This window comes from Saccharothrix sp. NRRL B-16314, from assembly GCF_000716595.1.
GTDB lineage: Bacteria > Actinomycetota > Actinomycetes > Mycobacteriales > Pseudonocardiaceae > Actinosynnema.
Map to the genome: position 1 here is coordinate 1 of NZ_JNXC01000011.1, position 57,671 is coordinate 57,671.

Below are 57,671 nucleotides of genomic sequence, written 5' to 3' on the forward strand. Positions count from 1 at the left end.
GGAGTTCCTGACGATGTTCAACGGTCAGACCGGTGCGGCGATGTCGACGGTGAACTACGACCCGCCGCGCGGGACGGTGTCGTCGTGGGGTGACAGCTACGGCAACCGGGTCGACCGGTTCCTGGCCGGCACGGCGTACCTGGACGGCGCGCGGCCGTCGTTGATCATGGCGCGGGGCTACTACACGCGGGCCGTCATCGCCGCGTGGGACTTCCGCAGCGGTCAGCTGGTGAAGCGGTGGACGTTCGACTCCAACGCCTCCGGCAACGGCGGCTACGCGGGTCAGGGCAACCACTCGCTGACCATCGGCGACGTGGACCAGGACGGCCGCGACGAGATCGTCTACGGCGCGGCCACCATCGACGACAACGGCCGCGGCCTGTGGACCACCGGCCTCGGGCACGGCGACGCCGCCCACCTGGGCGACCTCGTGGGATGGCGACGCGTCCCGCGAGTTGCTCGACCAGACGAAGATCGACAAGTACGGCACGTCCGGTGACACCCGCCTGCTCACCGGCAGCGGAGTGGCCTCGAACAACGGCACCAAGGCCACCCCCGCCCTGTCCGCCGACCTGTTCGGCGACTGGCGTGAAGAGGTCGTCTGGCGCACCAGCGACAACCGCGCGCTGCGGATCTACTCCACCCCGCACCAGACGGACCGCCGCATCACCACGCTGATGCACGACACGATGTACCGCGTCGCCATCGCGTGGCAGAACACCGCCTACAACCAGCCGCCGCACCCGAGCTTCGCCATCGGGTGACCGACGGGGAGTCCGGGTGGGCGAACGGCGGGGGACGCACCGGTGTCCCCCGCCGTTCGCCCGCCGGTGACCGATCCACTGCGTAATCGACCCACTACCCGATCGGCACAACCTCCACAACCGACCCTGCGGTGTGACTAGGTGAACGCGTAGCGCAACCGGCGTCCGACCGGCGTCCGACCGGCGGATCGCGGTGCTGCGACGGCCGGGCGCTGCGGGATCCCGTAGCGATGACGAACCCGCCGCACCGCCCGATCGTTACCCCGGTTGGGCCTTGACGCCGACCGATTCGATCGGAACGTCCGCCGCGGACCGGCGCTCGGCGTCGGCGTCGAGGACCCCGATCCACCCGCGGCGCGAAGCGGACTCCGGTCGTCACCGGCCCCTCGGGCCGACGCATTCGGGGGCACGTTCCGGGAGACCCCGGAAGGCCCCCATCCGGCCCACCGGCTGAACGGGCCCGAACGACGTCCGCGCGCTTCCCAGGCGTCAAAACGACTCGCCGGGCGCTCGTCGGCCGCCGGCGGGCCAAGCGGAACGGGCCGGAACCGGAACACCGTTTCGCCCTCCCGCCCGGCGCGCTCCCTTGATCATCCGCAACCGCCGACCGACCACCCGGTACGCCGCGACGTCCGCGATGAACGCCGGGACGTCCCCGGCCGGGCACGCGATGACCGCCGCCGCCCCACCCGCTGCCGCCGTGGCGCTCCTCGGATGAGTTTCTCGACCGAACCGGCGTTCGCGCCGGCCATACTGGCCCCGAAACGAGCGGACCGAGGGGAACGACTGCCGATGATCCACGCCACCCTGCCCGGCGCGGTGGTCCGTGCCGTGCTGTTCCCCGACCCGGCGGACGCGGCACTGTCCCCCGACGAGGCGGCCGTGGTCGTGGCGGTGTTACCCAGACGCCGCAAGGAGTTCACATCGGCGTGGTTGCGCGCGCGACGGGCACCGCACGCGCTCGGGTTCCCGGCCGCGTCGACGGTGGTCGGCGGCACGACCCACCGCTCGGGGCGCAGGGACGCGATCGAACTGCCCTACGAGCACCGGGAACTCGACGGCTCCCGAGCGCGTCTACCCGGTGTCGCGCGGGACCAGGTGCCTCGTCGGCTCTGGAGAATCCGTCTGCGAGGCATGACTTTCACCGACCGGGAGGTGGCAGGGATCCGACCAGACGATCGTCCACATGACACCGGGCGCACGCCGGTCCACCGCTTCACCGCTGGTGGAGGGTCCGCCCGCGCCGGACCGGCCTCGACGGTCGGCGGAACGTCCGGCAGGGCCACCGCTTAACGCTCGTCAGGTTGTACTTGACAGCCGTTAAGTAAGCTCGCTAGCTTTCGGATCGATGCCTAGGAAACTTCCGGATCAGTCGAAGGGCCGCCTGTCGTTCAGCGAACGGCGAGCCGTCATCCTGGCCGCGGCCAGCGAGGTGCTCGCCGCGAACGGGTACGAGCAGGCGTCGATGCGGGAGATCGCCAAGGCTTCCGAGGTGACCACTCCCGTGCTCTACGACCACTTCCGCTCCAAGATCGACCTCTACCTGGCGGTGGTCCAGCACCACGCCCAGGAGCTCGTCGTCAGCTGGTCGGACCTACCGCCGACCGCCGACTTCTCCGAGCTCTTCAAGCAGAGGACCAAGGCGTTCTTCTCGTGGATCCGCCAGAACGAGGACGGCTGGCGAATCCTCTTCCTGGACAGCCCGCGTGATCCGGTCGCGATCCGAGCGCACCAACAGGTTCGCGACCTGGCCGTCGAGGCGGTGGCGAGACTGCTCGAAACGCTTCCGTCGGCCAAGATGCCCGGTACCGTCGATGCTGCCGGCGCCTACCTGGCAATCGCGGCGCACGTCACCGGTGCGGGCAACGCGCTCGCCACCTGGTGGTGGGACAACCGGGAGATCCCGACCGAGACGATCGTCGAACTGAACTACGAGCTGGTCTGGAACGGGTTGGGCTCGTTCCTGGGTGAACGCATGGCGTAATTTCCGCAGCGGGCGGAGACAGTGCGGCCGGAACACGACGGCCCACACTGGGGTTTCACAGCGCTTGGGGAGGCGTCGTGAAGGAGCACGTCCAAGGCAAGGAACGACAACAGCGGGTTGCGGTGATTTTTCCCGAGCCAGGGCACCGATACCTCAAAAAAGGTGTCGACCGGTCCCGGAAGAGTTTTTTCTTCACCGCGACGATGGATAATTTTGGCGCGGCTGCGGGTGGCTCCGGCGCTCGGTCGTGCGGCGATCAGTCGTGCGTGTGGCCGTGTGGCGAGTGGCGGACGACAGGTGGTGCGGCGCTGACAACCGGCCACAACGGAGGCGGTCACCGAGACTGCTTCGGGTCTGGTGCACGCGCTGGCAGCCAACGCGCATGGGCTGGACCAGCCGGAACCGTTCCAGCCGGCACCGGTCCAGTGAGCGTCCGTCGGACAGGTACCGGTTCGGCAGGTACCGGTTCGGCAGGCACCGCCCGAAGAGCCTCGTCGCCGCCGTCCGCCGGCTTCACCCGCCTGGCGACCGACGCGCTACCGGCGTTCCACCGCCCGGCCGGTCCGGTTCCGGCGTGCTCTCGACAGCTTTCCCGGTTCGGCCGACCACCTGCCTTTCACCGCGGGTTCTCGGGTTAGTCGCACGGCCGTGATCCACGTGCGCTGATCGGAACAATCGACGCCGCACTCTCGTCAGCACACTCTCGTCACCACACCCACAGGTGTTCGACTGAGCAGCAGGGACACCCAGGGGCTCCATCAAACCAACCTGCCGTTGACAATCTCAGTTGGGGGACCGCCGCCAATGTCAGCCATAGCCAAGAACCAGTACGAACAATGGCTCAAGGTCGTGTACGACCGCATAGCGGTGAATTTCAGCCGTGCCGAGCCGCGCAAGCGGGCGTGGACCTACCTGGCCGATTTACCGCGGGCCCACGCCTCGGGGTTGCGGAGCAGGGACGGTCTCGGCAACTACTCCGGTGAGCAGCGCGCGGACGGCGTCCAGCGGTTGCTGACCAGCGCCCAGTGGAACGAGGCGCAGGTGCGCGACGAGCTGCGCAGCATCGCCGTCCACTATGGAGGGAGCACCGGCGGGATCCTCTACCTGGCCGAGGTCGCGTTCCCCAAGAAGGGTCGCAACGCGGTCGCGGTGGAGCGGCAGTACAGCCCCGAGACGATGCGGGCGGAGAAGTGCCAGATCGGGCTGCTGCTGTTCCACATCACGGCGCAGGGGCGGGTGTTCCTGGTCGACCGGGAGCTGTACGTGCCGAAGAGCTGGGCCGACGACGCGCAGCGGTGCGCGCAGGCCGGTATCCCCGACGACTACCGCTACCGCACCAAGTCCGCCATCGGCGGCATCATGATCCGCCGGGCGTTCGACGCGGGCATCCAGCCGGACTTCGTCATCTCGTCGGTGTTCTGCAACGACAAGCTGAAGCTCCAGAAGTGGTTGCGCTACAGGCAGGTCCCGCACCTGATCTCGATCACGGCGGGCGAGGCGAGACAGTCGCAGCACCACGCCGACGACATCGCCGCGCAGCCGGCGGACGTGCACCGGGCGGTGGACCACCACCGACTCGGCGACTTCGACCGACGACGCCCGGCCTCGCACAACGGCCAGGAGACCTGCGCCTACAAGCGCGGAATCCTGCACAAGGTCAAGCTGGACTCCGACGTGCCCGCCGGGTTCGAGAGCTCCTACCTGATCGCCTCCCCCGCCGCCCAGAACGCCGGGCCGCGCTCGTACTTCGCGTGTTACCTGAAGCAGCGGACGCCGTTGGCGGAGATCACCCCGATCGTCGCCCTGATGCAGTCCTCTGGCTCGTACTGTAAGCGGGCGAAGGAGGAGATCGGCCTTGGCCACTACGAGGTGCGCAGCTGGCGCGGCTGGTACCGGCACATCACCCTCGCCATGGCCGCGCACACCGCGCTGGAACTGGCCCGCGAGCCCAACTCCGCGCTCCAGATCGCATGACCTGGCGGGCACACCGGAGGGCTGGGGGTCCTCCGGTGTGCCCGTCTTCCCACCGGTTGCGGCAGCCTGACAGCCCTACCGGTGCTTTGTCCCGCCAGCGAACGTCACGCCACCTGCCATCACCGCCAGCCCGGATGCGGCGGCCCCGGTGCCGACCAAGGCCATCCCGGGCGGCGCGTGGTCGCGGAAGGTCTTCGGCCGCCGCCAGCCCGGCGGCTCACCGGCGAGCCCCGGTGACCGGATCGGCGTCACACCCGTGTGGACCTTCGGCGACCGCCTCCGCGTTCCGCACCGGGTCCGCGGTCCACCCTCCGGTCACGGTGGGGCGAGCAGCACGGTGACCTCGTCACCCTCGTCCAGGTCCCGAGCCTTCCGCACCGAGGCCTTCAGCGCGAGGAACTTGGTGCCATCCCCCTTGGGCAACAACGACGTCCGCCACTCGGTGTCACCGATCCGCGCCACCACCGGCACGAACCCCCGCCGCTCCTCGAACCCCTCCGCGACGTCCTCCGGCACGTCGACGTAGTACCAGCCACCCGGCCCGTCGAAGCGCCGCACCTCACCCGTCACCGTCTGCACGCCCACAGCCTGCCACCGCCCACCGACATCCGAACGCCGACGACCCCGGATCCGGTGGAGTCCGAAGTGGACGACCACCTGTCGGACCCGGGGCAGGCGTCGACTCCCCGTGGTGGACCGGGTTCAGTCCGTGATCCGCCGCCGGTAGAGGGCGGTGGCGATGGCGAACGACGCGACCAGCAGGCCGACCGACCACGCCAGCGCGATCCCGCCCTTGTCACCGATCGGCGTCCCGGTGAGCAGGCCGCGCACGGTCTCGATCACCGGCGTGATCGGCTGGTGCTCGCTGATGCCCTGGAGGAACGACGGCATGGTGTCCGTCGGCACGAACGCGCTGCTCAGGTAAGGCAGGAACAGCATGAAGAAGCTCATCGAGCTGGCCGCCTCCACCGACTTCGCCATCGCGCCGAGCCCCGCCGCGAGCCACGACAGCGCCAGCACGTAGAGCAGCAGCAGCCCGGCCGCGGCGAGCCACTCCACCAGTGACGCGGACGGCCGGAAGCCCATGGCGAAGGCCGCGCCGACGACGATCGTGGTGGACATGGTGTTGCGCGCGATGCTGGCCGTCACGTGGCCGGTCAGCACGGCGAAGCTGCGGATCGGCATGGACCGCAGCCGGTCGATCATGCCGCTGTTCATGTCGTCGGCGACGGCCATCGCGGTGGACGCCGCACCGAAACCGGTGCACAGCAGGATGATGCCGGGCACGACGTAGTTGATGTACGCGGTGCCGGTGTCGATGGCGCCGCCGAAGACGTAGACGAACAGGGCCATCATCATCAGCGGCAGGACGATGGACATGATCAGCGTCTCGGCGTTGCGCCGGCCGAGCCGGATGCTGCGGCCGATCATCGTCATCGAGTCCGCTATCGCGTGGCTCATGCGGGCACTCCTTCACGGGAGGTCAGGGCGAGGAAGACGTCGTCGAGGGTCGGGCGGTGCGAGGAGACCTGGGCGGGGACCGCGTTCGCGGTGCGCAGGTCGTCGAGCACGGAGTGCAGGTGCGTCGCGGTGCCGTCGGACGGGACGCTGAGCACGAGCCGTTCCCGGTCCGTGAAGCCGCCGAGCCTGGTGGCCGCCACGCCGAGCGCGGCGGCGGACGTGAAGCGGAGGTCCAGGCGGTCGCCGCCGACCTTGGCCTTGAGCGCGTCCGCCGTGCCGTGGGCGACGACCTTCCCCTTGTCCAGCACCATGATCCGGTCCGCGAGCCGGTCCGCCTCCTCCAGGTACTGGGTGGTGAGGAAGATCGTGGTGCCGGTGCGGACCAGGTCGCGGATGGCGTCCCACATGGTGTTGCGGCTGGCCGGGTCGAGGCCGGTCGTCGGCTCGTCCAGGAAGATGACCTCGGGGGCGGCGACGAGGCTCATCGCCAGGTCCAGCCGGCGCCGCATGCCGCCGGAGTACGTCTTGACCCGGCGGTCGGCGGCGTCGACCAGGTCGAACCGCTCCAGCAGCTCGCCGGCGCGGTCCCTCGCCTTCGCCCGGCCGAGGTGCATCAGGCGGCCCACCATGACCAGGTTCTCGCGGCCGGTCTGCTCGCCGTCGACGGCGGCGTACTGGCCGGTCAGGCTGATCACGCCGCGAACCTTGGCGGCCTCGCGCACGACGTCGAACCCGGCCACCCGGAGGTTCCCCGCGTCCGGCTTGGTCAGCGTGGACAGGATTCGGATGGTGGTGGTCTTGCCGGCGCCGTTGGGACCCAGCAACGCGAAGACCGACCCCTCGGCGACCTCCAGGTCTATCCCGTCCAGCACCGCGGTCGACCCGTACGCCTTGCGCAGGCCACTCGCCTCGACGATCATCGCCGCCCCCTTTATGTGTATGCGATACGCTAAAGAGCGTAGCTCATACGCAGTTAATTTTGGAAGCCCTAGACTGACCGCCTGCGGTGACGAGAGGGTGAGGATGACCGAGGAGGACCGCGTATCAGCGGAGATCGCCCTGCTGTGGGGACTGCGTGACACGACGCGGCGGGGTCGCAAGCCGGCGCTCTCGGTGCCCGACATCATCCGGGCCGCGGTCGAGGTAGCCGACGCCGAAGGGCTGGGCGCGGTGTCCATGGCCAGGGTGGCGAAGCAGCTGGGCAACTCGACGATGGCGCTCTACCGGCACGTGAGCAGCAAGGAGGACCTGCTCAAGCTGATGTCGGACGCGGCGCTGGAAGACCCGCCGGAGATGCCCGCGGACATCGGCTGGCGGGACGGGTTGGCGCTGTGGGCGAGCAGCGTGCTGGTCGCGCTCCGGAAACACCCTTGGTACGCCCGGATTCCGCTGGCCGGGCCGCCGATAGGGCCGCAGAACCTGGCCTGGTTCGACTGCGCGCTGGGTGCCCTGGCCGACACTCCGTTGGAGGAGGCGGAGAAGGTCGGCGTGGTGATGGGGCTGCTGACGTTCGTGCACGGCGAGATGCGGTTGACGGTCGAGTTGGCGGAGAGCTTCCGGAACAACCCGGAGGCGTTCGGGCGGGCGTACTCGCGGGCGTTGCGGCTGCTGGTGGACCCGCGGAAGATGCCCGCGCTCGGGCGGGTGGTGGAAGCCGGCGTGTTCGACTTCGACACGCTCTACGACGAGCGCGAGGTGGAAGCCGACTTCGGTTTCGGCCTGAACCTGTACCTGGACGGCGTGGCCGCCTACCTGGCTCGTCGAACCTGATCCTGCTTTGCGGGTCCCGGCTGGCGCTGCGGGGTGGGGTGGGTTTGATGGTGCTGCGGGGTCGGTCGGGACCCCGCAGCACCGGAGGATCACCGCCGGACGACGCCGACCTGCGACACCCGCTGCCGCGCGGGTGCGTCGGCCGACATGATCGCCAGGCCGGCGGTGATCAGGACCAGGTTCTTGACCACGAACTCACCGGTCATGGTGAGGAGCAGCGGGTTGCCCGCCTGGAAGGCGGCGGACGGCTGCATGACGAGCGTCAAGAACGTGCCGCACAGGTGAAGCACGACCAGGAGCGCTACCCAGCGCAACCGGCGACCCACCATCAGGGCGACACCCAACACCACTTCCACTAGGCCGAGTGCGAACACGAGGGTTCGCGGGTCGAGCCAGGGAACCGTTCGGGCGACGAGATCGGCGACCGGTGTGGCGCCGGTGACCTTGAGGGCGCCGAACCAGAGGAAGACGACGCCGAGCGACCCTCGCAGGAGGGGAATGCTCAACGCGCGCAAGGCATTCACACGCGCATCCAGACGGGACGAGAACTCGATCATCCACATCACTTCCTTCACGAGCGGGACCACGTCGACCCGCACAGGAGGTCGTTCCGCTTCATGTCCACGCTGACCGGAATCGGACTGGGAGCGCTCCCAGAACTGTAACGGTAAGGAAACACAATGTGAAGACCCGATTCCAGTCGGCCACAACTACCACCCACCTGCCCCACCACCTGTCCCGCCCACCTGCCCCATCCACCTGCCCCCACCCACCCGCCTCCGCCTACCCGCCTCCGCCCCACCACCGGCCGCAGCCGCTGCGACGGCCGCCCCAAGAGCAGCGGCGCGGCCGGCCGTGTGGCGCTCGGCGGCGAGCGCTCGCCGGAGGTTCCGATGGGCGTGAGCAGCGGCGATGGGCACGTGCCAGCAGCGGACGAACGGCTGCGATGCGTGGCGGCCCATAGCAGCGGCAGGAATGCGTGGTGGCCCTGGTGGCGGCGTCCAGCGATGTGCGGCGGTAGCGGCAGTGCACCGAGGTGGCCGGCGAGCGGCGGTGCGTGGCGGGCGGCCAGCGTGGCGGCGGGCGGTGGCGGTGGCGGTGGCGGTGGCGGCCAGCGTGGCGGCGGGCGGTGGCTGTGGCGGGCGCGGGCGCGGGCGGTGGCGGTGGGCGGTGGCGGTGGCGGTGGCGGTGGTGCGTAGCGATGGAGGGGGATCTCGCCGCGGTGCTTGGTGGGGTGGTCCTGAGGTCGGGGTGGGTGGTCGGGGGTCGGGCGGGGGTGTCGTGGGGTCGGGGCGGGAGTGGGTGGTGGTTGTGGGATGGGTCGTGGGGGTGGGTGGTGGTCGTGGGGGTGGGGTTTCGGCGGTCCGCTTCTCTCAACCGAGGTACGGGAACGGTGTTTCCGTACATTTTCGGGTGATGATCACCCGATCGTGTCCGGCGAACGCATCGGGAACTCGCCGGCCGGGACCGGCGGGCCGAAGAGGCCACCGGTCGCCGCCACGGCGCCGGCCGCCCGCCACCACTCCGCCTGCTCCTCCGTCTCCACCCCCTCCACCAGCACCCGCACCCCCGACTTCCGCGCCAACCCCACCAACCCGGCCAGGTGCTCCGCCTCGCCCCGCGCCTGCCGCCCCACCAAACGCGACGCCACGCTCACCGACCCGACCGGCAACTCCGACGCCGCCGCCAAGTCGTCCGGCCCCAACCCGAAGCCCTCCAACGACATCCCGACCCCCAGCTCGGCCAGCACCGTCAAGTTGTCCACGGCATCCGACTCCGCCAACACCGCCACCGGCATCCCCACCACGAGTCGCGACGCCGCCAACCCCGTGCCCTCCAACACCCGCCGCACCCTCCGAACCAGGTCACCGTCGCACGACTGGTGCCAGGTCAACCCCACGTGCAACGGCACCGCGAACCCCGAACCGCCCCACCACCCGACCTGGCCGCACGCCGTCGCCATCTGCCACTCGCCCAACGGCAGGATCAAGCCCGTCCGCTCCGCGAGCGCGACACATTCCTCATGATCCAGCGCCCCTTCACCCAGCGCCCCTTCACCAAGCGCCCCTTCACCCAGCGCCCCTTCACCACGAGCCCAGTGCAGCCGCGCCGCGACACCCGCCAACGCCCGCCCGGCCAGCTCCACCACCGGCTGGTACCGCACGCCGATCTCCCCGTGCTCCCACGCCCCCGGCATGGCCACGGCAAGGGCGTCCACCCGCCGCTCACTCTCGTCCTGCCCGTGGTGGAACAACTCCCACTGCCCGCGCCGGCGCGACTTCGCCCGCCGCAACGCCTGTTCCGCCGCGCGCATCACGTTCGCCGGCTCCCAGTCGGACGGCGGCCGGCGCACCACGCCCACGCTCATCGACACCGCCAACCCGCAGTCGTCGAAGTACACCGGCTCCGACAGCTCCCGGTTGATCTCGGCGACAATCGTCCCGACGTCCGGCGTGCCCTCCGCGTTCTCCACCAGGATCGCGAACTCGTCACCCTCGAACCGGGCGATCATCGCCTTCTCCCGCGCCATCACGGCCTTCAACCGCTGCGCCACGTGCACCAGCAGCCGCTCACCGGTCCGCCGCCCCAAGCTGTTGCACACCATCCCGAACGCGTCCACGTCGAGGTGGAACAACGTCACGCCGAGCACCGGGTCCGCCCGCCGCAGCGCACTCTCCAGGTACGTGCTGAAGTACTGCCGGTTCGGCAACCCGGTCGACACGTCGTGCAGCGCCTGCCGGTTCAGCTCCGACTGCAGCAGCATCAGCTCGGTGCCGTCCTCGATCACGGCCACGAAGTGCCCCGGCTGGTCGTCCGCCCCGCGCAGCAACGACACCGTCAACGAGATCCGCGCGACGTCACCGTCCTTGCGCAGCAACCGCTGCGGCTGCCGGATCCGCTCCTGCCGCCCCTCGACCAACGCCCGCAACGCCCGGCCCAGCACCTTCACCGAATCCGGGTGCACGAGGTCCAGCAGCGCGAGGTCGGTCAGCTCCTCGGTCGTGTACCCGAGGATGTCGCCGATCGCCGCGTTCGCTCGCACCAACCGCCCTTCCAGGTCCACCACCAGGATCCCGCTGGACGACGAGGTCGCGACCTCCTCGAACCGGGCCTCGCTCTCCTTCAGGTTCCACTGCGCGTCGCGGACGGCCTTCAGCATGGACAGCTGCATGGACTCCTGCTGCTCGAACACCGCCCGCTTGCCGGCCGCGAGGAACCCGCACGACAGCGACCCCAGCGCGGACACGATCCGCTGCGCGTAGCGCTCGACGGGCTGGAACTCGTCCAGCGCGAGCAGCCCCTTCCCCAGCACCTCGGCGGTGACCCGCAGGCCGTCCTCACCGACGTAGCCGAGTCCGACCAGCCGTTCGCCGAGCCGCTCGACCGCCCGCTCAGGTCCTTCACCCGCCGAGGTCTCGGTGGTCGGCTCGGCGTGCAGCACCGCGCACAGCTCGTCCAACCGGTCGCTCAATTCGCGGTCGAGTTCGTCCCTCGTCAGTGGAACGACCACTGCACCGCTGAGCAGGTACGACCACTTCCGCGCAAGGAGTTCCCGACCACGACCGGATGGTGGTGTGGCCTCTGGCCTTCGACTGGGGTACGGCATTCCCGTTGCCCTGCTCCGATATAGAGGATCGGCGGAAGCTTACCCACGCCCCACTGGCCAACACTCGACCGGACGTGTGAACCGGGGGTGTGAATCGGAAACAAACGGCGTGACTTTCCGTCACACATTCACGACTTTCGCCCGACCCCCGCGTAGACCAGCATGTTCATCCCCGGTTGGGAGGCGATGTCGGCAGGTCCGCCGGGGTGCCACTCGCCGCAGCCGACCAGGCCCGGTTCGACCAGTCCGAAGCCCTCGAACAACCGCGTGACCTCGGCGTGGGAACGCAGATTCACCTGATCAGGGCTTTTGCTCCGCTTGATCACGTCGGTCGCCTCGGTCAGGTTCTCGCCCTGGTGGTCCCCGGTGACGTGGGTGATCGCCAGGAAGCTGCCCGGCGCCAGCGCGTCCCGGTACCGGGCCAGCAGCCCCAGCGGGTCCGACTCGTCCGGCACCCAGTGCAGCATCAGCAGCATGAGCAGCCCGACGGGCTGGTCGAAGTCCAGCAGCCGACGCGCCTCGTCGCTGCCCAGGATCGCCTCAGGATCACGCATGTCGGCCTGCACGACGGCCGCGTTGTCGTTCCCGACCAGCATCAACTCGCTGTGCGCCACGGCAACGGGATCGCGGTCGACGTAGAGGACGCGGCACTCCGGGGCCTCCGCCTGCGCGACCTCGTGCACGTTGCCGACGGTCGGGATGCCGGAGCCGATGTCGAGGAACTGCCGCACCCCCTGCCCCACCAGGTACCGGACCACGCGGCCGAGGAACTTCCGGTTGACGCGGGCGGCGTTGCGCAGGCCGGGCATGGCGGCCTCGATCTGCTCGCCGACCGCGCGGTCGACGGCGAAGTTGTGGCCGCCGCCCAGCATGTAGTCGTAGGTCCGGGCCATGCTCGGCACGGATACATCCACGCCCGATGGAATCCATTGGCTTTGGGTCATCTCTGCGGGACACCTCTCCACTTCGCGAACCGATGAGAGTACCGATCGGGCGTATCCGTGATCACGGAACCACCAGTGTGGCACCACACCCACCCGAACGGGCCTGTCTATGTCAACCGAACGGGTAATATCGTGGATCGTCCCTTTCGGTACGCGACAGGAGCGGGTATGGGTGTCCCGGTGGCTCCTGGTCGCCTGCCCTTTCTCGGGCACACCTTGGAGATGATCCGCCGGCGGCACGAGTTCACCTCATCACTGCGCGATCACGGTGATGTGGTACGCGTCGATCTCGGCCCGATGGAGACGTATTTCGTGACCAGCCCCCGACTCGCGCACCAAGTGCTGGTCACCGATGGCGCCCTTTTCCGCAAAGGTGCGATGTTCGACAAGTTCCAGCCGTACCTGGGCAACGGCGTGATGCTCTCCAACGGCCCGTTCCACCTGCGGCAGCGGCGGATGATGCAGCCCGCGTTCCACCGCAACCGCATCGCGCACTACACCGGGATGATGACGCGCGCCGCCACCGCGCTGGCGTCGTCGTGGACGTCCGGCGAGGTCCGGGTGGTCGAGGACGACATGCAGGGCCTGGCGGTCACGGTCGTCGGCGGGGCGCTGTTCTCCACCGAGCTGGGTCGGCGGGCGATCGCGGAGGTGCGGCGGTCGATCTTCGTGGTGATCAAGCAGGGCATGGTGCGGGCGCTGTCGCCGTCGTTCGTGGAACGGCTGCCGCTGCCGGGGAACCGGGCGTTCGAGCGGGCCGTCGCGCGGATGCGCGCGATCGTGCTGGAGCTCATCGCGAGCCGGCGCGCGGACCCCGAGGACCACGGCGACCTGCTGTCGAAGCTGCTGCTCGCGCAGGACGACTCCGGCGACTCGATGACCGACCAGCAGACGTACGACGAGGTGCTGACCCTGCTCACGGCGGGGATCGAGACGACGGCGCTGGCGCTGGCCTGGGCGTTCCACGAGATCTCCGCGCACCCGGACGTCGAGCGGCGGGTGGTCGCCGAGATCGACGAGGTGCTGGGCGGGCGTCCGGTGACGTTCGCCGACGTGCCGAAGTTGACGTACACGGCGGCGGTGGTCAACGAGGTGCTGCGGATGTACCCGGTGTGGATCCTGATGCGCCGGACCACCGCGCCCGTCGACCTCGGCGGGGTGCGGTTGCCGGCGGGCGCCGAGGTCATCCTGAGCCCGCACGCGCTGCACCACGACCCGGTGTCGTTCCCCGAGCCGCACCGGTTCGACCCGGACCGCTGGACGTCGTCCGCCGAGGTGCCGCGCGGCGCGTTCGTCCCGTTCGGGGCGGGCTCGCGGCAGTGCATGGGCAACGTGTTCGCCCAGACCGAGGTCGTGATCACCCTGGTCACCGTGCTCGCGCGGTGGCGGCTCGTACCGGTGCCCGGCAAGCCCGTGCGCACCAAGTTCACGTCCGCCGCCTACCCCAGCGGTCTGCTGATGACGGCAGTACCCCGTTAGCGGCCTTGGGGCACAGCGGTTCATACACAGGAGGTTGTTCAGTCGTGCGTTGGTCGCGTTTCCGGTTGGGCGCTGTCGCGCTGCTCGTCGCGGGCTCCACCCTGCTGCCCGCCACACCGGCGAGCGCCGAGCCCGTCACGTGCGAGCAGCTCCAGGTGCCCGTGACGGTGTTCGGCACGCGTCATTCCATGCACGGCACGCTGTGCACGCCGGTGGGTGCTTCGACCGTGCAGGTGTTGATCCCCGGTGGCACGTACAACAGCTCGTACTGGGACATCTCGTACGCGCCGGAGACGCGGTCGTACCGGCAGGCGATGAACCAGGCGGGCATCGCCACGCTCGCCGTCGACCGGCTCGGCACGGGGCGTAGTTCACGGCCGTTGAGCGCGTTGGTGACGGCGTCCACGCAGGCGAACGCGGTGCACCAGGTGATCCGGACGATCCGGCCGCGGTTCGACAAGGTGGTCGTCGGCGGGCACTCGATCGGGTCGGCCATGGCGTTGATCGAGGCGGGTCTGCACCAGGACGTGGACGGGGTGCTGGTCACCGGGTTCACGCACCGGATGAACCTGGTGACCGTGACGCCCGTGCTGGCGGGCATGATCCCGGCGGCGCTCGACCCGCAGCTGCGCGGGTACGGGTTGGACCTGGGGTACCTGACGACGGCCGCGGGCAAGCGCTACAGCGCTTTCCACGCGCCCGGACCTGCCGTGCCGGGGGCGATCAGCCTGGACGAGGCGACCAAGGACGTGTTCGCGGCGTCGGAGGCGGTGGACACGGTCACGCTGAACAACGTGGTCATCCCGTTCACGCTGCTCGTGGACGTGCCGGTGATGATGGTGGTGGGCGACGACACCCACTTCTGCGGCCCGCCGCTGGGCAGTGACTGCGCGTCGGCGGAGGCGCTGCGGGCGTCCGAGTCCGTGTTCTTCTCCTCTGCCGCCCGCCTGCACACGTACGTCCTGGACGGCTACGGGCACTCGATCAACTACGCCCCCAACGCCCCCGACTACCACCGCGCCGTCGCCGACTGGACCGGGACCCTCTAACCCCACCGCGTGAGTCCTACGTCCAGCACCCGTGAGTCCTACGTTCGGAACGCGTGAGTCCTACGTTCGGAACCCCCGAGTTCAACGCTCAGTACAAGATCGACTGTTCTGAGCGTTGAATTCGGGGGTCCTGAACGTAGGACTCACGGGTCCTGAACGTAGGACTCGCTGGTTATGTGGGGAGGGGGAGCAGGCGGTAGGACTTGGCGGAGGTGATGGGGACCTCGTCGTAGACGTTGGCGGCGTGGGTGCCGCAGGTGGTGTCGGAGTACAGGATCAGCCCGAGGCCGTCGCCGAAGCCCCGGGCGGCGGAGCGGGCGGTCGGGTAGCCCAGGGCGCTCACCGGGTGGCAGCCGTAGACGGCCGGCAGGACGGCCTTGACGCCGGTGAAGTCCGTGCCGGAGAACAGGCAGTAGCCGTCCTCCTGGCAGTGCGGGCTGACGGTGGCAGGGTTGACCGTGGGTGCGGCGGTGGCCGGGGCGGCCAGGAGAGTGCCCAGCAGGCCGGTGGTGAGCAGGAGCGCGGAACGTCGTCGCAGCACGATTTCCCCCTCGGATCGCTTGCCCCAAGCCAAACCGAAGCGGCCGGCGGTGGCAATCGGCCGAATGGGACCGCCCGCGCGCACACCGGGCATGCGGCCTGCACGCGGGCGGGGTCGGGGAGGGTCAGTGGGCCCTGATGTCGTCGAGGTGGAAGCTCCCGCTCACCACGGGGTTGCCCTCGACCTGGTTGATGAAGATGTTGAACTGGGACAGGTTCGCCAGGTCCTCCGGCGTGATCCGCCGGTGCGCGTTGCCGGTGTCCCACGGCGCCGGACGCCAGTCCGCGAACGGGATCGTGACCACCCCCGCGGTCGTCCCGGCGAGCGACGGGTACGCCTCGTAGGCCACCCCGCCGGTGTTCAGCTGCAGCACCAGCTTGTGGTTCGACCCGTCACCCCTCAGCCACAGCGACAGCCCGCTGTACGCCGACCAGTCACCCGAGACGCGCTTGCCGATCCCGGTGTACGTCTGGAAGCCGAAGTCGTAGTCGAACTTCAGCGCCTTGCCACCGTTCTCCGCCGCCAACGAGATCGTGTTCGTCCCGTACGGGCTGTACTCCGCGGCCAACGCGGTGTCGTCCACGTGGCCCTCGAAGTCGTCCACCACTCCCGGCGCCAACGGCGGCTTCTCGCCCAGGATCACCCGGTTCTCCACCACCAGCGGCTCGCGGGTCGACGCGGTCACCTTCAGCTGCGTGACCTTGTTGGTCAGGTTCTCCGCGCCGATGTCCCACGTGCCGGTGTAGTAGCCGGAACGGCGGTCCAGCGTCAGCCGGTGCCTGGTCGGGTCGTCACCCACCGTGTAGTGGACCGACGTGGCCTTGGCGTCGAGCAGCCGCACGCGGATCGTCGTGGTCGGCGTGACGACGCGCTCGCCGTCCGTCGGCGACACGATGTGCATGAACGGCCGGTGCGCCTCGGCCCTCACCTTGCGCCCGTACACGTTCCCGAGGTCCAGGGCCTGGCTGAACACCGCGAACGGGTCCGCGTGCAGCCGCTTCAGGTCGGGCAGCAGCTCGTGCTCGGGCTCGGTGGCGGTCGCCGGGTACGGCAGGAAGAACTGCTCGGTGCCGAAGTTCACCCACGTCAGCATGAACGCGCTGCGGCTCGCCCACGGGTCGGCTTTGATGGCGTCGAACATCGTGGTGAACCAGTTCAGGTTGCCGTTCTGCCCGTTGGGCTTCAGCGCGCCGCTGATGCCGTACTCGGTGAACGCCGACACCTTCCCCTTCTCGGCCGCGATCCGGGCGATCATGCCGAGGTCGGCGACGATGCCGTCCAGCCACTGCTGCGACCCGTTGCTGCCGTCGTAGCTGTCGATGCCGAACACGTCGATGTAGTTGTCGCCGGGGTACGTGCGCATGTAGACGTCGTCCACGCCGCCGTAGCCGCCGCCCGGCGAGTACGCGTACAGGAAGTTGTGCACGTCCTTGACGTCGCGCAGGTACTCGACGGTGTACCGGAACAGCTCGACGTACTTCGCCGGTGACGCGTGCGCCGCGCCCCACCAGAACCACGAGCCGCTGTTCTCGTGGAACGGCCGGTAGATCATCGGGATCGGGTTGCCGTTCGCGTCGTCGACCTCGTGCGCGAGGCGGGCGACCCGGTCGAGGTAGGCGTTGAACTGCGCGTTGTGGTCTCCGCCGGGCAGGATGCGGGTGACCACGTCGCCGTTGGTGTCGTAGAAGCTGCCGCCGGTGACGAAGTTGTCCATGTGGGACGCGAGCGTGTGCACGCCGCCGATCTCGTTGTGCGCGGTCTCGATCAGCTTCACCGTGGCCCGGAAGTTCTCCTCCGGTGCCGGGTCGCCGGGCGAGGAGCCGTGGCCGAGGTGCCCGGTGTCCCAGCCGAACAGCGCCGGGTGGTCGCCGACGCCCGCCTTGACGTCGGACTTCAGCCCGTCGGTCTCGGTGACCTCGTCCCAGGTGACGCCGAACTCGGTCGTCTGCTGGTGGCCGAACAGCACGCCCTTGCCCTGCTGCTCGCGCAGGTACGAGTAGAGGGACCTGGTCTCGGGGGTGGCGTCGGGGTCGGAGATCCGGACCGTCTCCGGCCTGCCCCCGCGCTCGGCGGTTCCGGTGGTCTCGCCGGGCGCGGTGGGCTCGGCGGAGGCGCCGACCGCTCCCGCACCGAGCAGGGCTGCGACGACGACCGCGACGGTCCCGCGTCTGGCTGCTGAACGTTCCCTCATGGCTACCGACCTCTCGGCTTTGAGCGGCACTCGCTGGGAACGCACCCTAGCGACGTAAGTTTCGTAAGTGAAGAAACTTGTCCGAGGTGAGTCTTCCGGGTCGTTCCGAGCCGTCCGGGCTCACCCGTCGCCCAGCGACTCCAGCACCCGCTTCAACGTCGCCGCCAACGCCGCCCGCTCCTTCTTCGTCAACGCGCCGAGCAGCCGGTTCTCCGTGGCGAGGTGATCGGGCAGGGTGCGGTCGACCAGCCCCCGACCGGCGTCCGTCAGGGCGACCACCACGCCACGCCCGTCGTGCTCGTTCGGCATCCGCACGACGAGCCCGCGCGCTTCCAGCCGGTCGAGCCGTTGCGTGACCGCCCCCGAGGTGACCATCGACGACCGCATCAGCTCGGTCGGGGTCAGCCGGTGCGGCGGCGCGCTGCGGCGCAGGGTGGCCAGCACGTCGAACGAGGCCCGGTCCAGCCCGTGCTCGCCGAACGTCTTGTTCAGCTCACCGTCCACCAGCCGCGACAGCCGGCTGAGCCTGCCGATCACCGCCATCGGCGAGACGTCGAGGTCGGGCCGCTGCGCGTGCCACTGACCGAGGACCAGGTCGACGTGATCTGCCATCCAACTAGCTTAGTGGTGAGGTAAGTCACCGGCCGGGAACCCTGGCGAGATACCTTAGCGGTAAGCTACTTTATCTTAGTGCTAAGCAAATGGGTCACCGCGCTCGCCCCCGCCGTGTGGGGCACGACCTACTTCGTCACCACCGAGTACCTGCCACCGGACCGGCCACTGCTGGCCGGGCTGCTGCGGGCGCTGCCCGCCGGGTTGCTGCTGGTCGCGATCACGCGGCAGCTGCCGCGCGGCGACTGGTGGTGGCGGTCGCTGGTGCTCGGCGCGCTCAACATCGGCGTGTTCCTGCCGCTGCTGTTCCTCGCCGCGTACCGGCTGCCGGGCGGTGTTGCGGCGACGGTCGGCGCGGTGCAGCCGTTGGTGGTGGCCGGGTTGGCGACGTTGTTGCTCGGGCAGCGGATGACGACGCGCACGGCGCTCGCCGCCATCGCGGGCATCGTCGGCGTCGCGCTGCTGGTGCTGCGCGCCGACGCGCGGCTCGACGCGGTCGGAGTCGCGGCGGCGCTCGGCGGTGCCGTGGCGATGGCGACCGGTGTCGTGCTGAGCAAGCGCTGGACCTCGCCCGCGCCGCTGCTGGCCGTCACCGGGTGGCAGCTCGTCGCGGGCGGCGTGGTGCTGCTGCCGGTGACGCTGCTGTTCGAAGGCCTGCCACCGGCGCTCACGGCGACGAACGTCGGCGGCTTCGCCTACTTGGGGATCATCGGCGGGGCGCTCACGTACGCCCTGTGGTTCCGCGGCATCCGGCTGTTGCAGGCCACCCAGGTCACGTTCCTCGGCCTGCTGAGCCCGGTCGTCGCCACGCTCGTCGGCTGGTTGGCGCTCGACCAGGGGCTGACCGCGTTGCAGGTGCTCGGCGCGGTGGTCGTGCTCGGCGCGCTCGTCGTCGCCCAACGGCAGACCACCCAACGGCAGACCAGCCAGGGGAAGACCACCCAAGGGGAAGCAGTGGAGCAGAAGGGGGAAAGCCATGCGGATCACCGTGTTCGGAGCCTTCGGTAGCGTCGGCCGCCGGGTGGTGGAGGAGGCACGGCGGCGCGGTCACGACGTCACGCCCGTCAGCCGCAGGCCCGGTCCGGGCAGCGAGGTCGGTGACGCGCGGGTCGTCGCGGACGTGGTGCGGCTCAGCGCGGGTCGTGACCTGGTGATCAGCGCGACCCGCCCGGCGGACGGGCAGGAGGGTGAACTGGTGGAGGCCACCAGGGGGTTGCTCGCCGGGGTCGCGGAGACCGGGGTGCGGCTGCTGGCCGTCGGCGGGGCGGCCACCCTCGTCACCCCCGAGGGCCACACGGTCGAGGAAGCGCCCGACTTCCCGGACGTGTTGAAGCCGATCGCGCGGGCGTGCGCCGAGCAGTTGGCGGTGTACCGGGCCGATCCCGTCGCCGACTGGACGTACCTCAGCCCGCCGGCGGTGCTGGAGCCGGGCGAGCGGACCGGCGTGTTCCGGGTCGGCGGCGACGAGCAGGTCGGGTCAACGATCTCGGTCGAGGACCTGGCGGTGGCGCTGCTCGACGAGGCCGAAACGCCCAAGCACCAACGGATGCGGTTCACCGTCGGGTACTGACGGAGGCACAAAAAAAGGGGGCGGGCCCGCACGCAGGCCCGCCCCCGTCCGATCAGATCAGCCCAGCTCGGCGCACGTCCTGGCGTCCGGGTCGGCCGCCGCCTTCGGCACCCACCGCACGTTCGCGAACGAAGCCTGGAACGGGGCGTCCGTGTACACGAGGAACGGCGTGTTCACGTTCTCCAGGTCCAGCCCGCCCGCCGCGAAGCACGAGATCGGGATCTTCACCGTCGACTTCACGCCCGTCGGCAGCCCGGTGAACACCCCGGTCGCGTTGACCTCGGCGAAGCACGGGTACTGGCAGTGCGCGCTCACCACGGTCCGGGCGGTCGGCGCCTGGTGCACGATCACGTCGAACACCAGCGCCGCGTTGGCGTTGAGGTACCCGCGCAGGTCGGTGCCGCCGGCCGGGTTCTGCGCGTAGACCTGGCCCGGACCGGTGCCGGTCCACGTCGTCTTCATCGCGTCGCCCTGCACGTTCACGTCCGCCGGCACGACGTTGATCTCGCTGTGCGCGGCCTCGCCGTCGGGGCCGAGCTCGGTGCCGCCCCAGTTCTCCGGCGAGCCGATGGCGCTGCGGTACGGCGCGACGTCCGTCCGCACGTGGACCTCCAGGTCCTCGGTCGCCGTGCCACCACCGCCGCCGCCGGAGCAGCCGAACTCGGGCGCCGTCTCGTCGAGCCGGCCGACGTCACCGGTCTGGTCGGCGCGCAGGCCGTAACCCGGCTTGAAGAGCGGGTCGCCGTCCGCGTCCAACGGGGTCTGGCACGCGCTGCGCGGCCACGAGAACGACAGCTTGCCGGTGAACCCGGCCTTGGTGTGCCTGCCCCGGACCAGCAGGTCCGCCACGCCACCGCCCTCGGTGCCGGGCAGCCACGCCGCCACGAACGCGTCCGAGCGGTTCAGCTCCTTGTTGACGTGCAGCGGACGGCCCGACACGTACACCGTGACGACCGGCGCGCCCTTGCCGCTGACCTTGTCCAGCACGGCGAGGTCGTTCGGGTACAGCTTCGCCGCCTCCAGCGAGCGCTTGCCGATGTCGCCGACGCCCTCCGCGTACGGGGTCTCGCCGATCACCGCGACCACCGCGTCGAACCCGGCCGGGTCGACGTCGCCGGTCTCGCTGAACACGACGTTGTCCGCGCCCAGCGCTTCCCGCAGACCACCGAGGACGGTGGTGCCGTTGGGGAAGTCGGCGTTGGTGTTGCCGGTGCCCTGCCAGCTCAGCGTCCAGCCGCCGGTCTGGTTCTGCAGGCTGTCCGCGCTCTTGCCGACGACCAGCACCTTCGACGTCGGCGCGAGCGGCAGCACCCGGTTGTCGTTCTTCAGCAGCACCTGCGACTTGCGCACCGCCTCGCGGGCGAGCTCGCGCGCCTCCAGGGCGTCGGCCGAACCGGCGTCCTCGCGCTGCGACGGCTTCACGCCGTCCAGCACGCCCGAGCGGACCTTGACGCGCAGGATGCGGGTCACCGCGTCGTCGATCCTCGCCATCGGGATCTGGCCGGCCTCGACCTGCGCGACCGTGTTGGCGATGAACGCCTTCCACTCGTTCGGCACCATCACGACGTCGATGCCGGCGTTGATCGCCTGCGGGCAGCTCGCGTTGGTGCAGCCCGCGACCTGGCCGATGCCGTTCCAGTCCGACACGACCAGGCCGTCGAAGCCCATCTTGCCCTTGAGGATGTCGTTCACCGCGAGCTTGCTGCCGTGCAGCTTGCCCTCGCCGATGCCCTGCTCCTCGTTGGTCCAGCTGTTGAACGACACCATCACGGTCTGCGCGCCGGCCGCCAGCGCGCCGTAGTAGCCCTGGCCGTGCACGTTGATCATCTCGGCCTCGGTGGCCGGGTTGACGCCCTGGTCCTTGCCGCCGGTCGTGCCGCCGTCACCGATGAAGTGCTTGGCGGTGGCGAGCACGTCCACCCGGTTGCGGCTCTTGCCCTGGAGACCCGCGACGGCCTCGTAGCCGTAGGCGCGGGTGATCCGCGGGTCCTCGGAGAAGCCCTCGTACGTGCGGCCCCACCGGTCGTCCAGCGGCACGGCCAGCGTCGGCGCGAACGCCCAGTCCTGGCCGGTGGCGCGGATCTGCCGGGCGGTCGCCTTGCCGATGTCCCGGATCAGGCACGGGTCCTGCGCCGCGCCGAGGCCGATGTTGTGCGGGAAGACCGTCGTGCCGTACACGTTGTTGTTGCCGTGCACCGCGTCGATGCCCCAGAGCACCGGCACCTGCGTGCGGCTGGTCTTGGAGGCGTCCCAGTAGGCGTCGGCGAGGGCCAGCCACGCCTCGGGTGCGGCGTGCTTGTCCCGGTTCGGCCAGGAGCCGCCGCCGTTGAGCACGGAGCCGATGCCGTACTCGCGCACCTCGTCCGGGGTGATCGCGCCGATCTCGGGCTGGGTCATCTGGCCGACCTTCTCGGCCAGTGTCATGCCGGCGAGGATGCCCGCGATCCGCCGTTCGTCGCTCGGCTTGGGCTTGACCCGGCTGTCGACCTTCGGCCAGTCGGCCAGTTCGGGGAGCTCGTCCTCGATCCGGGCGCAGCCGTGGTCCTTGTTCGGCTCACCGATGACGGGCTGGGTCGACTCCTCGGAGGACGCGACGCCTCCGGTGATGAGGCCGGCGGCGAGCACCGCGGCAAGCGCGGCGCTCAAGGTTCTGCGGGACATCGGCGGTTCCGTTCGTCTGCGTGCGACGGCTGTGTCGCGCCCGATCCTCGTTACCTCACCCATCCGGGTCAAGGTTTCCGTGGGAGCGCTTCCGCGCAGGTAGGAGTTACGGTCGCGGCGCCGGTTACGGTACCGACCGGGCGGTCGCCGGCACCTGCGGAACGATCTTCGGAGGGGCGTCGGTGGACGGCGTTCTCCGCAGTTGCGCCCCCGCACCGCCGACGTCGCCGTTGCCGCTGTTCAGAGGCGTGAACGGCGAGCCGGTCACATACGGGAAAGCGCTTGCCAGAGCGGGAAGCCTTGCGTTACGTTCCGACTGGGAGCGGTCCCAGAACGGGGTTCGCACCAGTGGAACCCGCCAACGGCACCGACGTGGTCGGGCACGAGGCCAGAGCGCTCTGACCGGATGCCCTGGAGGTCTCAACGGCGAGACCTCCCCCGTCGGCGGCCCTTCCGCCGCAGCGCGTCGCCCGCCGCTGTCTAGCCTCCCGGAGGCAACACTCCACCGGCCGGCGGACACAAGTGGGACATGACGACCGAAGACCCTGACGACCGCATCCTGTGGTCACAGGCCGCGGCAGGGAGTGGACCCGCCTTCGGCGTGCTGTTCGACCGGCACGCCAAGGCGGTCTACAACCACTGCTTCCGGCTGACCGCGTCGTGGGCAGCCGCCGAGGACCACCTCCAGAACACGTTCCTGGTGGCCTGGCGCAAGCGGGACCGGCTGCGACTGGAGCACGACTCCGCCCTGCCGTGGCTGCTGGCCGTGGCCACGAACGTGGTGCGCAGCGAACGGCGTACGTTCACGCGGCGGCTGCGGCTGTTCCGCAAGGTGCCGGTGGAGACCTCGGTCCCCGACCACGCCGACCACGTCGCCGAACTGGTCGACGACCAGCGGCGGATGGCGCAGCTCCTGGCCGCCGTGGAGGAACTGCCGCGCAACGAACGCGAAGCGCTCGCGCTGTGCGTGTGGTCCGGCGTGTCCTACGCGGACGCCGCCGGCGCGCTCGGGATCGCCGAGGGGAGCGTCCGGGCCAGGGTCAGCAAGGCGAAAGCGCGGCTGAGCCGCAAGTTCGGCCCACCACCGGTCGTCGCCGCTCCCGCACTCTCCCTGGAGGACCATTGAACACGACACTCCCCCCGGACCGGGACGTTCCACCCCACCGCCGGGCACAGATCCGCTCGACGCTGGAGCACGAGGTGGGCCGGCGCCGTCGTTCCGCCCGGTTCGCTCCCCTGATGGCCGCCGGCGTCGCGACCGCGGCGGTGATCGCGCTGGTCGCGGTCGTCTCGCCGTGGCAGACCCAGGACGGCGTCGACACCGCGGCGGCTACCACGAGCCCGTCCTTGCAGACGACCACGGCCGCGCCGGCGTCCACGCCGTCCGCGACGGCCCCGGTCCTCCCCGGCCTGTCACCGGAACGGATCGCCGAGATCGAGAAGGGCTGCGTGGACAGCACCCTCCGGCAGGGCAAGGCCACGCTGTACCAGCACTTCACCGACGAGGTGGGCACCTTCGCGCTGCTCTACACCGACTCGGAGCAGTTGAGCTGCATCGTCGACGGACCCGCGATGCCCTACAACGCGAGCGGCGGAATGGTGTGGGACGCCGCGTGGCTGCCCGGCGCGCTCGCGCTCGACGAGCTCGGCTCGGGGAGCGGTGGTGCCAACGGCAAGGCCGAGTACGCGGGCCAGGCGGGCTACGACGTGGCGGCGGGACGGGTGACGGGTCAGGTCGCCAAGGTCGTGTTGCGCGTGGACGGGCAGTCGGCGGAGGCGCGGATCGCCAACGGCACGTTCGTGGCACGCATCGCGCACCCCGCCGACTGGGTGGCGCCGGAGGGGCAGGATCGGGCGGCCGAGGTCATGGCCTACGACGCGGGCGGCGGGTTGCTGGGGACGTGGCGCAACGACTGGGACCCCGGCAAGTGCTGGGTGCGCCCGGACGGGGTGATCGTCGCGGGCGCGCGCGACCTCGACCCGGCGACGTGCCTGCCGGCGGTGCCCTGGAAGTAGCGGCCCGGGAGTAGCGGCCTGGAAAGTAGTGGTTGCCGGGGGTGCGTCCGCCAGGTCGGGGACGCACCCCCTCTGCGCGAGGAGGCCGAACCCGGCGGCCATAGCGAGAATGTAGGGCCGGCGTAGGCGGCGGTCCGACGCTGGTGCCATGACCTCTCGCCTCAACCGCCGCGGGTTCCTGACCGCGGTTCCCTGCGCCGTGGCGGTCACCGCACTGGCACCCGGCACCGCCGGCGCGAGCACCGGCACCGCCGACATGGAGCTGGTGGTGCTGGCCGCGCAGCTGGACCCGGTGAAGGCCGACACCGGCATCACCACGGGCGCGGGTGCGAGCGTGCGACTGGTGGAAACCGCCCTCGCCGACCTGGGCTACCTGGCGCGGCAGTACGTCGACGGCCACTTCGGCACGTCGACCCGGTCGGCGTACGCGCGCTGGCAGGCCCACCTCGGGTACACGGGCCTGGCCGCCAACGGGCTCCCCGGCCGGACGTCGCTCACCACCCTGGCGAGCGGGCGGTTCCAGGTGACCCGGCTCATCACGCCCGGCGCGCGCACGACCTACCAGGGGTTCCCCTTCAACGCCCGCACGGTCGCCATGCTCCACGAGGCGGAGCGGCTGGCGGGTCGGCGGTTCGTGGTCGAGCAGGGCTCGTACTCGCCGGGGAACGACCCCACCTCCGCGGGCACCCACGACGGTGGTGGCGCGGTCGACATCGACGCGGAGGCGCTGACGACGGCGCAGCGGACCGCGGTGGTGACCGCGCTGCGCCGGGTGGGCTTCGCGGCCTGGCTGCGCAGCCCGAGCCAGGGCCAGTGGCCGTGGCACTTCCACGCCATCGCGGTCAACGACACCGACCTGTCCACCCCTGCCCAGGACCAGGTCGGCGACTACTACCTCGGCCGCAACGGGCTCGCCGACAACGGCCCGGACAACGGGCCGAAGGTGCCCAAGGTGACCTGGGAAGGCTACCTCCGGGCCACTGCTTAACCGTTACCTGAAGTGTGAGTGAACGTGAGTCCACTGTGTTCAGGCAGCCGTCGCCTTGCGGCGTCGGCGTTGGCCCGCACTGGTTGGTGCGGGGCTTCCCGTGGCGGTACCCGTTGCCCGCGTGGCGCGGGTCTGACGTGGGTTTCCAGCGGGCTCGTTTCGCGTCGCCCCGCGACTCGGGGAGGACGTCTCACGTTGCGCGAGCGCGGCGAGGTTGCGCGCGCGAGCAGTTCGTAACCCCTGCACCGGATTGGAAGCAAGCATGCGGACACTGACGAGATGGCGGACCAAGGCCGTCGGCCTCGCCGCGGCGGTCCTCGTCGCGGGCGGCATCATCGCGTCGTCGACGACGACCGCCGCCGCGGCGTCACGGGACGGCATCTGCGACAGCGGCGAGTTCTGCTACTACTACAACAGCGACAACGCGGGGTCGATCTCGGACTTCGCCGGGTCGATCGCGGACTACGGCTCCACGCAGCCGGACTGCTACGAGTTCAAGGGCGCGGGCAACGGCCAGGGCCTGTGCGTCAAGAACAACGCGGCGTCGGTGTGGAACCGCAGCTCGGCGAAGGTGCGCGTCTACTACAACTCGAACTACGGCGGCGCCTACCAGGACTTCGCGTCGGGTGCGAAGGGCAACCTCAACTCGACGCTGAAGAACAACAACGCCTCGCACAAGTTCAACCCGGGCACGACCGGCCAGTTCTGGCTGCCGTTCCCGTGCGGCGAGACGTGGGAGGCGGGCACCCGCACCAGCCACAGCCCGGCCAACGCGGTCGACTTCAACCACTACCCGGACGACCTCGGCTGGAAGGTCTACTCGTCGGCGCCCGGCACGGTGGCCACGGTCGGCAACACGGGCAGCACGTCCTACGGCCGCTACATCGTGATCAGCCACGGCGGCGGGTGGCAGACGCTCTACGCGCACCTGAGCTCGCAGGACGTCTCCGTCGGCCAGAGCGTGTCGGAGAAGACGTTCATCGGCCGGGTCGGCAGCACCGGTGGATCGACCGGACCGCACCTGCACTACGAGCAGAAGTACAACGGCTCGGCGGTGAAGGCGACGTTCCGCGACGGCAACCCCTACTACTGGGGCAAGGTCAACCTGTCGCGCAAGACCAACTGCCCCTGACCTGACCAGCCCGGTCGGAACGGGCCGCCGTGCGCCGAGCGCGGCGGCCCGTTCCGCTCAGCCGTCCAGCACGTCGAGCAGGTCGCGGCAGTCCTGCTCGCAGTTCCGGTTCCCGTTGCGGCGGAACATCTCCGCGGCCCGCAGCAGCGGCGGCACCGCCTTGTCCCGGTCGCGGCGGTCGGCGTGGATCTGCCCGAAGGTCAGCAAGGTCGAGGCGACGCAGCCGTCGTCGCGGAGCGCGGTGAAGATGCCGAGCGCGTGGTCCAGGTCGCGCAGCGCGTGGTCCGACTCGCCGGTGCGGTGCCGCAGCTCGCCGATCTCGCGCAGCACGACGCCCTCCCGGTGCACATCGCCCTGTTCCAGCGAGATCGCGAGTGCCTGCTCGAACCACGTGTGCGCGTCGCGGAGCCGGTTCTGGGCGACCATCAGGCGGCCCACCGAGCACCGCAGCTGGGCTTCCTTCGACCGGTCCTTGGCCTTGACGAACGCGTCCAGCGACCGTTGCACGTAGCGCAGCGAGGTGTCGAACCGGCCGAGGCAGCGGTCGACGGTCGCCATGCCCGACGCCGCGATCCCCTCACCCAGCTCGTGCCCGACCGAGCGGAACAGCGCGAGTGAGCGCGTCATGTTGTCCGCCGCCTCGGCCAGTTCGTCCCGGTAGATCTGCACTTGCGCGAGGCCGCGGAGCAGCACCGCGCGGCCGAGGTCGTCGTGCCCCGGCACGCCGAGCGCGAGCTCGTGGCTCGCCAGCCAGTCGTCGTGCATCGCGCGGTCGTCGTAGTACGGGACGAGCGCGGCGGCGAGGATCCGGCAGAGGTCGGCGAACCGCCGGCCCGCGGCCAGGCGGAGCATGGCGGACAGCAGGTGTCGCTCCGCGTCCAGCCAGGTCAGCGGGTCGCGCACGAGCCGGTCCGCGACCGCGTCGGGCAGTGCCCACACCGGCGGCTCGTCGGTCACCGGCTCGAACAGGCTCGGCGGTCTGCGCCGCTGCGCCCGTGCCACCAGGTCGACCCACGCGCCCAGCAGCCTGCGCACCGCGGCCCGGCTGCTCACGTCGTCGCCGCAGCGCTCCACCGCGCAGACCCGCAGCAGGTCGTGCAGCCGGTAGCGCGGCTGGCCGGCGTCGTCGGACGACACGAGCTGGACGAGGTTGGCGTCGACCAGCACGTCCAGCACGTCGTCCGCGCGCTCCCGGTCCAGCAGCGGTGCGATCACCCACCCCGGGAAGTCGTGCGGACCGAGCAGGCCGAGCAGGCCGAAGGCGCGCACGACGTCGTCCGGCAGTGACCTCAGCGACAGGTCGACGCCGGCACGCACGTCCAGGTCGCCCAGCTTCAGCTCGGCCAGCCGCCGGGTCTCGTCGGCCAGCCGCTCGCTGAGCACCTCCAGCGTCCACGACCTGCGCCCGAGCAGCTTGCCGCCCGCGATGCGGATGGACAGCGGCAGGTACCCGCAGAAGCCCGCAATCGCCTGTGCCGCACCGGGTTCCGCCGCGACCCGCTCCTCGCCGACGATCCGGGACAACAACCGGTGCGCCTCCGCGGGCGCGAACGTGCCCAGCTCGAAGTGCCGCGCGCCGGGCAGGTCGGTGAGCAGGCGCCTGCTGGTGACGACGACCGCGCTGTTCCCGTTGGGCGGCAGGAGGGGCCGCACCTGCCGCGCGCTCGCCGCGTCGTCGAGCACCAGCAGCGCCTTCAGGTCCGCGAGGTGGGAGCGCAGCAGCGCGGAGCGCTCCGCCGCGCCGTCGGGCACGTGCCGACCGTCGAACCCGAGGACGCGCAGGACCTCCGCGAGCAGGTCGTCCGGTCCGCGCGGCCGGCTGGAGGTGCCCGCCAGGTCGAGGTAGAGGTGCGCGTCGGGGAACGCGTCGCCGACGAGGTGGGCCGCGTGCAGGGCCAGGGCGGACTTTCCGGTGCCGGGTGCGCCGTGCACGACCGCGACCGCCGGTGCGGCTCCCCGGCCGCCCGGCGCGAGGAACCGGACCAGCGCGTCCGCTTCCGCCTGCCGACCGGTGAAGTCCGGGATGGCGGCGGGGAGCTGCCGGACCGCCGCCGGACGGCCCGCGCCGGTGGGACGCCCGGCCGGCAGCGTGCCGTCCAGGATCTGCTGGTGCACCGCCCGCACCCCCGGGCTCGGTTCGGCGCCGAGCTCTTCGACGAGGACCGCACGCAGGCGTTGGTACTCGTGCAAGGCCTCCGCCTGCCGGCCCGTGTGGTAGAGCGCGACCATCAGCTGCCGCCAGAACTGCTCGCGCAACGGGGACTCTGCGATCTGCGCGCGCACTTCGCCGATCACCGCCGCGTGCCTGCCGCGATCCAGCTCGTCGTCGAACCTGGCCTCGAACGCGGACAGCCGCAGTTCCCGCAGCCGCTCGGCCCACGCCCGCACCCGGTCGGTCGGCACGATGTCCGCGAACGGCGTGCCGCGCCACAACGCCAGCGCGTCGCCCAGCAGGCGCGTGCCGCGGTCGGCGTCACCTTGGCGCAACGCGGCGACACCGTCGCGCACCCACGACTCGAACGCCGTGGCGTCGACGTCGCCGGTGTCGGCGACGAGCCGGTACCCGCGCGACGACGTCACCACCAGTCCGGCGTCGTCGAGCAACCTGCGCAACCGCAGCACGTAGCCGTGGATCTGCGTCGGCGCGGACTTCGGCGGGGTGCCGGACCACACCTCGTCGATGAGCTGGTCGGTGAGCACGACGTCGGGCGCCTGCGCCACCAGCCTGCCGAGCACCGCCCGGCACTTCGCGGCGCCGATCGCCTGCCAGCGCGTGCCATCCGAGACTTCCATCGGGCCAAGGACGCGTATGCGCATCTGCGCGCCTCTCCTCACCGGATGCCGGTGAGACAGTGTCACACGATCTGCCACATTGCACCATCATCAAGACGCCGGCTACGGCTTCCCGCCAGGCGGGTCGGCGCGCGGTGGGTGTTCAGCCAGGTGGCCGCCGGAGGACGACCGGATGGCCCTTCCTGGCCCGACTTCGTTGCCCTTTGTCCGACAACTCTGTTTTGTGGGTAGAAGGTGACCTGCCGGCCACCTTCCGTTCGCATCCGAGGTTTCCCTGCACTCCGAGGAGTCGGCATGAGAAGTCCGTCGAGAAGAGGATCACGCGCGCTCGCCCTCCCTGCCATCGCCGTCGCCGCGCTGACGGCGGTGAACCTGGCGGTGGCCGCACCCGCACAGGCCGCCGCCGGGCGGATCATGGGCGCCGACGCGCCCGGCGTCATCGCGAACAGCTACGTCGTCGTGCTCAAGGACGGCGCCGTGACCACGGCGACCGCCGACCGGTACGGCGCACAGGTCACGCACACGTACACGAGTGCCCTCAACGGCTACGCCGCGACGATGAGCGAGGACGCGGCGAAGCGCACGGCGGCCGATCCCGCCGTCGCGTACGTCGAGCAGAACCGCGTGCTCAAGGCGTACGGCACGCAGCCGAACCCGCCGTCGTGGGGACTCGACCGGATCGACCAGCGCGACCTGCCGCTCGACAGCAGCTACACCTCCCCCAACGACGGAACGGGGGTGACCGCGTACATCATCGACACCGGCATCCGCACCAGCCACGGCGACTTCGGCGGCCGTGCCACCTGGGGCACCAACACCGTCGACACGAACAACACCGACTGCAACGGCCACGGCACGCACGTCGCCGGCACCGTCGGCGGCACCGCGCACGGTGTCGCCAAGAAGGCGCGGCTCGTCGCGGTGAAGGTGCTGAACTGCCAGGGCTCCGGCACGCTCGCCGGGGTCGCCCAGGGCATCGACTGGGTGACCGCGAACGCCGCGAAGCCCGCGGTCGCGAACATGAGCCTCGGCGCGCAGGGCACGAACGCCTCACTCGAAACGGCCGTGCGCAACTCGATCGCGTCCGGCGTGACCTACGCGATCGCGTCCGGCAACTCGAACGCCGACGCGTGCAACTTCACCCCGGCCCGCACGCCCGAGGCCATCACGGTGAACGCGACCGACCGGAACGACGCGCGGTCGTCGTTCTCCAACTACGGCACCTGCACCGACATCTTCGCACCGGGCCGTGACATCACGTCGACGTGGAACACCAACGACACCGCCGTCAACACCATCAGCGGCACGTCGATGGCCACGCCGCACGTGGCCGGTGTGGCGGCCCTGTACCTCGGCGCGCACGCGTCGGCGACACCCGCCCAGGTGCAGACCGCGCTCAAGGACTTCGCGTCCAAGGGCAACGTGACCGGCGCCGGGTCCGGCTCGCCGAACAACACGCTGCACGCCGCCGAGGGCGCGGACCCCGACCCGGAGGACCCGGGCCAGGACCCCGACCCGGAGCCGTGCGAGGGCTACACCGCCTGGGACCCGAGCCAGATCTACTTCATCGGAGACCAGGTCGGGCACGCCGGGCACGTGTGGCTGCTCGCGACCTGGTACTCCATCGGGGAGGAGCCGGGCTCGAGCGCTTCGTGGTACGACTTCGGCGCCTGCTGACCAGGGGCCTGCCGGTGCCGGGGGTCCGCCCCCGGCACCGGCGTCCGCGTGCCTGAATGTCATCGCTGCCGAAGATGGAAAACCGTTGCCCGCGTTGGCACCTCGCACCATCCTGCGCGTGACGTCCAAAATGGTCGGTCCGGAGTGGACGGTCCGTAGTGGACGGTCTGGAGCGGCGGCTGAGCAAGGGCGCGGTGACGCAGGCCCTGGACGACCTGGCGTCGTCGCGCGATCTCGGCGCGGAAGCCCCGGTACTGGCCGCATTGCCGCTAGTCACCGGCACCTCAAACGTTGAATTCGCCGCCCCTGACCGTGCGGAACACCTCCATCGGGGGTAGGGACTAGGCCGTTCGGAGCACGCACCGGGAGCGGACCGGCTTCGCGCCGCGAGGGGTTCACAGATTGTGCCCGGTTCGCTACCTTGTGGTCTGGGAGCGCTCCCAGCCCTGTAGTCGCAATCCTCAACGTGGAGGACAACACATGACCTTCAGACGCGGTCTCCGTGCAGTAATCGGCGTCTTCACCTCGGTCCTGGCGGTCCTCGCCGCCAGTGTCGTGGTCCTGATGGGAACGACCAGCGTCGCCAGCGCACACGGTTCGGTCACCGACCCGCCGTCGCGCAACTACGGCTGTTGGCAGCGCTGGGGCAGCGACCACATGAACCCGAACATGGGTCAGACGGACCCGATGTGCGCCCAGGCCTGGAAGACCGACCCGAACGCGATGTGGAACTGGAACGGCCTGTACCGCAACGGTGTCGGCGGCAACCACCAGGGCGCCCTGCCGAACGGCCAGCTCTGCAGCGGTGGTCTGACCGAGGGTGGCCGGTACCGGGCACTCGACACCGTGGGCGCGTGGAACACCACCACCAAGCCCCGCCAGTTCACCCTCACGATCTCGGACCAGGCGAAGCACGGTGCGGACTACCTCCGCATCTACATCACCCGCCAGGGCGTCAACACGGCGACCACGCCGCTGCGCTGGAGCGACCTGGAGCTGGTCACCTCGACCGGCCGTTACGCCACCACGGGCAACTACCAGGCGTCGGTGAACGCGGGCAGCCGCACCGGCCGGCACGTGGTGTTCACGATCTGGCAGGCCAGCCACATGGACCAGGCCTACTACCTGTGCAGTGACGTGAACTTCCAGTAGAGCCCGGCAGGGGAAGCAACGGGCACACGGGTGCGGCGCGGGTTCCGGCCGCACCCGTGTGCTCACCCGCCGAGGTTCGTGGTGGCCCAGAACGCTTCACCGGGACCGGCGACTTCGGCCGCGTTCCCGCTGTGCGGCAGGAACACCGACTCACCGCCGCGCAACGCGACCTCCTCGCCGTCCCGCCTGATCACGACGAACTCCGTGGTGCACAAGAGGAGCTGCGGACCGGAGCCGTGGAGCACAGCGCCGGCGCGCACGGAGTGCAGGCGGAATTCCGGGTCGGGGGTCCGGTAGGTCCTCAGTGGACCGTCGCCCTCGCCGTCGAGCACGTCGGCGGGACCGGTCCGGTGGTCGACCAACGACAGCACGGCGTGCACGTCCACCGGCTTGGTGGTCAGGCCCGCGCGCAGCACGTTGTCGGAGTTGACCATCAGCTCGACGCCCGTGCCGCGCAGGTGCGCGTGCAGGACGCCCGCTCCGACGTGCACCGCCTGACCCGGCCGCAGCTTCACGGCGTTGAGCAGCAACGCCGCCACCACGCCCGCGTCCGTCGGGTAGACCTTCGCCAGTTCCACCACGTGCGCGAGGTCGGGCACGCGCGCCGCCGCTCCGGCGACCTCGGCGACCAGGGCGGCGTCGGCGGCGTGCAACGCCCAGCGCAGTGCGCCCCACGTGTCGCAGACCGCGAGTTCGGCCCGCATCGGCGCCAACGAGGGCAGGCCCAGCTCGTCGAGCAGCGCCACCGTCTCGGCGGGGTGGCGGAAGCCGGACATCGTCTCGAACTCCGTCAGCGCGACCAGGATCTCCGGCTTGGCCCGGTCGTCCCGGTAGCCGTGCTCGGCGAACCCGACCACGGCCTGGTCCCGGTTCGGGTGGACCTGCAGGGACAGCGGCGCGTCGACGGCCAGGACCTTGAGCAGGAACGGCAGCCGCGGGCCGAACGCGGCCAGGCTGTCCGGCCCGAGCAGCCCCGCCGGGTTGGCCGCGAGGTGGGCGTCGAGCGGCACGTCGCAGCCGGCCAGCCGGGACGGGTCGTCGGGGTGCGCGCCGACCCACAGCTCGGCCTGCGGCACCGGGCTCGGCGACGGTTCGCCGCGCAGCTCGGCGAGCGCGGTCCGGGAACCCCAGTGGTACTCCCGGACGATGGTCTCCAACTTGCGCACGGTGGTTCCTCAGATTCCCACGGGCACGGCCGGGACCCGTTCGTCCGCGAGCAGCGCCGCGGCTCCGATCAGCCCCGAGTCGACGCCCAACGTCGCCGGGCACACGTCGACCCGGCGCATGAACTCCAGCCCCGCGTGGTCCGCGAGCGGTTCGGTGACGGCCGGTTCGAGCAGGTCCCACGCCTGCGCCACGCCACCGCCGATGACGACCCGGTCGATCTCGCACAGCGCGGAGGCGACCGTGATGACCTGGGCCACCGCCGCGCCGGAACGCCGGAACGCGGCCTCCGCGGTGGGATCGCCCGCCCGTGCGGCGGCGGCGAGGGCGACGCCGTCCGCCGTGCCGCCGAGTGGTTGCCAGCCCTGCTCCAACGCCCAGCGCACCATCGACGGTCCGCTGGCGATGGCTTCGGAGCAGCCGTTGGCGCCGCAGCCGCAGAGCGGGCCGGCCGGGTCGACGACGAAGTGGCCGACGTGTCCCGCGTTGCCGGTGGCGCCGAAGTGCGGCCGGCCGCCGAACACGAACCCGCCGCCGATGCCGGTGGAGACGACCATGCCGAGCAGGCACTCGCTGCCCCGGCCGTTGCCGTGGTGGTACTCGGCCAGGGCCATGCAGAGGGCGTCGCCGCCGAGCCGGACCGGGTGGCCGGGCAGCAGGTCGCCGACGCGGGCGGTGATCGGGAAGTCGCGCCAGCCGGGGATGTTCACCGGGCTGATCGTGCCGTCACGCAGGTCCATCGGAGCGGCCGAGGCGATGCCCGCGCCCAGCACGGCGCGGTTTTCGGCCAGGGCGAGCAGCTCGTCCAGCACGCTCGCGAGGCCGCGCCACACGGTTTCACCGTCACCGGCGGGCGTGGGCGTGGTGCGGCGGGCCAGGACGGAGCCGTCCGACTCGACCAGCGCCGCCGCGAGCTTGGTGCCGCCGATGTCGATGGCGACCGCGACCGGGTCGAGTGCTTGCCCCATGGACTTAGTTAAGCGGTTAATCAAAGTTTCGTCAAGCCCTGTTGACGCGCACCGAGCCCCACCGACCAGCCAAGGTGATTTTCCACCACCACGCGAACAGCTGCGCAGCGCCTATCCGTCAGCGCACGGCCGTCATGGGCGCGCCCACAGAAGGGTCCTTGGTGTTGACGAGGAACTCGGTGGCGGGCAGGGAGCCGTCCGGTGCGCGAGGCCCCTCGGCGGTGGCGGACTCCAACTCGCGCAGGACCTGGGTGCCCCAGCCCGGCCCGTCCCAGGTGTTCCCCTCCTCGGGGACCCGTCGGACGGGCACGACCTGTTCGCGGTTGCCGAAGGAGAAGTTCCGGCGCACCGCGGAGTTCGACGTGCCCAGCGCGAAACCGTCCCCGGCGTTGCGCAGGGCGCTGTTGCGGGTGAACAGCTTGGGCGTGCCACCGCCGGCGGTGAAGGCGTGTCCGTTGTTCTTCCACGCGGCGCTGCGCGTGACGACGTGCGCGCCCAGGTCGCCGAGGTCGAAACCGTGGCCCGACCCGCTGACCGCCGGCAGGGACCAGCGGTTGATCCCGTTGCCCCACGACCAGGTGGAGTCCACGGTGACCGGGTCGGCGAAGCGTTCCGCCGCCACCCCGTCGTCGACGTTGTCGAACGTCCGGCAGCCGCGCACCACGTTGCCGGCGCCGGAACCCGGCCCGATGGTCAGGCCGTCGGCGTCGCGCCCCGCGGTGTCGTGGTTGTCGTGGAAGTCGCTGTCCAGCACCTGGTTGTCGCCGGTGCCGGCGCCGTGCAGGTGCAGCCCGGTGCCGAGGTTGCCGTGGGCCGACAAGCCCTGGAAGACCGTGGCACGGCACGATTCGCACGAGTAGGCGGTGCCGGGCGCACCGCTGATCTCCAGGTCGCGCACGACCCAGTGCGCGGCCGTCTGCGTGATGAACGGGCCGCCGCCGGGGACCAGGCTCGCGTCGAGGACGGCGCGCTCCCCCGCCGGGCTGGTCAGGGTGATGGGCCGGTCCGGGGTGCCGCTGGTGGTGATCTCCACGGGCGCGGTCGGGCGGTGCGTGCCGCCGCGCAGGTGGATGGTCTGCCCCGGTCGCACCACGGACACCGCGCGCCCCAGCGATGCGAACGGGGCGGCCTCGGTGCCCGCCCCCGCGTCGTCACCGTCGGGGGAAACGTAGAGCGCCGTCGGTGCCGCAGCCGGAGGCGTCGTCGTCGCACGAACGGTCGTGGACGCCGCCGAAGTGGTGATGGTGGGCAACGCGATCTCGTCGGGCCGCCCGTCCGGGGGCGTGATCCACACCGTCACCGCCAGCGCCGTGCCTCCCACGATCGGGACAGCGACCAGGGCCGGTTTCGTCCACAGCAGGTCGAACAGCCGCCGCACCGCTTCGACCACACCGGTCTGCACGGACGCGTGCGGCAAGACGGACGGCACGGCCAGCAGGCCGATCCCCAGCGCCAGGTACTCGGACGACGTGCGCGGTGCGCTCGCCGCCGTGCACACCGCACAGCCGCGCACGTGGCGGGCGAGGCGCTTGAGCCACCGCCGTTCCGGCACACCGGTCCACCCCCGGCCCGCGTCCGCCAGGCCCGGACAGCGGGGAGCGGCCCGCCACGCGTGCAGCACCGTGCGGGCGGTCAGCAACCGCTCCTTCATGCGCTGCACCCGCACCGCCGTGTGCGCGGTGCTGAGCGACAGCGCCTGGGCCACCTCGGCGCGGGTCAACTCGCCGTTGACCTCCTGCCACCACAGCGCGAGCACCCGTTGCTCGTCCGGCTCCAGCCAGCGCGTCGCGGCGAGCATGTCCTGTCGCTCCTGCGCCACCACCACCCGGTCGACCGCGTCCTCCGCCACCCGCGCGCCGGGGTCGGACGGGTCCGCGGCCTCGTCCAGGGGCAGGCGGCGGACGAGGGCGGCGCGGCGACCGCGCGCGTGGTTGCGGACCTGCCGGATGGCCGTCGTGACGACCCACGCGCGGAACCGCTCCGGGTCGTTGAGCGAGGGCAGGCCCCGCACCACCCGCAGCATCGTCTCCTGCACCACGTCGTCCGCCTCCGGGTCGCCGGGCAGTGCCCGGTGGACCACGTTGCCGACCAGCGGCAGGTAGGCGGCGACGAGGTCGTCCAGCGCGCGCCGATCACCTGACCTTGCCGCCGCGACGACCTCGGCTCCGACTGTCGGGCCCACCACGTCGCCCCTCCCGTCGCCCTGCCGCCCGGTGTGCGCGCGGGGCGGCGGACGTGCGGGCCCGGGTCGCGCTGATCTGAACGAGTGAACCCTGCCAGTTCCTGTTATCGCTAACAAGCGGTCGGGTCTGTGCAATCGCAGCCCTGTCCACGGCCCTGCCGGGACGGGACGGGCTCACCGTCATCGATGCCGGTTGCGAGAGGAATCCCTGTGCTCGACAGCAGAAGCGAAGAACCCGACCACGTTCGGCGGACCCGGTGGCCGGTGCGGGCGCCGCGGCTGCCCTGGGCCGCGGCCACCGCGGCGCTGGTCCTCGGCCTGACGATCACGACGTCGCCGACCGCCACCGCGGCAACCCCCGTGGCGGGCTCCACGTACCAGGTCAGCGTGAACAACAGCGGCAAGTGCCTGGACGTCGTCAACGGCGCCGCGGAGGACGGCGCGCCGGTGCACCAGTGGGACTGCTGGAACGGCGCCATGCAGCAGTGGGCGCTGCGCACCTCCGGTTCAGGCACGTTCGCGCTGGTGAACGTCGCCACCGGCAAGTGCCTGGACATCGCGTACGGCACGACCGAGATGTTCGTGCAAGCGCAGCAGTGGAGCTGCTAGGACGGGTTGATGCAGCAGTGGCGGTTGACCCCGTCGGGCAGCGGCACCTACCAGGTCGTCAACGCCCAGTCCGGGTTGTGCCTGGCCAACAAGGACGCCGGCAAGGACAACGGCGTGCCGGTGGTCCAGGAGACCTGCACCGCCAACTCGAACAAGCAGTGGCTGTTCACCCCCGTCGGGTCGACCGCGCAGCCGACCGTGGCCTCCGACGGCACCGGTCGGTACCGGACCGTGCAGGAGGCGGTCGACGCCGCGCCGTCCAACAGCTCGGCCCGGACCGTGATCACCATCAAGGCGGGCACCTACCGCCAGGTGGTGACCGTGCCCGCGAACAAGACCAACATCACGTTCCAGGGCCTGGGGTCGTCGCCGGCGCAGACGGTGCTGGTGTTCGACAACAGCGCCTACACGCACGGCACGTTCAACAGCGCCAGCGTGTTCGTGCACGGCAGGGGTTTCGAGGCGACCAACCTGACGATGTCGAACGACCTGGACGAGAACTCCGTGCCCAGCGGCGCGCAGGCGGTCGCCGTGCACCTCAACGCCGACCGCGCGGTGTTCAGGAACGTCAGGATGCTGGGCGACCAGGACACGTTCCTGGTCAACAACGACACCCGCGCGTACATGGTCGACTCGTACGTCGAGGGCACCGTCGACTTCATCTTCGGCGGCGGCACGATGGTCTTCCACCGCACCACCGTGCACGAGAAGCGCACCACCGGCGGGCCGATCACCGCGGCGAGCACCCCGGCGGAGAAGAAGTACGGCTTCCTGTTCTACAAGTCGACCGTCACCGGCGTGACGAACAGCGTCACGCAACTGGGCCGCCCGTGGCGCCCGGACGCGCAGGTGCTGTACCGGGAGTCGACGCTGAACGCGACCGTGAAGACGGCGCAGCCGTGGACCGACATGTCGGGCAACTCGTGGAAGAACGCGCGGTTCTTCGAATACCGGAACACCGGCTCGGGTTCGGGCGTCAACAGCAACCGGCCGCAGCTGTCGGACTCCCAGGCGGCGGAGCACACCCCGCAGAAGTACCTCGCGGGCGGCGACGGCTGGAACCCCGTGAGCTGACCGGAACGACGGTCGACACCATTCGTTCGAGACAAGGACGTTGTGATGCGCAAGAGAATCCTGACGCTGCTCGCGGCCTCGGTGGCGGTGGCGGGCGCGGTCGCCGTGGGCGGCCCGTCAGCCCAGGCCGCCGTGCCGGTCGCGAACACCACCTACACCGTCGCGGTGACGAACAGCGGCAAGTGTTTGGACGTGCCCTATGGCGAGCCCGTCGACGAGCTGAAGGTCCAGCAGTGGACGTGCTCCTCGGCGACGATGCAGCAGTGGGTGCTCCGGGACGCGGGCTCGGGTCTGTTCACGATGACCAACGTGGCCAGCGGGAAGTGCCTCGACATCCCCCACGGCGCGACCACGATGTACCTCCAGGCCCAGCAGTACTCGTGCTGGGACGGGCAGATGCAGAAGTGGCGGTTGACCCCGTCTGGCAGCGGCACCTACCAGGTCGTCAACGCCCAGTCCGGCTTGTGCCTGGCCAACAAGGACGCCGGCAAGGACAACGGCGTGCCGGTGGTCCAGGAGACCTGCACCGCCAACTCGAACAAGCAGTGGCTGTTCACCCCGGTGGGCGGCCGGTCCTGGTCCAACGCCGCCGACGGCTTCGCGGCCGGCACCACCGGCGGCGCGGGCGGCCAGACCGTGACCGCGACGAACTACGCCGACCTGGTGCGGTACGCCTCGTCGAGCGCCGCGCACACCATCCGGGTCGACCGGGCGATCACCGTCGCTCCGTACGGCACTGAGATCAGGGTCGCCTCCAACAAGACGATCATCGGTGTCGGCACCGCCGGCCAGATCGTCAACGGCGGCTTCAACCTCGACGGCGTGTCCAACGTGATCATCCGGAACCTGACCATCCGCGACACCAGGATGGCCGACGACGACCCCGGTGACGACGGGTACGACTACGACGGCATCCAGGTCGACGCGTCACGCGACATCTGGATCGACCACAACACCATCGTGCGCATGAACGACGGTCTCATCGACCTGCGCAAGGACAGCACCGACGTCACGGTGTCCTGGAACCGCCTGGGCGAGAACAACAAGGCCTTCGGCATCGGCTGGACGACCAACGTCACCGCGCGCATGACCATCCACCACAACTGGATGTACAACAACAACTCGCGCAACCCGAGCACCGACAACGTGGCCAACGCGCACCTCTACAACAACTACATGCAGAACATCACCGGGTACGGCAACTACGCCCGGGGCAGCACGAAGATGGTCATCGAGAACACCTACTACGACAAGGTGAAGGACCCGTACTACCGCGACGACACCGCACAGCTGCGCCAGTCCGGCAGCGTCGTGGTGAACTCGACGGGACAGCGGGAGACCGGCGGCAACGCCTTCGACCCGCGCTCCTTCTACGCCTACGCGCTCGACCCGGCCGCGGACGTGCCGAACCTGGTCCGCGCGTACTCCGGCCCGCAAGCCGACATCGGCCGGTGACCCGGGTGCCGAGCGGGGTCGGTGACGTCACCGGCCCCGCTCGGCACCGCCGGGTGCGGTGTCAGAGGTGCTTCTCGATCTCCGCCAGCTCGTCCGCCTCGAACGACAGGTTCGCCGTCGCGGCCACGTTGTCCTCCAGCTGCTTCACGCTGGAAGCGCCGATCAACGCCGAGGTCACGTTGCGCAGCACCCAGGCGATCGCGAGCTGGGCCAACGTCTGCCCGCGCCGCTTCGCGACGTCGTTCAACGCCCGCACCTTGGCCAGCGTCGACTCGTCCAAATTGGACGACGACAGGAACGGCGAAGCACCCGCCGCCCGCGAACCCTCCGGCACGCCGTCGAGGTAGCGGTCGGTCAGCACGCCCTGCGCCAACGGCGAGAACGCGATGCTGCCCGCACCCACCTCCACCAACGCGTCCAGCAGGCCGTCCTCGATCCACCGGTTGAACATCGAGTACGACGGCTGGTGGATCAGCAGCGGCGTGCCGAGCGAGGACAGCACCCGCGCCGCCTCCACCGTCTGCTCGGCGGAGTAGTTCGAGATGCCGACGTACAACGCCTTGCCCGAGCGCACCACGTGGTCGAGCGCGCCCATCGTCTCCTCGATCGGAGTGTCCGGGTCCGGCCGGTGGTGGTAGAAGATGTCGACGTAGTCGAGCCCGAGCCTCGTCAGCGACTGGTCCAGCGAGCTGACCAGGTACTTCCGCGAACCCCACTCGCCGTACGGGCCGTCCCACATGTCGTACCCGGCCTTGGTGGACACCAGGATCTGGTCCCGGTACGGCCGGAAGTCGTCCGCGAACAGCCGGCCGAAGTTCTCCTCCGCGCTGCCGGGCGGCGGGCCGTAGTTGTTCGCCAGGTCGAAGTGGGTCACACCGAGGTCGAACGCCCGGCGCAGGATGGCGCGCTGGCCGTCCAGGTGCCGGTCGTGGCCGAAGTTGTGCCACAAACCGAGGGACACGGCGGGCAGCTTGAGCCCGCTGCGACCGGACCGGCGGTAGGGCATCGAGTCGTACCGCGACGGAGCGGCTTCATACGTCATGTCGGTCCTTTACCGGTGCTTTCCCTCGGGACGAGCCTGGCCTTCGGCGACCAGCGCTCGGCGACGTCCTCGCCGGCGATGAGTTCCAGCACGGACTCGGCCACGGTGACGCCGAACTGGTGCACGTCCACGCTCATGGTGGTCAGCGCGGGCGACGTGAGCCGGCACAGCGACGAGTCGTCCCACGCCACCAGGCTGAGCCGGTCGGGCACGGCGACACCGAGTTGCTTCGCGACGCTCAGACCCGCGACCGCCATCACGTCGTTGTCGTAGAGGATCGCGGTGGGCGGCTCGGGTGCGTTGAGCAGCATGGTGGTGAGCTTCGCCCCGGACGCCTCCGAGTAGTCGCCCTCCACCACCACGGGCTCGACGCCCGCCGCCGCGCAGCCCTCGATCAGCGCGGCGGTGCGCGCCTTGGTGTGCAACAAGGTCTCCGGGCCGCTGACCCGGGCGATGCGCCGGTGCCCGAGGTCGAGCAGGTACGCGAGGGCTTCGCGCACCGGGCCCGCGTCGTCCGAGCGGACGGCGGGCACGGCGAGCTCGTCCGGCTCGCCGACGTACAGCGCGGGCAGGCCGATCTCCCGCAGCACCGCCGGGCGGTGGTCGTCCGCGGTGCGGTTCACCACCACGACCGCGTCCACCACACCGCTCGCCGCCCACCTGCGGTAGGCGGCGATCTCGGCGTCTTCGGCGCCGACGATGTGCAGCAGCACGGAGCGGTCGCCCTCGGCGAGCCGTTCCTCGATGCCCGCGATGAACTCCATGAAGAACGGCTCCGCGCCCAGCAGCCGCGCGGGGCGGGCCAGGACCAGGCCGACGGAGCCGGTGGTCACGTCCGCACCGCGCTCAGGGCGTTGGCCGTTCGCAGCACCAGCGGGCCGGTGAGCGCGGACGGGTCGGCCAGCTCGGTCGAGGTCCGGACCAGGAACGAGTGCGTCCCGCCCGCGGGAAGGGTGACCAGCGCGTCGTCGGTCACGGCGTCCTCGGCGACCCGGTCCGCCAGCACGGCGACGTCGCGGGCGAAGGAGGTCGCGGTGACGTCCACCCGGTAGCCCTCGGCCACCCGGCGCACCTCGGCGGTGAGCGGCGCGGTGTCGTAGGACAGCTCCAGGTCCTCCTGGAACAGGTGCGCGGTGCGCGCGTCGTCCGCCTCCACCACCAGCACCTCCGCCTTCGGGTCGCCGGGCGTGACCAGCTCCGCCGCCAGCTCCAGCCGTGCGACCGACCTGGCCGGCACGTCGAGCGGGAGTTTAACCGCCGCGAGCACGTCACCGGTGAACGTCTGCCGCTCCAGCGCGACTTCGCTGGTCCAGACCTCGTCCGTGTCGTTGACGGCGATCAGCGCGTCCACGCCGTCCCTCGGCTGGACGGTGAGCAGGCGCGGCGCGAAGGCGTGCTTGAGCGAGTAGTACAGCGGCTTGGGCCGCTCGTCGCCGTCGACCGCGGCCCACGAGGTGACCGGCCAGCAGTCGTTGAGCTGCCACACCAGCGCGCCCGCCGTGCGCGGCCAGTGCGAGCGGAAGTGCTCGACGCCGTACGCGACCGCGCGGGCCTGGTTCAGCTGGGTGGCCCAGTGCCAGTCCTCGAACGCCGCCGGCGCGTGCAGGTGCGGCGCGAGGCCGCGGTCCAGCTTGCCGTTGCCGTCCTCGGCCTTCTGGTGCAGCAGGAACGCGGGCGAGGTCGGGGTCATCGGCTCGTCGTGCACCCACCTGGTCAGGGTCGCCCAGGTCGGCGGGCCCTGGAAGCCGAACTCCGAGCAGAACCGCGGCAGGTGGTCGCGGTAGTGGGTGTAGTCGACCCGGTTCCAGACCTCCCACTCGTGCCTGGTGCCGTGGGTGTCCTCGTTCGGGTGAAGTTCACCGGGGCTGTACGGGCTGCCCGGCGAGTAGTGCCGGGTCGGGTCCAGCTCGGCGACGATCTTCGGCAGCAGCTCGGTGTAGTAGCCGTGACCCCAGGTGCGGCCTTCGAGCCTTTCCTTCCAGCCCCAGTCCTCGAAGCCCCAGAGGTTCTCGTTGTTGCCGTTCCACAGCGCGAGGGAGGCGTGGGACGTGAGCCGGGCGACGTTCTCGCGGGCCTCGGCCTCGACCTCCTCCCACAGCGGCGACTCCTCGGCGTACGCGGCGCAGGCGAACAGGAAGTCCTGCCACACCAGCACGCCGCGCTCGTCGCAGACGTCGTAGAAGTCCTCGGTCTCGTAGATGCCGCCGCCCCAGATGCGGAGCATGTTCATGTTGGCGTCGACGGCCTGCTCGACGCGGCGGACCAGGCGGTCGCGCGTGACGCGGGTGAGGAAGTGGTCGTCCGGGATCCAGTTGGCGCCCTTGGCGAACACCGGCTTGCCGTTCACGAGGAAGGTGAACGGGGTACCGATCTCGTCGGGGGTGGTGTCGACGGTGATGGTGCGGAAGCCGACGCGGCGCGCGGTCCCGTCCACGTCGTCCCCACCGGACCGGAGGACGACGTGCAGGTCGTAGAGGGGGTGGTCGCCGTAGCCGACGGGCCACCACAGGTCGACGTCCGGCACCTCGACGGTCACCACGGCGGTGTCGCCTTCGACGCGGGCGCTCTGCTCGACGCCGCCGACCGCGGCGACCACGGTCAGGTCCGTGTCGCGGGCGCGGTCGACCTCGACGTGCACCTCGACGCGGCCGGCGCCGTTCTCGTCCACCGTGACCAGCGGGCGGACCTGGTGGAGGCGGGCCTCGGTCCAGCGCTCCAGCCGGACCGGCTTCCAGATGCCGGCGGTCTGGAGGTCGGGGCCCCAGTCCCAGCCGAACGAGCAGGCCATCTTGCGGACGGCGTTCATCGGGTGCGGGTAGGCGCGGTCGCGCCGGCCCAGCGCCTTCTCCTGCGCCTCGGCGTACGCGAGGGCGGAGTGGAACGTGACGACCAGGTCGTTCGCGCCGTCCTTCAGGTGCTCGCGCACGTCGAAGCGGTAGGAGCGGAACATGTTGGCGGTGCTGCCGAGCACCTCGCCGTTCAGCTCGACCGTGGCGACGGTGTCGAGGCCGTCGAACGCGAGCTCGACCTTCTCACCGGACTTGGCGGCCTCGGCCTCGAACGTCAGGGCGTAACGCCAGTCGGCGCGGTGCATCCAGGCCAGCTCGGCCTCGTTGGTGTCGAGGTACGGCTCGGGGATCAGGTCCGCCGCGAGGAGGTCGAGGTGCGTGCTGCCGGGCACGACGGCGGGGACTTCGCGGCCGGCGACGGCCGACGGGACCGGCCCGCCCACCGCGCTCAGACGCCACCCGTCGTGCAAGGTCGTGCGGATCATCGTTCCCCTTTTCCGGCGGCGGTGGCTTTCTGCCGTGTGACAAACAAGGTATGGCGATTCTTACGCCAGCAACTAAAGTAAGTCAACGAGGTTCACCGCCAGAGAGGAAGACCACAAGTGGCAGACGTGACGCACCTGCGGGCAGCAGGTGTGAGCCTGGTGCTCGACTTCTCCGGAGGAACACTCCCCCGGGTCCGGCACTGGGGTGCCGACCTGGGCGAACTGGATTCCGCCGCGCTGGCCGCGGTGGTCCTGACCCAGCAGCCGCACCCCATCGGGTACTCGGTGGACGGCCCGGTCGACGTGGCCGTGCTGCCCGAGCAGTCGGCCGGGTGGCTCGGCACGCCGGGCATCATCGGCAACCGGGGCGGCCGGGACTTCTCCACCGCGTTCCGGGTCGTGTCCGTCGACGGGCCGGCCGTGCACGCGGCCGACGGGTCGGCGGTGCACGCGACCGGCGAGGTGGCGGTGCACGCGGTCGACGAGGTGGCGGTGCACGCGGTCGACGAGGTTGCCGGGCTCGCGTTGGACCTGGCCATCGAGCTGACGCCGTCCGGACTGGTGCGGCAGCGAGCCGTGCTGTCCAACACCGGGTCGTCGGAGTTCGCCGTCGACGCGGTGAACCTGACCCTGCCGGTGCCGGGGCAGGCGGTCGAGATCCTGGACTTCACCGGGCGGTGGACGCGGGAGCGCAGCCCGCAGCGCACGCAGTGGACGCAGGGCCTGCGCGTGCGGGAGAACCGGACCGGGCGGACCGGCTACGACTCCGCCTACCTGTTCGCGGCGGGCACGGCCGGGTTCGACAACCGGTCCGGCGAGGTGTGGGCCGTGCACACGGCCTGGTCCGGCAACCACCGGACGTTCGCGGAGAAGACCTACCACTCGGTGTCGCTGCTCGGGTCCGGCGAACTGCTGCTGTCCGGTGAGGTGGTGCTGGCTCCGGGCGAGTCGTACACGTCGCCGTGGCAGTACGCGTCGTACGGGCAAGGGCTGGACGAGGTGTCCGGCCGGTTCCACCGGTACCTGAGGTCGCGCCCGTCCCACCCGACGTCGCCGCGCCCGGTCGTGGTGAACACGTGGGAGGCCGTGTACTTCGACCACGACCTGGGTCGGTTGAAGGCCTTGGCGGACGCCGCCGCGTCGGTCGGCGCGGAGCGGTTCGTGCTGGACGACGGCTGGTTCGGCTCGCGGCGGGACGACCGGCGCGGGCTCGGCGACTGGTACGTGTCGGACGAGGCGTGGCCGGACGGGCTGAAGCCGCTGACGGACCACGTGACCGGGCTCGGCCTGCAGTTCGGCATCTGGGTCGAGCCGGAGATGATCAACCCGGACTCCGACCTGGCCCGCGCGCACCCGGACTGGATCATGGCGGCGGGCGACCGGCTGCCCCGCACGGCGCGGTTCCAGCAGGTGCTGGACCTGGCGCGGCCCGAGGCGTTCGCGCACATCCTGGAGCGGCTGGACGAGCTGCTGTCCACGTACCCGGTGTCGTACCTGAAGTGGGACCACAACCGGGACCTGGTGGACTCGGGGCACCGGCCGACGGGGCGTGCGGGGGTGCACGGGCAGACGTTGGCCATCTACCGGCTGCTGGACGAGCTGCGGCGGCGTCACCCGGGGGTGGAGATCGAGTCGTGCTCGTCCGGTGGTGCGCGGGTGGACCTGGAGATCCTGGAGCGCACGGACCGGGTGTGGGTGTCGGACTGCATCGACGCGCTGGAGCGGCAGCCGATGCAGCGGTGGACGAACGCCCTGATCCCGTTGGAGCTGATGGGGACGCACGTGGGGTCGGGGACGTCGCACACGACGCACCGGCAGCACCCGATCGACTTCCGGGCCGGCACGGCGCTGTTCGGGCACTTCGGGATCGAGTGGGACCTGACCAAGGCGTCGGCTTCGGACCTGGAGCGGCTGACGTCGTGGGTGGCGCTGTACAAGGAGTTGCGGCCTCTGCTGCACAGCGGCGTGTCCGTGCACGGTGACCACGCGGACCCGGCGATCGAGGTGCACGGGGTGGTGGCGGAGGACGGCTCGGACGCCGTGTTCGCCATCGTCGCGCTGGCCACGTCCGAGTTCTACCCGCCGGGTGCCGTGCGCCTGCCCGGCCTGTCGCCCGACCGCACGTACCACGTCCGCCCCCTGCCGCCGGGTGACGTCCCGGACGGCAACGCGGACAACTGGGGCGTGCACCTGCCGTGGTGGACGCCCGAGGGCGTCACCCTCCCCGGCCGGGTACTGACCACCGCCGGCGTCCAGGCACCCGTCCTCCACCCCGAACGCCTCGTCCTCCTCCGCGCCACCACCACCCCACCCCGTGAGTCCTACGTTCACGTCCCGTGAGTCCTACCTTCAGAACCCGTGAGTCCTACGTTCGGAACCCCCGAGTTCAACGCTCAGTACAAGATCGATGTTCTGAGCGTTGAATTCGGGGGTCCTGAACGTAGGACTCACCTGTACTGAACGTAGGACTCACGGGTTCTGAACGTAGGACTCACGCGTTCTGAACGTAGGACTCACGGGGGGTTAGGTGGAGGACGGTGGCGGCGGGGGCGGTGCCGGAGTGGGTGGCGTGCAGGGTGCCGTGGTCGGCGTCCCACGTGAACGTCCAGGCGGGTGAACTGGCCGGGAACACCGGCGACGCCACCACGTCGGCACCGCGGAGGTGCGGAACGGGGAGGCTCACGTCGGCGGACGCGCCCGGCAGGCGCCAGACCGTGATGTAGGTGGTCTGCGCGCGCAGACCCTGCGCCACCCACGGGCCGGTGCGGTCGGTCAGGCCCAGCGGCCAGAACGGGACCGAGGCGGCGATTTCCGGCCGGAGTCCCTTGTGGACGGACACCGCCTCCCGCACGAGAGCGCGTTGCGCGGCGTCCATCAGGTCCACCCGCCCGGCCAGGTAGAGCCGACCCAGGATGCCGGTCGCCAGCGTGAAAACCGCCTCGTCGGGTGACATCCCCGGCTGCGCGTACGCCCAGTTCCCGGCCTGCTCCGGCAGCACGGAAGCCGGCGCGGCAGCGGCGATCGGCGGGTACAGCAACGGGTTCTGCTGGTCCGAAGTGGACTGGATGTGCAGGCGCGACAGCATCGCGTAGTCCATCCGCATCGCACCCGACGCGCAGTTCTCCAGCAACAGGTCCGGGTGCCGGGCCAACACCCCGTCCAGCCACGCCAGGTGCGCGCGGTTGTGGCCCAGCAGGCCCTCACCCGGCGCGACGCCACCGACGTCCGTGCCCGCACCCGGCATGATGTTGTAGTCCAGCTTGATGTACCCGACGCCGAACTCGCCGACCAGCCGGTCCACCACCTCGTCCACGTGCCGGACCGCCGCCGGGTGCCTCAGGTCGAGGTGGAACCGGCCGTGCTCGCCCACCCGCGCGCCCTGGCGCTGGAAGAAGGCCTCGTCCGGCAACGACCGCGCCAACGCCGACCGCACGCCGACGACCTCCGGTTCCAGCCAGATCCCCGGCACCATCCCGCGCGCCCTGATCCGGTCCGCGACCTCGCCGAACCCGCCGGGGAACCGGGTGCGGGACGGGTGCCACTCCCCGACGCTGTCCCACCACTTGCCGTCCTCGTCGTACCACCCCGCGTCCACGCAGAAGTAGTCCGCGCCGACCGAAGCCGCCGCGTCGATCAACGGCAGCAGCTTCTCCGTCGTCGGATCACCCATCAGCGTGTTCATGTAGTCGTTGAAGATCACCGGCAGCGACGGCGCACGCCGGTTCCGCAACGTCGCCCGCCGCTGCCGCGTCAACGCACCGAAAGCGTCGTCCACCCCGCCCGCGACCACGGCCACCGACACCGGCACGGTGGTGAACCCGGCGCCCGCCGACACCACCCGCGACCACTGGTGCTCGGCATCCGTCGGACCCAGGACCGCCACGTAGGCGCCGGCGACCGTCTCGCCGACCTCCCAGTGCCACGCGCCGTTGTGCTCGACCTGCCAGGCGAGGGCCCAGCTGTCGTCCCGCGCGACGAGCGCGCCGCACGGCAGGTGCTCGCCGGTCGACCACGAACTCCGGGACGTCAACGCGAACCGGCTGCGTGACGCGTGGTGGTGCACGGTCGGGTCCATGGCCACCAGACCGGCCTCGCGCAGCGGCGTGCGGTGCCAGCGCGACTCGGCGACCCAGTCCGAGTCTCCGTGCACGAGGTCCACCTCGTCCACCGAGCGGTCCGCGTCCACCAGGAACGCCCCGGTGCAGAACGACGTCACCGCCTGCAGGCACACCGGGCCGTCGCCCTCGACGTCGACCTCGGTCCACGTCCGCACGGCGGGCACCCCGGCGACGCCCTGGAACACGGACGACACCACGAGCCCGCTCACCGGGTCGTGCTGCACGACCCGCAGCTCGTCCGCGGACTCCACGTGCGAGCGGTAGCGCAGCCGTGCGCCGATCGTGGTGTCCGCGTAGCGGTGGCTCCCGGGGAACCGCCCGTGACCCAGCGCCTGCACCTCGACCAGCGGCACGCCGATCCCGTCGACGGGCCCGGAGGGCCGCAACGAGACCAGGCGCACCGGCCGGTCGTCCGAGACGTCCAGCAGCAGCCGGATCGCGTCGGTGGACCAGCTGACCGTCATGTGGGGACTTCCTCCCAGGCACCGGTGTTGTGGTCGAACGCGGCGGCGGCACCGGCCCGCTCCACGTCGGCCGGGTCGATGTCCACGTTCCGGCCCCGGGCCTCGGGGTTCGGTGCGGCGGACGCCAGGATCTTGGTGTACGGGTGCTGCGGGTTGAGGATCACGTCGTCGGCCGGCCCGCGCTCGACCACGCGCCCCTTGTAGAGCACGAGGATGTCGTCGGAGAAGTGGCGTGCCGTGGCCAGGTCGTGCGTGATGTAGAGGACGGCCAGGTTCTCCTCGCGCTGCAGGCGTGCCATCAGGTTGAGCACGCCCAACCGGATCGACACGTCCAGCATCGACACCGGCTCGTCGGCCACCACGACCTTCGCGCCCGGCGCCAGCGCCCGCGCGATCGCCACCCGCTGCCGCTGACCGCCGGACAGCTCGTGCGGCCGACGTCCGGCGATGTCACGTCCGGGCAGCGACACGCGTTCCAGCAGCTGCACCACGTCCTCCCAGCCGTGCGGCTGACCGTGCAGCTTCAACGGTCGGGCCAGGTGGTGCTCGATGGTGTGGAACGGGTTCAGCGAGGCGAACGGGTCCTGGAACACCATCTGCACGTTGTCCCGGTACCGCCGCTCGGCCACCCGCTGCCCGTCCGGACCGGTCAACGTGATGGCGCCGTCGCTCGGCTTCTCCAGCCGGGCGATCATCCGGGCGATGGTGGACTTGCCCGACCCGGACTCGCCGACCAGCGCGACCGTGCGGCCGGGCGTGAGGGTGAACGACACGTTGTCCACCGCGCGCAGCCTGACCCGCCGCAGGCCTACCCGGACGTGGAAGTCCTTGACCAGCTCACGAGCTTCCAACGTGGTCATCGGACGCCTCCGGACGGGGTGGGCTCGCCGGACCGGTCGACCGGCGTCATCTGCTCGCCGGAGCGGACGAACGAGCCGCGTTCGCCGGTCAGGCTGGGGAACGAGTCGAGCAGTTGGCGGGTGTACGGGTGCGCGGGCCGCTCGAACATCCGCTGCGCCTCCGCGTACTCGACGACCTCGCCCTCCTTCATCACCGCGATGCGGTCGGCGAGTTCGAGCAGCAGCGGCAGGTCGTGCGTGATGAACAGGACGGCGAAGCCGATCTCGTCGCGCAGCCGCAGGATCTCCCGCAGGATGCCGCGCTGCACGACCACGTCCAGCGCGGTGGTCGGCTCGTCCATGATCATGACCTGCGGGTCGAGCAGCAGCGCCATCGCGATCATCACGCGCTGCCGCATGCCTCCGGACAGCTCGTGCGGGAACGAGCTGAGCCGCCGCACGTCCACGCCGACCAGCTTCAGCACCTCCTCGCACTTGGCCTTGCGCTGCGCCTTGGTCATCTCCGGCCGGTGCGTGGTGAGCACGTCCTCCAGCTGCGCCTTGATCGAGAGGACCGGGTTCAACGCGTTCATCGCGCCCTGGAACACCATGGACAGCTTCGACCAGCGGAACGCCCGCAGCTCTTCGGGCGTCAACGCGAGCACGTCGACGTCGTCCCCGGCGCCGTCCTGGCCAGGGAGGTCGTGGAACGTCACCGAGCCGGTGGTCACCTCGGCGGGCGGCCGGTGCAGCCGGTTGATCGCGTAGGCCAGCGTCGTCTTGCCGCAGCCGGACTCGCCGGCCAGGCCGAGGATCTCGCCGCGCCGCAACGTGATCGACACGTCCTTGACCGCGTGCACCGGGTTCTCCACCTGGTAGACGACGGACAGGTTCTCCACCGTCAGCACCACGTCGTCGTCCGGCCGCTTGACCGGATCGGGCACCCGGACCGCTTCCGCCGCCGCTCGACGGGGGATGTCCCGCAGCTTCGGGTTGATGATCTCGTCGATGCTGAAGTTCACCAGCGCCAGGCCGCAGCCGAACAGGGCGATGATCAGGCCCGGCGGCACGAACCACCACCACGCGTCGCGTTGCAGCGCGAAGCCGTTCTGCGCGTAGTAGAGCATCGTGCCGAGCGTGGACGAGTTGGACGCGCCCAGCCCGAGGAACGACAGGCCGGCCTCGCTCAGGATCGCGTAGATCACCGAGAAGACGAACTGCGACGCCAGCAGCGGCAGCAGGTTCGGCAGGATCTCGATCGTGATGACGCGCCACGGCTTCTCGCCGGAGACCTTGGCGGCGGCGACGTAGTCCCGGTTGCGCAACGACAGCGTCTGCGCGCGCAGCACGCGTGCCGAGGCGGCCCAGCCGGTGATGGCGAGCACCACCGCGATCGTCCACGAGCCGCGCTGGTCGGCGGGCACGAACGCGGAGATGACGATCACCAGCGGCAGGCCGGGGATCACCAGCATCACGTTGGAGAACAGGGAGAAGCCCTCGTCCACGTACCCGCCGACGTAGCTGCCGACGATGCCGAACAACGCCGACAGGGCGGTGGCCATCACGCCGACGAGCAGGCCGATGTAGAGCGAGCCCCTGGTGGCGTGCGCGAGCTGGGCCACGATGTCCTGGCCGGTCTGCGTGGTGCCCAGCCAGAACTCGCCGCCCGGCGCGGTCAGGCTGATGTCGCGGATCGTGTTCGGGTCGCCGACCAGGAACGGACCGACCACGCCGAGGAACGTGATGAGCCCGATCAGGACGAGGCCGACGCCGAGCTTCGGCGACCAGCGCGGCAGCATGGACCGCCAGCCGGCCCGTCCGCGCGGAGGCTCGACGGTGACAGCACTGAGATTCGTCACGGTGTCCGTTCTCCTTCTCAGCCGCTGACGCGGGTGCGCGGGTCGATGACGGCGTACAGCAGGTCGACCACGAGGTTCGCGCCGAGCACGGCGACCGTGATCACGAGGAAGATGCCCTGCATGAGGGCGTAGTCGTTGTTCTGCACCGCTTGCAGGAGCTTCGACCCGATGCCCGGGTAGGAGAACACCTGCTCGGTGATGATGGAGCCGGCCACCACGAACCCGAGCGAGATCGCGAAACCGGCCACCGACGGCAGCACCGCGTTGCGGGCCGCGTACTTGATCATGATCCGGGAGTCGCGCAGGCCCTTGGCCTTCGCGGTCAGCACGTAGTCCTCGGCCGTGGTGGACACCATCATGTTGCGCATCCCCAGCAGCCAGCCGCCGACGGACGAGATGACGATGGTCAACGCGGGCAGTGTGCCGTAGTAGATCGCCGAGCCGATGAAGTCGGCGTTCCAGCCGGGCCAGAGGACCACGTCGTAGCCGCCCTGGAGCGGGAACCAGCCCCACGCCGACGACAGCACCGCGACCAGGATCAGGGCCAGCCAGAAGTACGGCACCGCGGCCAGCACGGTGGTGGCGGGCACCAGGCTGTCCAGCCAGGTGCCGCGCCGCCAGCCGACGAACGTGCCCAGGGCGATGCCGAGGACGAACGACAGGAACGTCGCGATCCCGACCAGCATCAGGGTCCAGGGCAGGGCCTCCGCGATGATCTGGGACACCGGTGTGGGGAACGAGCTCACCGAGATGCCCAGATCACCGCGGAACATGTTGCCCAGGTACGAGAAGTACTGGTCGAGGAGCGATTCGCCGCTGTTCGCGCCGAGCAGCAGCTCGTACGCCCTGCGGGCCGATGGGTCCACGGTTCCGCCGCGTTGCGCCAGCTTCGCCATCAGGATGTCCACCGGGTTGCCCGGCATGAGCCTCGGGATGAAGAAGTTCAGCGTCAGCGCCGCCCAGAGGGCGACCAGGTAGAACGCGAACTTTCGGGCGTAGTACCTCATCGGTCCGCCTATCGGTCACTCAGTCGATCACTGGCCGGCCGGCTTGAGCTTCAGGTAGATCTCCGAGTGCTCCGGGCGCGACCAGACCGCGGGGAACGCGTAGAGGTCCTCCTTCGTGGGCCAGCCGGTGAACTTCTTCGCGTTGTACTCGCTGGTCGTGCCGCCGGTCAGCACGGGGATGTACGGGATCGACTCCTCGATCTCCGTCTGGATCGTGTCGAAGTGCGGCTGCCGGGCCGCGGTGTCCTCCGGGTCGATGCCCTTCAGCGCGGTGAGCGCGGCGTCGACCTCGGGGTTGGAGAAGCGCGCGAAGTTCGGGTTCGCCACCTCGCCGACCTTGGCCGTGGTCGCGGTGCTGAAGAAGTAGGACGCGTTGTAGAACGGGTCGGGGGCCGGGCCCTGGTGCAGTGCGTCGATCAGCAGCTCGAACTCGCCGCGACCGCGCGCGTCGGACCACTCGTTCCAGGAGACCTGCTGCGCGGTGATCTTGATGCCGACCTTCTGGAGCTGCTGCGTCATCGTGTCGACGGCGGTGATGTAGTCGGTCCAGCCGGCGACGACCTTCAGGGTCATGGCCAGCGGCTTGCCGTCCTTGGCGTAGACGCCGTCGGCGCCCTTGGCGTAGCCGGCGCTCTCCAGCAGCTGCGTGGCCTTGGCCTCGTCCGGCTGCATCGGGGCGGTCTTCTCCTTGAGCTTGCCGGAGATCTGGTCCTTGTCCCGCTCCAGCAGCGCCGCGCCCGGGGAGACCTCGCTCGCGGTGTTCTCGAACGCCAGCGCGTTGATCTGGGTGCGGTTGATCGCGTAGTAGATCGCCTTGCGGACGGCGACGTCGGTCTGCGGGCCCTGGCAGCCGAGGGCGGCGTTCGAGCAGGTGAACAGGGCCGTCTGGTTCATCGGGATGGTGATGGCCTTGTAGCCCGGGTAGTTCTTCTCGACGTCCTTGATGTCCGGGACCGGGCCGGTCTGCCAGTCGATCTGGCCGGCCTTCAGCGCGGCCTCACCGGACTGGTTGCCGGACAGCGCGAGGTAGCGGACCTTCTTCAGGGCGGGCTCACCGGAGTGGTAGCCGGGGTTCGCCTTGAGCGTGAACGCCTGGCCCTTGAACTCTTCCAGCATGAACGGGCCGGTGCCGACGGGCTCCTTGACGACATCGGTCGACGGGGTCGCGATGTCCTTCCACTTGTGCTCCGGGACCATCCAGATCTTGCCGAGGACCTGCGGGCCCTCCATGAAGGACGGCTCGGTGAACTTGATCGTCACGTGGGTGTCGTCGACCGCGGTCGCCACGCCCTTGTAGCCCGTGCCGTTCATGGCCGGGTTCTTGGTGACCATGTCCAGGGTGAACACGACGTCCTTGGCGGTGAACTTCTGCCCGTCGGTCCACTTCGCGTCGTCCCGCAGCTCGACGTCGAGCTGGGTGCCGTCCTCGTTCCACTCGTAGCTCTTGCCCAGGCGGGGCCGCGGCTCGACGTCGCGGATGTTGTTGAAGAAGAACAGCGGCTCGAAGATCGTGCCGGGGCCCTCGATCTGGGTCGGCGAGAACGGGTTGAAGTTCAGCTGCCAGTCACCGGACTGGCCGGTGTACACGATCAGCGTGTCCTTGTTCGCGTCGCCGCCCGCGCTCGATCCGCCACACGCAGTAGCCAGCATGGCGACCGCGGCCAGTCCGGCCGCCGCCATGCGCGCCCGTGAGAAGCGCCTTGCCTTCAGGAACATCGTCGATTCCTCTCGTGGCCCGAGACCGGCCGCGGTCCCGCGTTGAGGCAGATTGTTAAGTCATCGAAGAAACGAAGTCAACACCTCGGCGTCATCTGCGGGTCAAGTTGCTACCCTTCGTCCGACGAACGAACTAAGACGGCGGGGGAGCACGTGAGCGGACCGGCGCGGGCGACGCAACACGCGAGCAGCAAGTCCGCGGTGCTCGACGTGATCCGCGCGGCGGGCACGATCAGCCGGGTCGGCCTGATCAACGCCACCGGGTTCACCGGCGCCACCATCTCGACGGTCGTCCGCAAGCTCATCGACGAAGGCCTGGTCGTGGAGACCGGGCGCGCGGAGTCGACCGGCGGCAAGCGTCGGGTGCTGCTCCAGCTCAACCACTCCTCCCGCTACGCCGTCGGCGTGCACCTCGACCATGCGGGCATCACGTACGTGCTGACCAATCTCGGCGGTTCGGTCGTCGCCCGCATTTCGAGGGCGGGCGCCGGCGCCGCGGAACCGCAGACCGTGGTGGGCCGGATGGCGGCCGAGGTCAAGGGCCTGATCGACGGCGTCGGGGTGGAGCACAACCGCGTGCTGGGCCTCGGCCTCGTGTCACCCGGACCGCTCAGCTCGAACACCGGCATGGGCCTGACCCCGCCGGCCATGCGCAAGTGGGAGGACTTCCCGCTCGGCCAGGCGCTGGAGCAGGCCACGAGCCTGCCGGTGGTGCTGGACAACGACGCCACGGCGGCGGCGCTCGGCGAGCACTGGTCCGGCGGCATCGGCGGGACGGCCATCTCGGCGGCGCTGTACATGGGGACGGGGATCGGCGCGGGCCTCGTCATCAACGGCATCACGTACCGGGGCAGCAGCGGGAACGCCGGGGAGATCGGCCACATCTGCGTGGACGCGGACGGGCCGGAGTGCTGGTGCGGCGCGCGCGGGTGCGTCGAGGCGCTGGCCGGTCCGTCGGCGGTGGTGGCGGCGGCGCGGGCGGACGCCTCGGTGGCCGGTGCGGCCGGGTTGACCGGGCGGGTGAAGTCGGTGTCGTCGGACTTCGCGGCGGTGAGCCGGGCGGCGCGGCGGGGTGAGCCGGCGGCGTTGGCGATCCTGGAGCGCTCGGCGCGGTACATCGCGGTGGCAGCGCGGACGTTGGCGAACATCATGGACCTGGAGGTCCTGGTGCTGACGGGGCCGAGCTTCGCGATCGCCGGGTCGATCTACCTGCCCGTGCTGCGCGACGAACTCGACCGGACGTTCTTCTCTCGGGCGGCGCACGGCATCGACGTGCGACTGTCCCGTTCGGCCGCCACGGCGTCGGCGATCGGCGGGGCGGCCCTCGTGCTCCAGTCCGAACTCGTCCCGCTGCACGAGGGCTTCAGGCTCCCGGAGAACCTGTCCGACTCAGAACCCGCCGCCCTGCCCGCGTCGGGAGCCTGAGCGGGCGACCCCCGGTGCCCGGGCACGCGACTCAAGGCGCTGTGCCGGTGGACCAGCCGCGGAGCGCCCTACCGCTTGCCGGGCCAGATCCTGTGCTCCGGATCCCACCACAGCGCGTAGAAGCGCGTCCCTTCGCGGAAGCCGTACAGACGACCCGGGCCATTGATCCGCAACCGGCTGATCTCGTCGCGGTCGTCGTACGTCAGCTCCTCCAAGCGCTTGCGGGCGTCCCTGTTGGGCAGACGGTCGATCGGGTAGTCCTTGCCGGGTTCCTCGCTCTGGTCGAAGGCTTCGCGGACTGTCATGGTCTCGAAGCTCTGGATGCGGCTCAGGAGGCTGCGGTGATCGGCTTGACTGATCTTCGTGAGGCACCAGGGGCCATCGAGGTCGATCCGGCTCAACAGCACGACCAGCTTGCCCTCGGGCTCCGACGGGGTGAACGCTCGACGCGGTCGCTTGCCGGTCGGGATGTCCCGTGCCTCGGCGGAACGCGGACGATGGCGGACGTCATCCGGAGAAGTGCCCGTCCTGACCTTGGGGCGGCCTTTTCGGCCCACGCTCAGACTTCCTCGGCAGAGGCGCTGGTCAGGCCGTCGTAGTACTCGAACATGTCGCTCTGGTGGATGACCGCGCTTCCGCGCTGCCCGTCGGTCAGCCCTTCACGCACACGCGCGTTCTTCCAGGGGTCCTCGCGGTGCGTCAGCTCGCTCAGCCAGTTCGCCGGCTTGTCACCGTACGAGTCCAAGATGATGTCCACCGTCTCGCGCTCCGCGTCCGTGAGCATCGACGGGTCACCGCCGAGGGTCTCGTCCTGCCCGAGCCGCCAACGTTGCCGGTGTTGCTTGTACAGCTCGCGCACGACCGGTCCGTTGGCCCAGGCCTCGATGTCCTCGGCGAACAGCGGTTCCTCGTCCCAGACGAGGTGCCATGCCTGGCTGTAGTAGACGAGCTTCTGGAGCTTCATGGCCGTCATCGGCCCCTTGCGGGACAGGATGTAGGCAGCCACGTCGACTACTTTCGCCACGGCTGCCTCCCTGTGTCGCCAGTACCTGTCGCATCTGCGTCAACGGACGGGACGTTACACACGTGGCCGGACACTTCGACCCGTCGACTTACCCGAACGCAGGATCAAGCGTGGGTTCAACCATAGGAACTGACCTGCGGAAATGCGTCCACCGCCTGGCTGACGCGCCGCGCCCCGCCGGCCAAGGACCGCCTGGAAGCCATCCCATCGAGTATCGCGCTAGGCGTGATGAGCGGGTGAGGGGCGGGCACGCAGGCGGAGGATCAGGACGACGGCCAGGCCGAGGGCCACGAGGACGGCCGCCACGGTGAACGTCCACCGGGTTCCGCGAGCCACCTCCGCCGACGCCGCCGCGGTGACGTCACCGGTGCCGGCGGCGAACGCGAACACCGCGCCCATGACCGACGCGCCCGTCATGAGGCCCAGGTTCCGCGAGAGGTTCAGCAGGCCCGACACCACGCCGCGCCGCTGCGGCGGAACGTCCTTCATCACCGCCGTGTTGTTGGCCGCCTGGAACATCGCGTAGCTCGCCGTGACGACGACCAGGGGCAGGACGTAGCCCACAGCCCCGGCCGCCACGGGCATCAAGGCGAGCACCGCGGCACCGCCGATGATCCCGGCGAGCCCGACGACCACCACGACCCCCGACCCGAAACGATCGGTGGCACGGCCGGCCGGTACGCCGACGAGGGCGCTCACCGCCGGTCCCGCCGACATCACCAGTCCGACCAGCGCCGGGTCGAGGCCGAGCGCCAGGGCCAGGTGGAAGGGGCCCACGACGAGGGTCGTCATCATGACCGTCGAGACCAGGGCGCTCGTCGTCAGACCGGCGGCCAGGACCGGATCGCGGAACATCGAGAGGTCGACCAGCGGGGACGAAACCCGGCGCTCGGTCGCCACGAACAGGACGAGGCCGACGCCGGACGCGACGAGCAAGCCGACGCCGAGCGCGCCGAACCGGGTGCCGTCGGCCGTCATCGCCAGCGCGTACGCGCCCAACGTGATCGCCAGCAACGCCATGCCCGTGAGGTCGAACCGCCCTCGGGCCGAACCCGGCGTCGGCGCGGAGCCGGGCAGCACCCGGAA

General features: G+C 70.5%; 48 protein-coding genes (1 of these 48 running past the window's edge). 23 read left to right on the forward strand and 25 right to left on the reverse strand.

The window, feature by feature from the left end:
* The 5 genes from OQ02_RS44830 to OQ02_RS18025 form a co-directional block, all read left to right on the forward strand.
* Positions 1-499, forward strand: a 499-nt coding sequence (locus OQ02_RS44830; protein WP_442973644.1) for a rhamnogalacturonan lyase family protein, incomplete at its 5' end; no start/stop codon positions are given.
* Positions 456-764, forward strand: a complete 309-nt coding sequence (locus OQ02_RS46710) for a rhamnogalacturonan lyase family protein (RefSeq protein ID WP_269321626.1) — start codon at positions 456-458, stop codon at positions 762-764. The genes OQ02_RS44830 and OQ02_RS46710, both read left to right, overlap by 44 nt.
* 792 nt (positions 765-1,556) lie before the next feature.
* Entirely contained in the window at positions 1,557-2,057 is a 501-nt protein-coding gene (locus OQ02_RS18015) for a hypothetical protein (protein ID WP_033439643.1), read from the forward strand.
* Positions 2,058-2,112: 55 nt separating this feature from the next.
* Entirely contained in the window at positions 2,113-2,748 is a 636-nt protein-coding gene (locus OQ02_RS18020; protein ID WP_033439644.1) for a TetR/AcrR family transcriptional regulator, read from the forward strand.
* A gap of 804 nt (positions 2,749-3,552) precedes the next feature.
* Positions 3,553-4,722, forward strand: coding sequence for an IS701 family transposase (locus OQ02_RS18025; RefSeq protein ID WP_033439645.1), 1,170 nt, complete (start codon positions 3,553-3,555; stop codon positions 4,720-4,722).
* A gap of 315 nt (positions 4,723-5,037) precedes the next feature.
* Here OQ02_RS18025 and OQ02_RS18030 read toward each other — a convergent pair whose 3' ends face one another.
* From OQ02_RS18030 to OQ02_RS18040, 3 genes are all read right to left on the reverse strand, one after another.
* Entirely contained in the window at positions 5,038-5,301 is a 264-nt protein-coding gene (locus OQ02_RS18030) for a DUF1905 domain-containing protein (RefSeq protein ID WP_197043387.1), read from the reverse strand.
* 123 nt (positions 5,302-5,424) lie between these two features.
* Complete coding sequence (locus OQ02_RS18035) at positions 5,425-6,183, reverse strand: ABC transporter permease (RefSeq protein ID WP_033439647.1); 759 nt, start codon at positions 6,181-6,183, stop codon at positions 5,425-5,427.
* Positions 6,180-7,103 (reverse strand): daunorubicin resistance protein DrrA family ABC transporter ATP-binding protein, encoded by a 924-nt coding sequence (locus OQ02_RS18040; protein ID WP_033439648.1) that lies wholly within the window; start codon positions 7,101-7,103, stop codon positions 6,180-6,182. Before OQ02_RS18040 ends, OQ02_RS18035 begins: the two co-directional genes overlap by 4 nt.
* A 103-nt stretch (positions 7,104-7,206) precedes the next feature.
* Here OQ02_RS18040 and OQ02_RS18045 point away from each other — a divergent pair, with 103 nt between their 5' ends.
* Positions 7,207-7,953, forward strand: a complete 747-nt coding sequence (locus tag OQ02_RS18045) for a TetR/AcrR family transcriptional regulator (RefSeq protein ID WP_033439649.1) — start codon at positions 7,207-7,209, stop codon at positions 7,951-7,953.
* Positions 7,954-8,042: 89 nt separating this feature from the next.
* Here OQ02_RS18045 and OQ02_RS18050 read toward each other — a convergent pair whose 3' ends face one another.
* A complete protein-coding gene (locus tag OQ02_RS18050; RefSeq protein ID WP_156077119.1) occupies positions 8,043-8,552 on the reverse strand; it encodes a DoxX family protein in 510 nt (169 codons plus the stop codon).
* Positions 8,553-8,960: 408 nt separating this feature from the next.
* Here OQ02_RS18050 and OQ02_RS45840 point away from each other — a divergent pair, with 408 nt between their 5' ends.
* On the forward strand, positions 8,961-9,152 hold the full coding sequence (locus OQ02_RS45840; protein ID WP_156077120.1) for a hypothetical protein: 192 nt from the start codon (positions 8,961-8,963) through the stop codon (positions 9,150-9,152).
* A gap of 221 nt (positions 9,153-9,373) precedes the next feature.
* Here OQ02_RS45840 and OQ02_RS18060 read toward each other — a convergent pair whose 3' ends face one another.
* Positions 9,374-11,464, reverse strand: a complete 2,091-nt coding sequence (locus OQ02_RS18060) for a putative bifunctional diguanylate cyclase/phosphodiesterase (protein WP_231500096.1) — start codon at positions 11,462-11,464, stop codon at positions 9,374-9,376.
* Positions 11,465-11,688: 224 nt separating this feature from the next.
* The gene (locus OQ02_RS18065) at positions 11,689-12,432 is read right to left on the reverse strand and encodes an SAM-dependent methyltransferase (RefSeq protein WP_442973647.1); all 744 of its coding nucleotides are present in this window, start codon (positions 12,430-12,432) and stop codon (positions 11,689-11,691) included.
* A gap of 240 nt (positions 12,433-12,672) precedes the next feature.
* Between OQ02_RS18065 and OQ02_RS18070 the strand changes: the two genes are divergently transcribed.
* Both OQ02_RS18070 and OQ02_RS18075 read left to right on the forward strand, forming a co-directional pair.
* On the forward strand, positions 12,673-13,983 hold the full coding sequence (locus OQ02_RS18070; RefSeq protein ID WP_033439652.1) for a cytochrome P450: 1,311 nt from the start codon (positions 12,673-12,675) through the stop codon (positions 13,981-13,983).
* A gap of 44 nt (positions 13,984-14,027) precedes the next feature.
* A complete protein-coding gene (locus tag OQ02_RS18075; protein WP_033439653.1) occupies positions 14,028-15,032 on the forward strand; it encodes an alpha/beta fold hydrolase in 1,005 nt (334 codons plus the stop codon).
* Between the two features lie 172 nt (positions 15,033-15,204).
* Here OQ02_RS18075 and OQ02_RS18080 read toward each other — a convergent pair whose 3' ends face one another.
* The 3 genes from OQ02_RS18080 to OQ02_RS18090 all read right to left on the reverse strand — a co-directional run bounded on the left by OQ02_RS18080 (position 15,205) and on the right by OQ02_RS18090 (position 18,376).
* Entirely contained in the window at positions 15,205-15,573 is a 369-nt protein-coding gene (locus OQ02_RS18080) for a hypothetical protein (protein ID WP_033439654.1), read from the reverse strand.
* 124 nt (positions 15,574-15,697) lie between these two features.
* Positions 15,698-17,764, reverse strand: a complete 2,067-nt coding sequence (locus OQ02_RS18085; RefSeq protein WP_051772480.1) for a glycosyl hydrolase — start codon at positions 17,762-17,764, stop codon at positions 15,698-15,700.
* Between the two features lie 120 nt (positions 17,765-17,884).
* Positions 17,885-18,376, reverse strand: coding sequence for a MarR family winged helix-turn-helix transcriptional regulator (locus OQ02_RS18090; protein ID WP_033439655.1), 492 nt, complete (start codon positions 18,374-18,376; stop codon positions 17,885-17,887).
* A 78-nt stretch (positions 18,377-18,454) separates the two neighbouring features.
* Here OQ02_RS18090 and OQ02_RS18095 point away from each other — a divergent pair, with 78 nt between their 5' ends.
* Together OQ02_RS18095 and OQ02_RS18100 are read left to right on the forward strand one after the other, a co-directional pair.
* Complete coding sequence (locus OQ02_RS18095; RefSeq protein WP_051772481.1) at positions 18,455-19,384, forward strand: EamA family transporter; 930 nt, start codon at positions 18,455-18,457, stop codon at positions 19,382-19,384.
* The gene (locus OQ02_RS18100) at positions 19,353-19,946 is read left to right on the forward strand and encodes an NAD(P)-dependent oxidoreductase (protein ID WP_033439656.1); all 594 of its coding nucleotides are present in this window, start codon (positions 19,353-19,355) and stop codon (positions 19,944-19,946) included. Before OQ02_RS18095 ends, OQ02_RS18100 begins: the two co-directional genes overlap by 32 nt.
* Before the next feature lie 57 nt (positions 19,947-20,003).
* Here the strand turns inward: OQ02_RS18100 and OQ02_RS18105 are convergent, their stop codons facing one another.
* Positions 20,004-22,607, reverse strand: coding sequence for a glycoside hydrolase family 3 protein (locus OQ02_RS18105; protein WP_051772482.1), 2,604 nt, complete (start codon positions 22,605-22,607; stop codon positions 20,004-20,006).
* Positions 22,608-23,136: 529 nt separating this feature from the next.
* On the opposite strand from OQ02_RS18105, the gene OQ02_RS18110 reads away from it, so the two are divergent.
* From OQ02_RS18110 to OQ02_RS18125, 4 genes are all read left to right on the forward strand, one after another.
* A complete protein-coding gene (locus OQ02_RS18110; protein ID WP_033439657.1) occupies positions 23,137-23,733 on the forward strand; it encodes an RNA polymerase sigma factor in 597 nt (198 codons plus the stop codon).
* 113 nt (positions 23,734-23,846) lie between these two features.
* Positions 23,847-24,623: a hypothetical protein gene (locus tag OQ02_RS18115; protein WP_033439658.1), complete on the forward strand. Its 777-nt coding sequence runs from the start codon at positions 23,847-23,849 to the stop codon at positions 24,621-24,623.
* Positions 24,624-24,771: 148 nt separating this feature from the next.
* Positions 24,772-25,611 (forward strand): peptidoglycan-binding domain-containing protein, encoded by an 840-nt coding sequence (locus OQ02_RS18120; protein ID WP_033439659.1) that lies wholly within the window; start codon positions 24,772-24,774, stop codon positions 25,609-25,611.
* Between the two features lie 262 nt (positions 25,612-25,873).
* Positions 25,874-26,743 (forward strand): peptidoglycan DD-metalloendopeptidase family protein, encoded by an 870-nt coding sequence (locus tag OQ02_RS18125; RefSeq protein WP_033439660.1) that lies wholly within the window; start codon positions 25,874-25,876, stop codon positions 26,741-26,743.
* A gap of 57 nt (positions 26,744-26,800) precedes the next feature.
* Here the strand turns inward: OQ02_RS18125 and OQ02_RS18130 are convergent, their stop codons facing one another.
* A complete protein-coding gene (locus OQ02_RS18130) occupies positions 26,801-29,536 on the reverse strand; it encodes an AfsR/SARP family transcriptional regulator (RefSeq protein WP_051772483.1) in 2,736 nt (911 codons plus the stop codon).
* Positions 29,537-29,830: 294 nt separating this feature from the next.
* On the opposite strand from OQ02_RS18130, the gene OQ02_RS18135 reads away from it, so the two are divergent.
* The 3 genes from OQ02_RS18135 to OQ02_RS18145 all read left to right on the forward strand — a co-directional run bounded on the left by OQ02_RS18135 (position 29,831) and on the right by OQ02_RS18145 (position 32,365).
* Positions 29,831-31,213 (forward strand): S8 family serine peptidase, encoded by a 1,383-nt coding sequence (locus OQ02_RS18135; protein ID WP_081915738.1) that lies wholly within the window; start codon positions 29,831-29,833, stop codon positions 31,211-31,213.
* A 158-nt stretch (positions 31,214-31,371) separates the two neighbouring features.
* Positions 31,372-31,551: a hypothetical protein gene (locus tag OQ02_RS18140; protein WP_033439661.1), complete on the forward strand. Its 180-nt coding sequence runs from the start codon at positions 31,372-31,374 to the stop codon at positions 31,549-31,551.
* A gap of 142 nt (positions 31,552-31,693) precedes the next feature.
* Positions 31,694-32,365 (forward strand): lytic polysaccharide monooxygenase auxiliary activity family 9 protein, encoded by a 672-nt coding sequence (locus tag OQ02_RS18145; protein ID WP_033439662.1) that lies wholly within the window; start codon positions 31,694-31,696, stop codon positions 32,363-32,365.
* Between the two features lie 62 nt (positions 32,366-32,427).
* Here the strand turns inward: OQ02_RS18145 and manA are convergent, their stop codons facing one another.
* The 3 genes from manA to OQ02_RS18160 form a co-directional block, all read right to left on the reverse strand.
* Positions 32,428-33,531, reverse strand: coding sequence for a mannose-6-phosphate isomerase, class I (manA, locus tag OQ02_RS18150; RefSeq protein ID WP_033439663.1), 1,104 nt, complete (start codon positions 33,529-33,531; stop codon positions 32,428-32,430).
* 9 nt (positions 33,532-33,540) lie between these two features.
* Complete coding sequence (locus OQ02_RS18155) at positions 33,541-34,497, reverse strand: ROK family protein (protein WP_033439664.1); 957 nt, start codon at positions 34,495-34,497, stop codon at positions 33,541-33,543.
* Between the two features lie 118 nt (positions 34,498-34,615).
* Positions 34,616-36,682: a sigma-70 family RNA polymerase sigma factor gene (locus OQ02_RS18160; RefSeq protein WP_156077121.1), complete on the reverse strand. Its 2,067-nt coding sequence runs from the start codon at positions 36,680-36,682 to the stop codon at positions 34,616-34,618.
* Positions 36,683-36,889: 207 nt separating this feature from the next.
* Between OQ02_RS18160 and OQ02_RS45845 the strand changes: the two genes are divergently transcribed.
* Genes OQ02_RS45845 through OQ02_RS18175 form a run of 3 tightly spaced genes read left to right on the forward strand, consistent with a single transcriptional unit; the run spans position 36,890 to position 39,817 of the window.
* Positions 36,890-37,288, forward strand: a complete 399-nt coding sequence (locus tag OQ02_RS45845) for an RICIN domain-containing protein (RefSeq protein WP_231500097.1) — start codon at positions 36,890-36,892, stop codon at positions 37,286-37,288.
* A 9-nt stretch (positions 37,289-37,297) separates the two neighbouring features.
* On the forward strand, positions 37,298-38,362 hold the full coding sequence (locus tag OQ02_RS41055; protein WP_081915741.1) for a pectinesterase family protein: 1,065 nt from the start codon (positions 37,298-37,300) through the stop codon (positions 38,360-38,362).
* 45 nt (positions 38,363-38,407) lie between these two features.
* Positions 38,408-39,817, forward strand: a complete 1,410-nt coding sequence (locus tag OQ02_RS18175; protein ID WP_033439666.1) for an RICIN domain-containing protein — start codon at positions 38,408-38,410, stop codon at positions 39,815-39,817.
* A 61-nt stretch (positions 39,818-39,878) separates the two neighbouring features.
* Here OQ02_RS18175 and mgrA read toward each other — a convergent pair whose 3' ends face one another.
* Genes mgrA through OQ02_RS18190 form a run of 3 tightly spaced genes read right to left on the reverse strand, consistent with a single transcriptional unit; the run spans position 39,879 to position 44,133 of the window.
* Complete coding sequence (gene mgrA, locus OQ02_RS18180; protein ID WP_033439667.1) at positions 39,879-40,859, reverse strand: L-glyceraldehyde 3-phosphate reductase; 981 nt, start codon at positions 40,857-40,859, stop codon at positions 39,879-39,881.
* Positions 40,856-41,692 (reverse strand): LacI family DNA-binding transcriptional regulator, encoded by an 837-nt coding sequence (locus tag OQ02_RS18185; protein WP_033439668.1) that lies wholly within the window; start codon positions 41,690-41,692, stop codon positions 40,856-40,858. The genes mgrA and OQ02_RS18185 overlap by 4 nt, the downstream gene beginning before the upstream one ends.
* Positions 41,689-44,133, reverse strand: a complete 2,445-nt coding sequence (locus tag OQ02_RS18190; protein ID WP_033439669.1) for a glycoside hydrolase family 2 protein — start codon at positions 44,131-44,133, stop codon at positions 41,689-41,691. The genes OQ02_RS18185 and OQ02_RS18190 overlap by 4 nt, the downstream gene beginning before the upstream one ends.
* Before the next feature lie 117 nt (positions 44,134-44,250).
* On the opposite strand from OQ02_RS18190, the gene OQ02_RS18195 reads away from it, so the two are divergent.
* The gene (locus OQ02_RS18195) at positions 44,251-46,473 is read left to right on the forward strand and encodes an alpha-galactosidase (protein WP_051772485.1); all 2,223 of its coding nucleotides are present in this window, start codon (positions 44,251-44,253) and stop codon (positions 46,471-46,473) included.
* 151 nt (positions 46,474-46,624) lie between these two features.
* On the opposite strand, the gene OQ02_RS18200 is transcribed toward OQ02_RS18195, so the two are convergent.
* From OQ02_RS18200 to OQ02_RS18220, 5 genes are read right to left on the reverse strand one after another with little or no spacing between them, the layout of a single operon-like run.
* A complete protein-coding gene (locus OQ02_RS18200) occupies positions 46,625-48,715 on the reverse strand; it encodes a glycoside hydrolase family 36 protein (RefSeq protein WP_033439670.1) in 2,091 nt (696 codons plus the stop codon).
* Complete coding sequence (locus OQ02_RS18205; RefSeq protein WP_033439671.1) at positions 48,712-49,575, reverse strand: ABC transporter ATP-binding protein; 864 nt, start codon at positions 49,573-49,575, stop codon at positions 48,712-48,714. The genes OQ02_RS18200 and OQ02_RS18205 overlap by 4 nt, the downstream gene beginning before the upstream one ends.
* The gene (locus OQ02_RS18210; RefSeq protein WP_051772486.1) at positions 49,572-51,413 is read right to left on the reverse strand and encodes a dipeptide/oligopeptide/nickel ABC transporter permease/ATP-binding protein; all 1,842 of its coding nucleotides are present in this window, start codon (positions 51,411-51,413) and stop codon (positions 49,572-49,574) included. The genes OQ02_RS18205 and OQ02_RS18210 overlap by 4 nt, the downstream gene beginning before the upstream one ends.
* A 17-nt stretch (positions 51,414-51,430) precedes the next feature.
* Positions 51,431-52,420 (reverse strand): ABC transporter permease, encoded by a 990-nt coding sequence (locus OQ02_RS18215; protein ID WP_033439672.1) that lies wholly within the window; start codon positions 52,418-52,420, stop codon positions 51,431-51,433.
* Positions 52,421-52,447: 27 nt separating this feature from the next.
* The gene (locus OQ02_RS18220; RefSeq protein WP_063747098.1) at positions 52,448-54,136 is read right to left on the reverse strand and encodes an ABC transporter substrate-binding protein; all 1,689 of its coding nucleotides are present in this window, start codon (positions 54,134-54,136) and stop codon (positions 52,448-52,450) included.
* A gap of 153 nt (positions 54,137-54,289) precedes the next feature.
* Between OQ02_RS18220 and OQ02_RS18225 the strand changes: the two genes are divergently transcribed.
* A complete protein-coding gene (locus tag OQ02_RS18225; protein ID WP_033439674.1) occupies positions 54,290-55,561 on the forward strand; it encodes an ROK family transcriptional regulator in 1,272 nt (423 codons plus the stop codon).
* 68 nt (positions 55,562-55,629) lie between these two features.
* Here the strand turns inward: OQ02_RS18225 and OQ02_RS18230 are convergent, their stop codons facing one another.
* From OQ02_RS18230 to OQ02_RS18240, 3 genes are all read right to left on the reverse strand, one after another.
* The gene (locus OQ02_RS18230; RefSeq protein WP_033439675.1) at positions 55,630-56,118 is read right to left on the reverse strand and encodes a hypothetical protein; all 489 of its coding nucleotides are present in this window, start codon (positions 56,116-56,118) and stop codon (positions 55,630-55,632) included.
* A gap of 2 nt (positions 56,119-56,120) precedes the next feature.
* Complete coding sequence (locus OQ02_RS18235) at positions 56,121-56,585, reverse strand: Panacea domain-containing protein (protein WP_033439676.1); 465 nt, start codon at positions 56,583-56,585, stop codon at positions 56,121-56,123.
* Between the two features lie 219 nt (positions 56,586-56,804).
* Positions 56,805-57,671 carry the 3' portion of an MFS transporter gene (locus OQ02_RS18240; RefSeq protein WP_051772487.1) on the reverse strand. It continues 579 nt past the right edge of the window, so 867 of the gene's 1,446 nt are visible here — the last part of the coding sequence; the start codon falls outside the window, past its right edge — the gene reads right to left on this strand; its stop codon occupies positions 56,805-56,807.

Bases quoted from the DNA above. Each gene is read 5' to 3' on its own strand.
- OQ02_RS18015 (WP_033439643.1), top strand. From the start codon at position 1,557: ATGATCCACGCCACCCTGCCCGGCGCGGTGGTCCGTGCCGTGCTGTTC.
- OQ02_RS18105 (WP_051772482.1), bottom strand. From the start codon at position 22,607: ATGTCCCGCAGAACCTTGAGCGCCGCGCTTGCCGCGGTGCTCGCCGCC.
- OQ02_RS18120 (WP_033439659.1), top strand. From the start codon at position 24,772: ATGACCTCTCGCCTCAACCGCCGCGGGTTCCTGACCGCGGTTCCCTGC.
- OQ02_RS18205 (WP_033439671.1), bottom strand. From the start codon at position 49,575: ATGACCACGTTGGAAGCTCGTGAGCTGGTCAAGGACTTCCACGTCCGG.
- OQ02_RS18125 (WP_033439660.1), top strand. From the start codon at position 25,874: ATGCGGACACTGACGAGATGGCGGACCAAGGCCGTCGGCCTCGCCGCG.
- mgrA (WP_033439667.1), bottom strand. From the start codon at position 40,859: ATGACGTATGAAGCCGCTCCGTCGCGGTACGACTCGATGCCCTACCGC.
- OQ02_RS18045 (WP_033439649.1), top strand. From the start codon at position 7,207: ATGACCGAGGAGGACCGCGTATCAGCGGAGATCGCCCTGCTGTGGGGA.
- OQ02_RS18025 (WP_033439645.1), top strand. From the start codon at position 3,553: ATGTCAGCCATAGCCAAGAACCAGTACGAACAATGGCTCAAGGTCGTG.
- OQ02_RS18145 (WP_033439662.1), top strand. From the start codon at position 31,694: ATGACCTTCAGACGCGGTCTCCGTGCAGTAATCGGCGTCTTCACCTCG.
- OQ02_RS41055 (WP_081915741.1), top strand. From the start codon at position 37,298: ATGCAGCAGTGGCGGTTGACCCCGTCGGGCAGCGGCACCTACCAGGTC.
- OQ02_RS18190 (WP_033439669.1), bottom strand. From the start codon at position 44,133: ATGATCCGCACGACCTTGCACGACGGGTGGCGTCTGAGCGCGGTGGGC.
- OQ02_RS18070 (WP_033439652.1), top strand. From the start codon at position 12,673: ATGGGTGTCCCGGTGGCTCCTGGTCGCCTGCCCTTTCTCGGGCACACC.
- OQ02_RS18085 (WP_051772480.1), bottom strand. From the start codon at position 17,764: ATGAGGGAACGTTCAGCAGCCAGACGCGGGACCGTCGCGGTCGTCGTC.
- OQ02_RS18200 (WP_033439670.1), bottom strand. From the start codon at position 48,715: ATGACGGTCAGCTGGTCCACCGACGCGATCCGGCTGCTGCTGGACGTC.
- OQ02_RS18035 (WP_033439647.1), bottom strand. From the start codon at position 6,183: ATGAGCCACGCGATAGCGGACTCGATGACGATGATCGGCCGCAGCATC.
- OQ02_RS18155 (WP_033439664.1), bottom strand. From the start codon at position 34,497: ATGGGGCAAGCACTCGACCCGGTCGCGGTCGCCATCGACATCGGCGGC.
- OQ02_RS18175 (WP_033439666.1), top strand. From the start codon at position 38,408: ATGCGCAAGAGAATCCTGACGCTGCTCGCGGCCTCGGTGGCGGTGGCG.
- OQ02_RS18110 (WP_033439657.1), top strand. From the start codon at position 23,137: ATGACGACCGAAGACCCTGACGACCGCATCCTGTGGTCACAGGCCGCG.
- OQ02_RS18065 (WP_442973647.1), bottom strand. From the start codon at position 12,432: ATGCTGGGCGGCGGCCACAACTTCGCCGTCGACCGCGCGGTCGGCGAG.
- OQ02_RS18130 (WP_051772483.1), bottom strand. From the start codon at position 29,536: ATGGAAGTCTCGGATGGCACGCGCTGGCAGGCGATCGGCGCCGCGAAG.
- OQ02_RS18115 (WP_033439658.1), top strand. From the start codon at position 23,847: ATGGCCGCCGGCGTCGCGACCGCGGCGGTGATCGCGCTGGTCGCGGTC.
- OQ02_RS45840 (WP_156077120.1), top strand. From the start codon at position 8,961: ATGTGCGGCGGTAGCGGCAGTGCACCGAGGTGGCCGGCGAGCGGCGGT.
- OQ02_RS18100 (WP_033439656.1), top strand. From the start codon at position 19,353: ATGCGGATCACCGTGTTCGGAGCCTTCGGTAGCGTCGGCCGCCGGGTG.
- OQ02_RS18090 (WP_033439655.1), bottom strand. From the start codon at position 18,376: ATGGCAGATCACGTCGACCTGGTCCTCGGTCAGTGGCACGCGCAGCGG.
- OQ02_RS18220 (WP_063747098.1), bottom strand. From the start codon at position 54,136: ATGTTCCTGAAGGCAAGGCGCTTCTCACGGGCGCGCATGGCGGCGGCC.
- OQ02_RS18020 (WP_033439644.1), top strand. From the start codon at position 2,113: ATGCCTAGGAAACTTCCGGATCAGTCGAAGGGCCGCCTGTCGTTCAGC.
- OQ02_RS18040 (WP_033439648.1), bottom strand. From the start codon at position 7,103: ATGATCGTCGAGGCGAGTGGCCTGCGCAAGGCGTACGGGTCGACCGCG.
- OQ02_RS18215 (WP_033439672.1), bottom strand. From the start codon at position 52,420: ATGAGGTACTACGCCCGAAAGTTCGCGTTCTACCTGGTCGCCCTCTGG.
- OQ02_RS18135 (WP_081915738.1), top strand. From the start codon at position 29,831: ATGAGAAGTCCGTCGAGAAGAGGATCACGCGCGCTCGCCCTCCCTGCC.